Origin of the sequence: Mesorhizobium sp. C268A, from assembly GCF_040324475.1 — a bacterium.
GTDB lineage: Bacteria > Pseudomonadota > Alphaproteobacteria > Rhizobiales > Rhizobiaceae > Mesorhizobium.
Genome location: NZ_JAMYVX010000001.1, coordinates 2,499,023 through 2,554,664, shown reverse-complemented (window position 1 = coordinate 2,554,664; position 55,642 = coordinate 2,499,023). Strand labels below are relative to the sequence as shown.

At 59.2% G+C, this 55,642-nt stretch carries 57 protein-coding genes and 6 pseudogenes (1 of these 63 only partly in view); 19 read left to right on the top strand and 44 right to left on the bottom strand.

The window, feature by feature from the left end:
* Positions 1–122: 122 nt before the first annotated feature.
* On the bottom strand, positions 123–533 hold the full coding sequence (locus tag NKL06_RS12400) for a patatin-like phospholipase domain-containing protein (RefSeq protein WP_023695039.1): 411 nt from the start codon (positions 531–533) through the stop codon (positions 123–125).
* A 483-nt stretch (positions 534–1,016) separates the two neighbouring features.
* On the opposite strand from NKL06_RS12400, the gene NKL06_RS12395 reads away from it, so the two are divergent.
* Positions 1,017–1,763 (top strand): Crp/Fnr family transcriptional regulator, encoded by a 747-nt coding sequence (locus NKL06_RS12395; RefSeq protein ID WP_023699539.1) that lies wholly within the window; start codon positions 1,017–1,019, stop codon positions 1,761–1,763.
* Positions 1,764–2,160: 397 nt separating this feature from the next.
* On the opposite strand, the gene NKL06_RS12390 is transcribed toward NKL06_RS12395, so the two are convergent.
* The 4 genes from NKL06_RS12390 to NKL06_RS12375 form a co-directional block, all read right to left on the bottom strand.
* Positions 2,161–2,487 carry a PilZ domain-containing protein gene (locus NKL06_RS12390; RefSeq protein WP_084567769.1) on the bottom strand — a complete coding sequence of 109 codons (327 nt, stop codon included), beginning with the start codon at positions 2,485–2,487 and terminating at the stop codon, positions 2,161–2,163.
* A gap of 142 nt (positions 2,488–2,629) precedes the next feature.
* The gene (locus tag NKL06_RS12385) at positions 2,630–2,839 is read right to left on the bottom strand and encodes a DUF982 domain-containing protein (RefSeq protein ID WP_023695041.1); all 210 of its coding nucleotides are present in this window, start codon (positions 2,837–2,839) and stop codon (positions 2,630–2,632) included.
* On the bottom strand, positions 2,836–3,102 hold the full coding sequence (locus tag NKL06_RS12380) for a hypothetical protein (protein WP_023695042.1): 267 nt from the start codon (positions 3,100–3,102) through the stop codon (positions 2,836–2,838). Before NKL06_RS12380 ends, NKL06_RS12385 begins: the two co-directional genes overlap by 4 nt.
* A gap of 204 nt (positions 3,103–3,306) precedes the next feature.
* Positions 3,307–4,224: an NADP-dependent oxidoreductase gene (locus NKL06_RS12375; RefSeq protein ID WP_031210840.1), complete on the bottom strand. Its 918-nt coding sequence runs from the start codon at positions 4,222–4,224 to the stop codon at positions 3,307–3,309.
* 242 nt (positions 4,225–4,466) lie between these two features.
* Here NKL06_RS12375 and NKL06_RS12370 point away from each other — a divergent pair, with 242 nt between their 5' ends.
* Positions 4,467–4,676 carry a DUF3072 domain-containing protein gene (locus NKL06_RS12370; RefSeq protein WP_031193277.1) on the top strand — a complete coding sequence of 70 codons (210 nt, stop codon included), beginning with the start codon at positions 4,467–4,469 and terminating at the stop codon, positions 4,674–4,676.
* Between the two features lie 68 nt (positions 4,677–4,744).
* Here NKL06_RS12370 and NKL06_RS12365 read toward each other — a convergent pair whose 3' ends face one another.
* Complete coding sequence (locus tag NKL06_RS12365; protein ID WP_280806378.1) at positions 4,745–4,960, bottom strand: nuclear transport factor 2 family protein; 216 nt, start codon at positions 4,958–4,960, stop codon at positions 4,745–4,747.
* 721 nt (positions 4,961–5,681) lie between these two features.
* On the opposite strand from NKL06_RS12365, the gene NKL06_RS12360 reads away from it, so the two are divergent.
* Together NKL06_RS12360 and NKL06_RS12355 are read left to right on the top strand one after the other, a co-directional pair.
* Complete coding sequence (locus NKL06_RS12360) at positions 5,682–5,915, top strand: hypothetical protein (RefSeq protein WP_050591009.1); 234 nt, start codon at positions 5,682–5,684, stop codon at positions 5,913–5,915.
* Between the two features lie 663 nt (positions 5,916–6,578).
* A complete protein-coding gene (locus NKL06_RS12355) occupies positions 6,579–6,821 on the top strand; it encodes a hypothetical protein (RefSeq protein WP_156939206.1) in 243 nt (80 codons plus the stop codon).
* A 767-nt stretch (positions 6,822–7,588) separates the two neighbouring features.
* Here the strand turns inward: NKL06_RS12355 and NKL06_RS12350 are convergent.
* A complete protein-coding gene (locus tag NKL06_RS12350) occupies positions 7,589–8,785 on the bottom strand; it encodes an IS256 family transposase (protein WP_023700062.1) in 1,197 nt (398 codons plus the stop codon).
* Between the two features lie 110 nt (positions 8,786–8,895).
* Here NKL06_RS12350 and NKL06_RS12345 point away from each other — a divergent pair, with 110 nt between their 5' ends.
* Entirely contained in the window at positions 8,896–9,270 is a 375-nt protein-coding gene (locus tag NKL06_RS12345; RefSeq protein WP_245261419.1) for a VanZ family protein, read from the top strand.
* Positions 9,271–9,937: 667 nt separating this feature from the next.
* Here the strand turns inward: NKL06_RS12345 and NKL06_RS12340 are convergent.
* Positions 9,938–10,174 carry a hypothetical protein gene (locus NKL06_RS12340; protein ID WP_023695070.1) on the bottom strand — a complete coding sequence of 79 codons (237 nt, stop codon included), beginning with the start codon at positions 10,172–10,174 and terminating at the stop codon, positions 9,938–9,940.
* Positions 10,175–10,232: 58 nt separating this feature from the next.
* Here NKL06_RS12340 and NKL06_RS12335 point away from each other — a divergent pair, with 58 nt between their 5' ends.
* The 3 genes and pseudogenes from NKL06_RS12335 to NKL06_RS12325 all read left to right on the top strand — a co-directional run.
* Positions 10,233–10,331 (top strand): glycosyl hydrolase 108 family protein, encoded by a 99-nt coding sequence (locus tag NKL06_RS12335; RefSeq protein ID WP_084567771.1) that lies wholly within the window; start codon positions 10,233–10,235, stop codon positions 10,329–10,331.
* Between the two features lie 163 nt (positions 10,332–10,494).
* On the top strand, positions 10,495–10,695 hold the full coding sequence (locus tag NKL06_RS12330; protein WP_023695071.1) for a DUF1515 family protein: 201 nt from the start codon (positions 10,495–10,497) through the stop codon (positions 10,693–10,695).
* Positions 10,664–10,930: pseudogene (locus NKL06_RS12325) on the top strand (Crp/Fnr family transcriptional regulator); the annotation flags it as partial. The gene NKL06_RS12330 and the pseudogene NKL06_RS12325, both read left to right, overlap by 32 nt.
* Before the next feature lie 575 nt (positions 10,931–11,505).
* Here NKL06_RS12325 and NKL06_RS12320 read toward each other — a convergent pair.
* A pseudogene (locus NKL06_RS12320) lies at positions 11,506–12,547 on the bottom strand (IS256 family transposase); the annotation flags it as partial.
* 338 nt (positions 12,548–12,885) lie between these two features.
* Here NKL06_RS12320 and NKL06_RS12315 point away from each other — a divergent pair.
* The 4 genes from NKL06_RS12315 (at position 12,886) to NKL06_RS12300 (ending at position 14,251) form a co-directional block, all read left to right on the top strand.
* Positions 12,886–13,314 carry a hypothetical protein gene (locus NKL06_RS12315; RefSeq protein ID WP_031210696.1) on the top strand — a complete coding sequence of 143 codons (429 nt, stop codon included), beginning with the start codon at positions 12,886–12,888 and terminating at the stop codon, positions 13,312–13,314.
* Positions 13,315–13,321: 7 nt separating this feature from the next.
* Positions 13,322–13,531 carry a hypothetical protein gene (locus tag NKL06_RS12310; protein WP_023672260.1) on the top strand — a complete coding sequence of 70 codons (210 nt, stop codon included), beginning with the start codon at positions 13,322–13,324 and terminating at the stop codon, positions 13,529–13,531.
* A 134-nt stretch (positions 13,532–13,665) separates the two neighbouring features.
* Entirely contained in the window at positions 13,666–13,857 is a 192-nt protein-coding gene (locus NKL06_RS12305; RefSeq protein WP_023672259.1) for a hypothetical protein, read from the top strand.
* A gap of 40 nt (positions 13,858–13,897) precedes the next feature.
* Positions 13,898–14,251 (top strand): hypothetical protein, encoded by a 354-nt coding sequence (locus tag NKL06_RS12300; RefSeq protein WP_156939173.1) that lies wholly within the window; start codon positions 13,898–13,900, stop codon positions 14,249–14,251.
* Positions 14,252–14,437: 186 nt separating this feature from the next.
* Here the strand turns inward: NKL06_RS12300 and hxsD are convergent, their stop codons facing one another.
* Positions 14,438–14,791 carry a His-Xaa-Ser system protein HxsD gene (hxsD, locus tag NKL06_RS12295; protein ID WP_023694264.1) on the bottom strand — a complete coding sequence of 118 codons (354 nt, stop codon included), beginning with the start codon at positions 14,789–14,791 and terminating at the stop codon, positions 14,438–14,440.
* 777 nt (positions 14,792–15,568) lie between these two features.
* Between hxsD and NKL06_RS12290 the strand changes: the two genes are divergently transcribed.
* On the top strand, positions 15,569–15,937 hold the full coding sequence (locus tag NKL06_RS12290; RefSeq protein WP_084567748.1) for a sunset domain-containing protein: 369 nt from the start codon (positions 15,569–15,571) through the stop codon (positions 15,935–15,937).
* Between the two features lie 14 nt (positions 15,938–15,951).
* Here NKL06_RS12290 and NKL06_RS12285 read toward each other — a convergent pair whose 3' ends face one another.
* The 4 genes and pseudogenes from NKL06_RS12285 to NKL06_RS12270 form a co-directional block, all read right to left on the bottom strand.
* Positions 15,952–16,212, bottom strand: coding sequence for a PIN-like domain-containing protein (locus NKL06_RS12285; protein ID WP_023694267.1), 261 nt, complete (start codon positions 16,210–16,212; stop codon positions 15,952–15,954).
* On the bottom strand, positions 16,209–16,574 hold the full coding sequence (locus tag NKL06_RS12280; RefSeq protein ID WP_023672249.1) for a hypothetical protein: 366 nt from the start codon (positions 16,572–16,574) through the stop codon (positions 16,209–16,211). Before NKL06_RS12280 ends, NKL06_RS12285 begins: the two co-directional genes overlap by 4 nt.
* A gap of 23 nt (positions 16,575–16,597) precedes the next feature.
* Entirely contained in the window at positions 16,598–16,834 is a 237-nt protein-coding gene (locus tag NKL06_RS12275) for a hypothetical protein (RefSeq protein WP_023672248.1), read from the bottom strand.
* A gap of 75 nt (positions 16,835–16,909) precedes the next feature.
* Positions 16,910–17,137, bottom strand: a pseudogene (locus NKL06_RS12270) (helix-turn-helix domain-containing protein); the annotation flags it as partial.
* A 533-nt stretch (positions 17,138–17,670) separates the two neighbouring features.
* Here NKL06_RS12270 and NKL06_RS12265 point away from each other — a divergent pair.
* The gene (locus tag NKL06_RS12265; protein WP_023694268.1) at positions 17,671–17,898 is read left to right on the top strand and encodes a hypothetical protein; all 228 of its coding nucleotides are present in this window, start codon (positions 17,671–17,673) and stop codon (positions 17,896–17,898) included.
* A gap of 276 nt (positions 17,899–18,174) precedes the next feature.
* Here NKL06_RS12265 and NKL06_RS12260 read toward each other — a convergent pair whose 3' ends face one another.
* The 13 genes and pseudogenes from NKL06_RS12260 to NKL06_RS12200 all read right to left on the bottom strand — a co-directional run bounded on the left by NKL06_RS12260 (position 18,175) and on the right by NKL06_RS12200 (position 31,269).
* Positions 18,175–19,488, bottom strand: coding sequence for an HlyD family type I secretion periplasmic adaptor subunit (locus tag NKL06_RS12260; RefSeq protein ID WP_023724595.1), 1,314 nt, complete (start codon positions 19,486–19,488; stop codon positions 18,175–18,177).
* Complete coding sequence (locus NKL06_RS12255; RefSeq protein ID WP_502903743.1) at positions 19,475–21,010, bottom strand: type I secretion system permease/ATPase; 1,536 nt, start codon at positions 21,008–21,010, stop codon at positions 19,475–19,477. Before NKL06_RS12255 ends, NKL06_RS12260 begins: the two co-directional genes overlap by 14 nt.
* A 445-nt stretch (positions 21,011–21,455) precedes the next feature.
* On the bottom strand, positions 21,456–22,247 hold the full coding sequence (locus tag NKL06_RS12250; RefSeq protein ID WP_023673926.1) for a calcium-binding protein: 792 nt from the start codon (positions 22,245–22,247) through the stop codon (positions 21,456–21,458).
* Between the two features lie 369 nt (positions 22,248–22,616).
* A pseudogene (locus NKL06_RS12245) lies at positions 22,617–22,847 on the bottom strand (HlyD family type I secretion periplasmic adaptor subunit); the annotation flags it as partial.
* Complete coding sequence (locus tag NKL06_RS12240) at positions 22,822–24,537, bottom strand: type I secretion system permease/ATPase (protein ID WP_352580325.1); 1,716 nt, start codon at positions 24,535–24,537, stop codon at positions 22,822–22,824. The pseudogene NKL06_RS12245 and the gene NKL06_RS12240, both read right to left, overlap by 26 nt.
* A 398-nt stretch (positions 24,538–24,935) precedes the next feature.
* A complete protein-coding gene (locus NKL06_RS12235) occupies positions 24,936–25,910 on the bottom strand; it encodes a LysR family transcriptional regulator (RefSeq protein WP_023685036.1) in 975 nt (324 codons plus the stop codon).
* A gap of 64 nt (positions 25,911–25,974) precedes the next feature.
* Positions 25,975–26,763 carry an ABC transporter permease gene (locus NKL06_RS12230; RefSeq protein WP_023672240.1) on the bottom strand — a complete coding sequence of 263 codons (789 nt, stop codon included), beginning with the start codon at positions 26,761–26,763 and terminating at the stop codon, positions 25,975–25,977.
* 3 nt (positions 26,764–26,766) lie between these two features.
* On the bottom strand, positions 26,767–27,678 hold the full coding sequence (gene nodI / locus NKL06_RS12225; protein WP_023685034.1) for a nodulation factor ABC transporter ATP-binding protein NodI: 912 nt from the start codon (positions 27,676–27,678) through the stop codon (positions 26,767–26,769).
* 54 nt (positions 27,679–27,732) lie between these two features.
* Positions 27,733–27,966: pseudogene (locus tag NKL06_RS12220) on the bottom strand (carbamoyltransferase N-terminal domain-containing protein); the annotation flags it as partial.
* A 37-nt stretch (positions 27,967–28,003) separates the two neighbouring features.
* Positions 28,004–28,633 carry a nodulation methyltransferase NodS gene (gene nodS, locus NKL06_RS12215; protein WP_023672237.1) on the bottom strand — a complete coding sequence of 210 codons (630 nt, stop codon included), beginning with the start codon at positions 28,631–28,633 and terminating at the stop codon, positions 28,004–28,006.
* A 13-nt stretch (positions 28,634–28,646) separates the two neighbouring features.
* Entirely contained in the window at positions 28,647–30,005 is a 1,359-nt protein-coding gene (nodC, locus tag NKL06_RS12210) for a chitooligosaccharide synthase NodC (protein WP_031210697.1), read from the bottom strand.
* 14 nt (positions 30,006–30,019) lie between these two features.
* Positions 30,020–30,679: a chitooligosaccharide deacetylase NodB gene (gene nodB, locus NKL06_RS12205; protein ID WP_023694279.1), complete on the bottom strand. Its 660-nt coding sequence runs from the start codon at positions 30,677–30,679 to the stop codon at positions 30,020–30,022.
* Positions 30,676–31,269 (bottom strand): NodA family N-acyltransferase, encoded by a 594-nt coding sequence (locus NKL06_RS12200; protein ID WP_023694280.1) that lies wholly within the window; start codon positions 31,267–31,269, stop codon positions 30,676–30,678. Before NKL06_RS12200 ends, nodB begins: the two co-directional genes overlap by 4 nt.
* A 237-nt stretch (positions 31,270–31,506) precedes the next feature.
* Here NKL06_RS12200 and NKL06_RS12195 point away from each other — a divergent pair, with 237 nt between their 5' ends.
* Positions 31,507–32,532, top strand: coding sequence for a LysR family transcriptional regulator (locus tag NKL06_RS12195; RefSeq protein ID WP_023694281.1), 1,026 nt, complete (start codon positions 31,507–31,509; stop codon positions 32,530–32,532).
* An 80-nt stretch (positions 32,533–32,612) separates the two neighbouring features.
* Here NKL06_RS12195 and NKL06_RS32745 read toward each other — a convergent pair.
* From NKL06_RS32745 to NKL06_RS12185, 3 genes and pseudogenes are all read right to left on the bottom strand, one after another.
* Positions 32,613–32,840, bottom strand: a pseudogene (locus NKL06_RS32745) (IS1634 family transposase); the annotation flags it as partial.
* Positions 32,841–33,132: 292 nt separating this feature from the next.
* A complete protein-coding gene (locus NKL06_RS12190; protein WP_023672231.1) occupies positions 33,133–34,164 on the bottom strand; it encodes a LacI family DNA-binding transcriptional regulator in 1,032 nt (343 codons plus the stop codon).
* Between the two features lie 304 nt (positions 34,165–34,468).
* Positions 34,469–35,797, bottom strand: a complete 1,329-nt coding sequence (locus tag NKL06_RS12185; protein WP_023706359.1) for a dicarboxylate/amino acid:cation symporter — start codon at positions 35,795–35,797, stop codon at positions 34,469–34,471.
* A gap of 1,137 nt (positions 35,798–36,934) precedes the next feature.
* Between NKL06_RS12185 and nifA the strand changes: the two genes are divergently transcribed.
* The 3 genes from nifA to NKL06_RS12170 all read left to right on the top strand — a co-directional run bounded on the left by nifA (position 36,935) and on the right by NKL06_RS12170 (position 41,192).
* Positions 36,935–38,698 (top strand): nif-specific transcriptional activator NifA, encoded by a 1,764-nt coding sequence (gene nifA, locus NKL06_RS12180; RefSeq protein ID WP_023694282.1) that lies wholly within the window; start codon positions 36,935–36,937, stop codon positions 38,696–38,698.
* A gap of 225 nt (positions 38,699–38,923) precedes the next feature.
* Positions 38,924–40,063, top strand: coding sequence for a histidinol-phosphate transaminase (gene hisC, locus NKL06_RS12175; protein ID WP_031210700.1), 1,140 nt, complete (start codon positions 38,924–38,926; stop codon positions 40,061–40,063).
* 88 nt (positions 40,064–40,151) lie between these two features.
* Complete coding sequence (locus NKL06_RS12170; protein WP_084567743.1) at positions 40,152–41,192, top strand: LLM class flavin-dependent oxidoreductase; 1,041 nt, start codon at positions 40,152–40,154, stop codon at positions 41,190–41,192.
* A gap of 555 nt (positions 41,193–41,747) precedes the next feature.
* Here the strand turns inward: NKL06_RS12170 and NKL06_RS12165 are convergent.
* From NKL06_RS12165 to NKL06_RS12115, 11 genes are all read right to left on the bottom strand, one after another.
* Complete coding sequence (locus NKL06_RS12165) at positions 41,748–43,640, bottom strand: ABC transporter ATP-binding protein (protein WP_023685024.1); 1,893 nt, start codon at positions 43,638–43,640, stop codon at positions 41,748–41,750.
* Entirely contained in the window at positions 43,640–45,508 is a 1,869-nt protein-coding gene (locus NKL06_RS12160) for an ABC transporter ATP-binding protein (RefSeq protein ID WP_031210702.1), read from the bottom strand. Before NKL06_RS12160 ends, NKL06_RS12165 begins: the two co-directional genes overlap by 1 nt.
* Before the next feature lie 85 nt (positions 45,509–45,593).
* Positions 45,594–46,487 (bottom strand): SIR2 family NAD-dependent protein deacylase, encoded by an 894-nt coding sequence (locus tag NKL06_RS12155; RefSeq protein WP_031198798.1) that lies wholly within the window; start codon positions 46,485–46,487, stop codon positions 45,594–45,596.
* 32 nt (positions 46,488–46,519) lie between these two features.
* On the bottom strand, positions 46,520–46,732 hold the full coding sequence (gene nifT, locus NKL06_RS12150) for a putative nitrogen fixation protein NifT (protein ID WP_023672220.1): 213 nt from the start codon (positions 46,730–46,732) through the stop codon (positions 46,520–46,522).
* Positions 46,729–47,049, bottom strand: coding sequence for a nitrogen fixation protein NifZ (locus tag NKL06_RS12145; RefSeq protein WP_023672219.1), 321 nt, complete (start codon positions 47,047–47,049; stop codon positions 46,729–46,731). The genes nifT and NKL06_RS12145 overlap by 4 nt, the downstream gene beginning before the upstream one ends.
* A 98-nt stretch (positions 47,050–47,147) precedes the next feature.
* Positions 47,148–47,342: a 4Fe-4S dicluster domain-containing protein gene (locus tag NKL06_RS12140; RefSeq protein WP_023672218.1), complete on the bottom strand. Its 195-nt coding sequence runs from the start codon at positions 47,340–47,342 to the stop codon at positions 47,148–47,150.
* A 31-nt stretch (positions 47,343–47,373) separates the two neighbouring features.
* Positions 47,374–48,852, bottom strand: a complete 1,479-nt coding sequence (nifB, locus tag NKL06_RS12135; protein ID WP_023694287.1) for a nitrogenase cofactor biosynthesis protein NifB — start codon at positions 48,850–48,852, stop codon at positions 47,374–47,376.
* A gap of 960 nt (positions 48,853–49,812) precedes the next feature.
* Positions 49,813–50,112 (bottom strand): ferredoxin family protein, encoded by a 300-nt coding sequence (locus NKL06_RS12130; protein WP_023687351.1) that lies wholly within the window; start codon positions 50,110–50,112, stop codon positions 49,813–49,815.
* Positions 50,113–50,123: 11 nt separating this feature from the next.
* Positions 50,124–51,431 (bottom strand): FAD-binding protein, encoded by a 1,308-nt coding sequence (locus NKL06_RS12125; protein WP_023687350.1) that lies wholly within the window; start codon positions 51,429–51,431, stop codon positions 50,124–50,126.
* Between the two features lie 10 nt (positions 51,432–51,441).
* Positions 51,442–52,551: an electron transfer flavoprotein subunit alpha/FixB family protein gene (locus NKL06_RS12120; RefSeq protein ID WP_023694290.1), complete on the bottom strand. Its 1,110-nt coding sequence runs from the start codon at positions 52,549–52,551 to the stop codon at positions 51,442–51,444.
* An 18-nt stretch (positions 52,552–52,569) separates the two neighbouring features.
* Positions 52,570–53,421, bottom strand: a complete 852-nt coding sequence (locus tag NKL06_RS12115) for an electron transfer flavoprotein subunit beta/FixA family protein (RefSeq protein WP_023694291.1) — start codon at positions 53,419–53,421, stop codon at positions 52,570–52,572.
* Between NKL06_RS12115 and NKL06_RS12110 the strand changes: the two genes are divergently transcribed.
* A complete protein-coding gene (locus tag NKL06_RS12110; protein WP_023708822.1) occupies positions 53,345–53,554 on the top strand; it encodes a hypothetical protein in 210 nt (69 codons plus the stop codon). The two genes, NKL06_RS12115 and NKL06_RS12110, sit on opposite strands and share 77 nt — an antisense overlap.
* Positions 53,555–53,606: 52 nt before the next feature.
* On the opposite strand, the gene nifW is transcribed toward NKL06_RS12110, so the two are convergent.
* The 3 genes in view from nifW to nifS are tightly spaced (at most 25 nt apart) and all read right to left on the bottom strand, a layout consistent with a single transcriptional unit that may run on beyond the window.
* Positions 53,607–53,987: a nitrogenase stabilizing/protective protein NifW gene (gene nifW, locus NKL06_RS12105; protein ID WP_031210703.1), complete on the bottom strand. Its 381-nt coding sequence runs from the start codon at positions 53,985–53,987 to the stop codon at positions 53,607–53,609.
* Complete coding sequence (nifV, locus tag NKL06_RS12100) at positions 53,984–55,192, bottom strand: homocitrate synthase (RefSeq protein ID WP_023727119.1); 1,209 nt, start codon at positions 55,190–55,192, stop codon at positions 53,984–53,986. The genes nifW and nifV overlap by 4 nt, the downstream gene beginning before the upstream one ends.
* A gap of 25 nt (positions 55,193–55,217) precedes the next feature.
* A protein-coding gene (nifS, locus tag NKL06_RS12095; RefSeq protein WP_023685015.1) for a cysteine desulfurase NifS crosses the window boundary here: on the bottom strand, positions 55,218–55,642 show its 3' end. It continues 742 nt past the right edge of the window; 425 of the gene's 1,167 nt are visible here — the last part of the coding sequence; its start codon lies off the right edge, out of view; the stop codon is at positions 55,218–55,220.

The window sequence follows — 55,642 nt, the reverse complement described above, 5'->3', positions numbered from 1 at the left end:
CGGGGTCGAGTGAAGACCACGGCTGGCCAAGACGACTTAATCAGAACGGATGGCCATTGCGCTCAATATCGGGATCGCTTTAGGCGGTTTCTGAAAGCCGACATCGTGCGAAGAACAGGTGGCTATTTACGGGTCCTGAGACCTTGGCCCATACACCGCTTTGTAAGGTGGACGCGGCGCAACGAAAAGCGCGGCCAGCCGTTCCTCATGTTGCTTGACCAGTGAGGCAGCAATAACAGGTAACTCTGCGGCGGACCGGTGTAGTCGTCGAGGTCGATCGGATTAGACTTCATAGGTGCTCCGTCGACGCGTAGTAGACGGTCTCGTCCTACCAGCAGCCCAGCTTGGCCCAGTGCATTCTGGCTTTGCAGGCGCATGGCGGCAGAAATGATCTCGCGCCAGTGCCTGATACCGCCCTTGGCGATTTGGTCCTTGGTGAAGGCGAACTCCAATTCAACGCAGCCGAGAGACAGGATGTCGATTTGATGTCGGTCAATTGCGTAGCAGGCCATGGCATCGACCAACGCTGTCATATTACTGGCATAGTAGGATCGGCGCCTCGGAGGTGCCGGGCCACATCCCACCCGCTTGGGCCGTCCCCAAGTCTGATATCTGTCAGGAGAGCCACAACTCGCTCCGGCTCACGATCGAAAGTCGCAATCGCTTGAAGGCCCTTTTAAGCCGGCGACCACCTCGAACCCGGCCTCCCGGAGAGAGTTCTCGACGTCTCCACGATCAGCACGGAACCCGATGACATTGAAAGCCTGCTTCGTGCGCCCCAACAGTTGAACGGCTGCGAACTCTTAAGGTTCCTGGCGCGCAATAGCACTCGTTAATCCGGTGGAAAGCAGGTTGTGATCCAGCCGTTTCGAACAGGTTGCGGCAGGCGAAAAGGATTGAGGACAGCTGAACTTTGCGCGCATCATCGACGCACTGACCATTGGCCTTCGTCTCCTCTAGGCAGCGGGAACATTAGCGCCAACTAAAAGTTGGGAGCAAACACGAACAGGTTCTTGATGGCACATGATCATTCTTTCAAAATGTTGATCCGCAAGCTCCAAGCCATCTCGGAACTCGCAGAATCAGACATTGCGACCTTGGGGAACATCTCGATTCAGGAGAAGAGATATCAGGCCAACGAAGACATTCTGCGCGAGGGCGATAAGCCGAGCCTTTCGTTCGTCGTTCTTGAAGGCTTAATAGGGTCGATCAAACTAACCGGGGAGGGGAAGCGTCAAATCTCCTCCTTTTTTGTTCCGGGCGACATTCCCGACCTGCATGGTTTGCATTTGTCGGTCATGGATTGCACTTTCACCCCTCTCATGCCCGCTAGGGTGGGCTTCATGCGGCACGACGAACTTCGCGCCGTTTGCGACCAGCACTCTTCGATAACGAGAGTGTTTTGGCGCTCGACGGTGATCGATGCGGCGATCTATCGAGAGTGGGTCACCAACGTCGGTAGGCGCGACGCCTACTCGCGTATGGCTCACATTCTTTGCGAACTCATTGTTCGCCTTCGCTCGGTAGGCCGCATTGAAGATCATGTGGCCTATCTCCCCATAACGCAGGCTGCACTTGGCGACGCACTTGGCCTCTCTACCGTGCACGTGAACCGAGTGCTTCAGGACCTTAGACGCGACGGTCTGATATCCACCGTTGGCTCGCGTTTTCATGCGACCGACTGGGCAGGGCTCGTTCGCGCCGCAGATTTTGACTCTACCTATCTTCATCAAAGGGCTGCGCAGACGGGTGCCGGTTTCTGATCCTGCTGGGTCGCTCATGATCCGTTGAGCCCTCGCGATCCTCAAAACCGAATCTCCTGTAGAACCCGCACTCCAACAGGAATGTCGATCACCGCTTGAGAACTGGACCGCAGACTTACCTAGCGACGGCATGGCTTCTCAAAGATACGACCTCAGGAGGGACTCGACGAAACCTGAGCGGTGTTTGACGCGTTCACTGGCCAACCAGCCGAGGCGTGGGGCGCTCCGGCTAAATATCTGGACGGGGAATATTCCCGCGATTTTGTAAGCCTTCTGACCGTGTCGACCTCAAGCGAAGTTTCGCCGGGGGGTAATCTCTAAAGTGCGACTGCCATGGAACACGTGCCGAGCGCCGGATAGTGTCCAATTCCCCGGTCTGTGCATCCCGGTCACAAGCTCAGCCATAGTGGAGACGCGGCTTTGGCAACGTTCCTATAAATTGAACCCCAATTCGGTCGTTCCTGCGCCACCGCAGGACTGCCTGGTAGGCAACGCCGTCGGTCGGCACGTAAACCACGAACCGCTCAGGGACACGCGATTCCACCGGGACTTTGAGCTCAGCTCTGCCACTGTTTTGGTTCCGAATGGTGCAACTGATCTCGGAGTTTGTGATTCCGCTGATGATTGAGGCGCCTTTCAGCACCCGCTGCCTCCGTTCGCGGCGATGCTCTTCATCAACATGTGACCTCCATCGGTCACCCGCGGCCCTATATGGTACGCGCACCGGCGAATAACTGTCCATCTAGGTCGTCGCTCGTTAGTGTCTCACTTTAAAGTTTGACGACGGAGACGGACAGCATAAATGCCCGTTGCGCCGGTGAATTCGCAACGCGAACAGACCCGAATGGGCTCGTCGTATAGCGTTGTTAATCCGGCAGCAGCATCTCCTCTTCATCGGCCGCGGCTTCGAACAGCAGCCGGAAGTCATTACCCGGCATTTTGCCATCGATCGCAGATAGGCAAGCCTCGGCCGCCAGCCGCCACTTGGGGCCACGATTGGACCACTTTAGGAGCTCCTCGGCGGCGGCATCAACCCGGTTGACACCAAGGCGAAGCCCCGGGCGCTCAGTCTTCACATAAACCGGAGGGTTGAACCAACGGTGGGGCATCCCGCCTCTCGAACGTCAAAGGCGATGAACAGTCCCCAAACGGAGGCTGATTTGACGATCATTTCGACTAACTGGCAGTCAGTTTCGAGAAGATCGCCGCCGCGCTCACGGACCGCTACAATGGTCGCTTTGACGGAAATAATGTCGCCGGGTTGAGAGCCCAACAGGACCTCGCGGACCAGCTCCTTGGCCGTTTGCTGCGTAGGCCGAACAGGTGCTTGAATGTCCATCCCATCCTCCCAGAGAGATAGAACCTCAATCAGCTATTCTGTGGGTCACTTTCCGAAAAAGGCAAGAGTCGGAAACGTACAAAGTAGGTTCCCGCAAACACCGCCCTACGATGGCTAATCCCGCGACAGGCGCTGATTTGCACCTCACCGTGTCAGCTGCCGACGCGACCATAAGGAGCGAGGGCCCGCCTCTCTCCCAAGTTCTCACGGACGAACGCGGACAACGGTCTTGCCCGCGCGTCGGTCCGTTGAGTTGAAGGTGCCGATGGCATCATCCAAGCTCGAAACCTTGCCGATGTTCGTCCGCAGTCGTCCATCGCGGATCCGCTGCACTATCTCAGAAAGCTGGGCTCGATCAGCCTCGACGACGAAGTCAACCGCCAGGCCGTCTGCAGGTCGAATATCCGTTGGTCCGACGACTGTGACAAGGATACCTCCGGCCCGGACGAGCGTTGCGGATCGCTTCTGGACATCGCCGCCGATGACATCGAACACCAGATTGACGCCGCCGACATCTTCAAGGGTGTCATTTGCGAGGTCGAGGAATTCATTTGCACCGAAGTCGAGCGCTTTCTGGCGGTCGGCGGCCCGCCCGGTGCCGATCACATAGGCTCCGGCCTCCCTGGCAAGCTGCGCCACCATCGAACCGACGGCACCGGCAGCGCCATGCGCGAGAACGCTCTGCCCGGCCTTGATGCGGCCATGCTGGAACAGCCCCTGCCATGCGGTTAGGCCGGAGATCGGCAGGCTAGCGCCCACCGTAAAGTCGACATCGCCGGGCAGCGGCGCGAGGTTACGGGCCTCCATGGCAACATACTCGGCGAGGGTGCCGTCGCGATGCCAGTCCGCGAGGCCGAACACCCGCTGACCTATAGAAAGCCCCGTAGTGCCGTAGCCGAGCGCAGTGACCACACCAGCCAGTTCGTGGCCGAGGATCGAAGAGGTCCGGTCACGGAAGGCTCGGTCGGCCCACGTCGAGGGCCACTCCAGTTCGGTGTTGACGAATCCTGCCGCATGAACCTGTACGACCACGTCGTTAATTGCCGCCCGAGGCTCGGGCAACTCCACCAACTTCATCCCGGCCGTTCCTGCAGTCAGGTCCGTCGCTACGATTGCTTTCATGGGGCGTCTCCTCACCGTTGGGGTGAATTGCGGGCGCGGAGGGTCTTCGATGTCTCGCGCAGAGTTGGCGTTGAGTTCATCGTTGGCGACCGCGAGCGGAAGCTAAGCAATCTCGTCGGATTCTTCCAGCACGGGTAAACTTGCGTTCGTGAACACCCCTGCCATCGCAATCTCAGACACTTCAGGCATGTGGAACAAAAGCAGATCAAATACGTTGTGCCGTTCCCAACATGGAGAGCGTCATGCAAACTACACCCCGAGCCAAAGGCGAAGCTATCAGCAAGGATCCTGACGAATGGACGACGGGAGACGAGCCAATGACTCCGTCGCAAGCTTCCTACTTGAAAACATTATGTGAGCAGGCGGGCGACGACAGAAGCTACGCCGAAGATCTAAGCAAAGCCGAGGCCTCGAAGCGAATCGACGCGCTAAGGACTGAGCTCAAGCTCTAAAGGCGCTGGGAGACCTACGACAGGTTGGCCAGTTTTGCGGTATTTGGCCTCTGATCTGGACGGTCGTATTAGTGAAGGTGGTAGAGTTTGCTAAGGATCTTCATTTCTCCTGCGATTTTGAGCAGAGAAAGATAGTCGGTGAACCTTGTGGTTCCAAATTCGTCCTCGACCTTCGCAGTGGCTGCATCGCCCGTAATGTCGAGCGATGCGACTGCCCAGTTGGGGCTGGTGTTCGGCGGCAAGGCCGCACTCATCACCTCGCCGACATAGGCATCGACACTCAGCCATGGAGCTCGAAGAGATCGCGGCTATCTACCCGCTCTATCAGCAAACCGGGTATGGGCGGAAAGTGGGCGTAGGCCGACCATGTGGTTATCGACGCCGAGATGCGCAGTGCTGGTATCGGCGCCAAACTGATGGGGCGGATCGAGAAGGAAGCAGCGCGTTTCGGCTGCGACATCACCCGCATCTCGATACGAGCGCACACACAAATTCTACAGCCTAAACGGTTAGGCCGATGATGCGCTCGTTCTGGTCAGCCACTGAGTGCGTGGGCCGCAGAGTTCCCACAATATGCTGCGCACAAAGTAGCGACAGAGCGGGCCTAGAAGCGACATAGCGCCGGGTGTGAACGCGAACGCAGCCGGCGCCCGAATGCGTTCAGCGAGCGCCGTCGCGTCCACCTTGCCTTTCTTTGACGGCCCTGATGTTCAGCTTCCCACGGCAACGCGTGGAAGTCGGGCTGGTGCCCCGCTTCACGGTAGCCAGCCTGCGTGAGTAACTTGCTTTGTCCCGCTCCACAACGCAAACAAACGGCGGATTCCCCAAGCACCTATAAACGCCTACAGCTTTTTCCAGTGCGACAGGTGTGCTGCGGGTGCTCGAAGATGTCGTCCTTCATTGCGATGACAGAACAGGGAGCGAGGACAACTCTTTTTTGATTGCAGAGAGAGTCTGAGCGGGCTTACTAGTGAGGGGTTTGCCATCGCTTTGAGGGAGGCTGCGATGGTTGCAACGCCCATAGATATCGCTCAAGCGGCCACTACGGCCACCTTGCTGATGCGCCTTCGTCAACGTCATCGCGATGACGTGGCGCGAGGCTGGGAAGATGCCGACCCTTCTACTGTTGCCGTCTCCCGTACGCCTGAGTGTCAATGGCGCGATTTAGCCAAGGCCCTGGTGCACGATTGGTTCGAGCTGATCGAAACTGGCTTGGTGGATTGGATCGTCAGCAAGTAGCCGCTGCCCGCCAGCGGCCCAGCAGCCGTCTGCGGGACTTTGCAGCGGGCGCGCTGGGCCTGACCGGTGGGGCGGTGTGGTATCCGCCGGCTGGCGAACATATGCGCCTCCTGCCAACGCCAGCGAAACATCCAAACGAACGAGGCGATCTAACAGCGATCTCACCATCCAGCCAACACATAGGCCTATAGGAAAGGCTTATAATCGCTGAGAGAACGAAAATGGCCGACGCCATGGTTGGGGAACCCGGGTGGGTAGGCGCCGGCCACAAGCGGAACAGGCCCGCCGCGCCACACACATGGCTGATTTGTCATCACGTGGTTATGGTGTGATCGCGTAGGGCTAGACCAGCGGAACCTAGTAAACGCCGCTTGGTAAGCGATCCTCGACGCGATCGTTCATCGCCACGACGACTTGGGAAACTTGACGGTTGCAGCCCTCTGCCATGTCGAGCTCAAGTCATGAACATCGGCCCTCCGATCATGAGCAGGCATGCGCCCATCCTACCATATCGCGCTGCCGGTATCGCAAGGCGCCGGCAGCAAGGGTAGGCGACCAGAGCCGATGTGAAGGGACTAGGCAGCTAATATTCGCTTGCGCTAATTTAAATGTGCCGTAACGTCAGGCTCAGCCTTTTTGGGGAGGCACAACGTGGGGAGTATGATGAGAGTTGCTGTGTTTTGCGCGGCGATCGTGATCGCTGGGACTGGTGTCGCTGTTGCCAAGGAGAAGAAGGTGGTGCTGAGTGACGCCACGAACCTTTGCTCTACGAAGCACTCGGCCAAGAAGCAGGTGCTCGAGCTGGACTGCAGGCCGACCGGAACCGCCAAATTGCCGGCCGGTGGAACGCCGGAAAAGCCGCGCCTCGGATACGACACCGATCCGTGGCTGGTCAAAGGCCTTTAGACACTAGGCGACGGCAACACAGCGCGGCTAAGGGGATGTGCGCTGGCGGTGAAGCCTTCTTTGTTCTCTCATCGGTGGAACATTGTCGCCTGGAAACGCTTCGGACGGTGCACTGCCCCATCAGTGCAACGTTCCCTTCCTTGTTTGCACTGGCCGGCTGCCGAAAGGTGGCCGGCTTTTTTGTTATAAGCGCGACCTGATGTTTGGGGCTTGTTGATTGGACAGCAGCGAGTGGCCGCTGCTGGCTTAGCGTCCAGGATTGGAATCTGTAAAGGCGAGATCACCAAGGCAGGGATGACCAGACTAAATAACGGTTTCGTCTGTTAGCCGCCACGCCGACGATAATTGAATTCAGAAGGGAGTCGGCCCGGCTGCCCAACATCAGGGTGCAAAAGACAGCCGGGCCAAGGCTGGAAAGAGTTCCGCTCCAGCCCAGCCGTGCCCAGCACGATACGCATCGCACCTGGGCGCAAGCGGTACCAACGGCTCGCCTATTCCGCCGCGCCTTTTCGGCAGGAAACCCTCGGCCTCATCACAATGGAGGGCGACATTCGCAGCGCCCTATGGAACCATCCAGAGTGACATAGGCTGTTTCATTTCCTGATGACATCAGGAGGCCTGTTAAGCATGCCAGTTGTTCGCGCTCATAGCTCAGATGCAGGTTGGAGCCCTTCCTAGTGCACCAGTATGAGAAGCGAGAACTAGGAACCGGGAGTGCTGCGGGTTGTGTGCGTCAAGTTCTGCAAAATGGGCGATCATGAAACTGGTCATGCGGCTTGGCGTAGAGCGAGCTTCTTGTGCTCGCGCAGATCATCCATGTTGATATAGCGGTTGGCCTCCATCCAGTTTTCGTTGGTTTCGACGGCCAGCGCCCTGACCAGGCGCAGGCAGCTTTCGGCGTTCGGGAAGATGCGCACGACATAGGTGCGCCGGCGGATTTCCTCGTTGAGCCGTTCAAGCATGTTGGTGGACTTGAGGTGCTTGTGATGCTGACGCGGCAGCCGGAAGAAAGTCAGCGTCTGTTCTATGGCTTCTTCCGCCCAGGTGGTCAGCCGCGGGTAGCGGGCGGACCATTTGGACAGCCACGCGGCGAGATCGGCCTTGGCCTCGGCGAGATCGCGCCGGTCGTAGAGCCAGCGCAGTTCCTGCAGACAATCGTCGCCGTGCTTCCTGGGCAGGTGATCGAGCGCGTTCCTGAGGAAGTGGACGTAGCAGCGCTGCCATGCTGCTTCCGGGATCACCTCGCCGATCGCCGCGACCAGGCCGGCATGGTCGTCGGACACGGCCAGTTCGACGCCCTTGAGACCGCGTCGTTTCAAGCCGACGAGGAAGTCCTTCCAGGCCGAGCGGCTCTCGCGATTGGCCATCTCCACGGCCAGGATCTGCCGGCGCCCGTCCCAGTCGATGCCGACCGCGATCAGCACCGCCTGGCTCATCACGATGCCGGCTTCGCGCACTTTCTCGTAGCGGGCATCGAGAATGAGGTAGGGGAATGGCTCCTGAAGCGGTCGTTCGGCAAACGCCTTCAGGCTCTCGTCCAAGCGCTTGTTGATGGCCGAGATCGACGAAGCCGAGAACGCATGACCGCACAGCTCTTCCGTGATCGCCTTGACCTTGCGGGTCGACACGCCCTGGACATACATCTCGGCCAGCGTCGCCACCAAGGCCCGCTCGGAACGCTGGTAGCGCTCGAACAGCTCGGTGGAGAAGTGACCCGCCCGGTCCTGTGGAACCCGCAGCTCAAGCTTGCCCACCCGGGTGACCAGGGTGCGGCCGTAGTAACCCGAGCGATACCCAAGGCGCTCAGGCGTGCGTTCGCCCTTCGAAGCACCCAGCGCCTCCTCCATCTCGGCCTCGAGAACCTCCTGCATTACCGCACGGATCACTTCGTGCAGCCCCTCCGGGTTCGAAAGCAGAATGTCTTTGACGGCAGCGCTGGTCGATTTACCTTCTGTCTTGGTCATGGTGGCGTTCCTTCCAGGAATCGGTGACGTTGAACATCACCAGCCTGCCATGACCGCCCTCTCTCAGCGAATTTGCAGAACTCTCAGCACACTACCGTGCTGCGAATAGATTGCCGCAGTCCAGCTTTCATCAGAGCATGGCAAGGGCTGCCTTTCTCTCCACGTTGGCAGTCGTCCTGCTGCTCGCGCTATTGCCAGACCACCTGCTGCACGCCCTCGGATTGGCCTTTACGTCTCATCACGACAAGCTCAACCACGCCGCCGCGTTCGCCACCTTGTCGGCTTTGGGTAGCCTCGGCTGGCCCCAACAGGTGGTCCGGCTGGCGGTTCTACTTGCTTTAACGGGCGCAGCGATTGAAATCCTTCAATGCGTCACAGGGCGTGACATGAGTGTCTTCGACTGGTTTGCCGACTGCGCCGGAATGGCATACGGGCTGAGAACTATGAGCTGGGTGAACGAGATTCTAGGCGAACCGGTTATTTGATCGCCACAGGCTCCGCTTTACCGCCGCCGTCTTGGCCCCCACTTGCCAGCCTCACGCCCGGGGCCGCCTTCGATCACCCTCGCTATTGCCGTTCAATTTCCGACGCAAAGGCCGATAGCAAGGCGAATGGGTTTCAGGCCGCTCACCATTTAGACTTAGGTCCGATTCTTTCGCGCAAATGGCCGAAGCCGGAAACATTTCTCCTTCTACTTTGTTGCAGTGGCCGTGCCGCTGAGGAGAACATGCACAGTGCCTCTATCAAATGAACTGCGCGACGTACCGATAGAATTCCAATGCCCCTCCTGTTCGTGCCCAATGGTGAGAAGGGGATCCTGGCTGAAAACGATTGCCGGTTTCAGCTGCGATAGCTGCAGGTCCAGAGTGCGGATCGGCTACGAAGCGAAGCTGGCCATATTCGACCGGCACCTTAAGCGACGCGCGCCGGATCTGGGCCGACGACCAATGGAGTGCGATCCCGGCAACGGTTCCTGAGAGTGTGTCGGCAATTCAAGCTCCAACTGCTTGCGGTCTGCCGCAAGTCCAAGCTTTCATCTGGTCGCAGGGTCAGGCGGCTCTTTCGTCCGTACGGAACCGATGATGGCGAGAGGTTTCGATGCGCTCGGAGCACCGAGCAGGTCGACACGTTTTTCGTAGCGACCACCAATCTCTAGCTGGCCGCTCCGACGCTCTGACGAGGTGCGAGCAACTTGATCTTCAATAGTCTTTTTCGAGCCAGCATGCGCGCCAATGATAGCGTCGACAGGTCGACAATGAGGTCGTCGATCGCGCCCGCCAAGACACTGGACCCGCGCCCAATTTGATGCACCAGCGCCAGCACTTCCTTAAGTGCTGTCGAGGCTTCACCCGCATCCAGCAGCGCCTCGATGTCATCGAAAACCTGCATCCCGACCCTCCCGCTTTAAAACGGTGGCAATTTCGCGCGAAAAGAAGCGCCTGCCAAAGTGCTCGCGCACGAAGGCGGCTATTCAAACAACAAGAAAGACCCTGGTGGCCCAACGATGAAGGGCGTCCATGGAGGGCGTTCAGCGAGACGCAACTGAGATTCGGCGCGACATTAAAGGACGGCGATGCTTCAGTCGCGCTCTCTTACGAGCAATCCGAGCAGCGCCCAGCCGCCAGCCAATCGAAGATGTACGCCAAGACCGATAAGCTGGCGGAGCGTTTTGCCGAGACTGAAGACGCGGTGAATCGCTCAGCGAAAACATGACCGAGGTGGAGGCGGTCTCTGCCGAGGTGACCCGGTGGAAGTTGATGGGCCTCGGCGCATTGGGCGTCACTGGCATGGCAGCGGCGGCGCTCGCCTCGCTTAGTTACGCCCTGTTGGTCTATCTGGCGCGTGCTGCGCGGCGGATGACGAGCAGGCGGCATAGTCGACAGGCTCTCAAGATGGCTGGTGATGTGTGATGATCGCGTCGACGGGAACAGCTTTGCGATTACGCACGAATTCTTATCAGTTATGCTCGGTGTCAGGCGGCCCGGCGTCACCATAGCGCTGCAAACCTTGGAGGGCCAAGGTCTGATACGCTCAATGCGAGGAGAGGTAGTCATTCTTGATCGCGCGCGTCTAATTGCGCTGGCTGATGGGTCATATGGCAGGGCTGAAGCCGAATACGCTCGGCTAGTCGGCAAACTGCATTGACGGCAGACGCCGCCCCCCGTGCACAGTGCCCCTGCAACAGAGCCCGCCGGCTGAGCCACGGGTGTTTTTGCGTCAGGCGGGAACATTCCCGCTCTGAGGCTGTTTCGCTACAACCGGCTCGTTCTTCAGCGGTCCGTGCCGGTGACCAAGATGCGTCCCTCACTCGTCATGGGATGGCCTGCGCAGCCTCGGAAGCAGGCGCGGGCCATCCCATCAAGCCCTAGCCCCACGGCAGGGGCTTTTTGCTGTTCGGATCTGATGCGGTCCTGGCGGGAGTAAACACTGTCACTCCGTGCCGAGGCGAGTTCCTCCCGGAAATGGTGCATGAGCGCTCGCCAAACATGATCGGAGCGACCGAGCCATTTCGATACAAACGGATGATTCTATTGCGTAATCTTTGCTCATCTTCGCATTCAAACTCGCGCTGAGTCTGATTGTTCCATGAGCAAGAGCGCCCGGCTATTGAAAACCGAGCGACTTCTTTCGTTTGCCGACTTAGCTATTGCGCAAGAGCAACACCCAAACGTGAGGTATAGCTCCCTCAGCGCCTCTGGTTGACAATCGTTTCGGCCTGAGATTCCGACCACCTCGGTGCGCCGCTTGATCTCGCCGTTGAGACGTTCGATCGGATTCGTCGAGTGGAGCTTGGCGCGATGTTCCTTGGGGAAGGTCATGTAGGCCAGCACGTCGGGCTCGGCGTCGTCCATGATTGTCGCCAGCTTCGGCACCTTCGGCCGGATCTGGTCGGCGACGGCGCGCCATTGTACGGACGCGGCCTCGGGCGTTTCCTGGGCGAAAGCGGTGGCGATGAAGGCTGAGACGACCCTGCGGCCGCTCTTGCCGGCATGGGCCAGCACGTTCCTCATGAAGTGGACGCGGCACCTCTGCCATGTCGCGCACAGCACCTTGGTGACGGCCGCCTTGAGGCCTTCGTGAGCATCGGAGACGACGAGCTTGACGCCGCGCAGGCCGCGACGTGTCAGCTTGCGCAGGAACTCTGTCCAGATCGGCTCGGCCTCCGAGGTGCCAATCTCCATGCCCAGTACCTCGCGCCGGCCGTCCGCGTTGACGCCGACGGCGATGATAACGGCGACCGAGACGATCCGCCCACCGCGGCGGACCTTCAGGTAAGTGGCGTCGATCCACAGGTATGGCCAATCGCCCTCGATCGGCCGCTCGAGGAAGGCCTTCACCTTCCCGTCGATCTCCTCGCACAGCCGCGAGACCTGGCTCTTGGATATGCCTCTCATACCCATGGCCTTGACCAGGTCGTCAACCGACCGGGTCGAGATGCCTTGCACATAAGCTTCCTGGATGACGGCGGTTAGCGCCCTCGGCCATGCGGCGCGGTTCGAGGAAACCTGGGAAGTAGCTTCCCTTCCTGAGCTTCGGGATGCGCAGCTCGACCGTGCCGGCCCGCGTCTCCCAGTCCCGGTCGCGGTAGCCATTGCGCTGGGCGAGCCGCAGCGGGTTCTTCTCGCCATAGCTGGCGCCGGTGGCCGCGCCCACCTCCATTTCCATCAGTCGCTCGGCGGCAAAGCCGATCATCTCCCGCAGCAGATCGGCATCCGGGGTCTTCTCCACGAGCGTGCGCAGGTTCATCATGTCGTCGGTCATCGGTGGTCCTTCCGAAATGGGTTGGCGTCAACAACCAAACCCAACCGGAAAGCGCCGATGACCACCCACACCCCGCTCGCTGGCTACAGCGCTACTAACGGCGCGCTCGTGAGCGGCTTCGCTACCGCCGAGCTACACCCACCTGATGGGACACGACCTTTCATTTGCATTAGGAACAACGCGTAAATGGAAAAGTTGGTCCACCGCAGCGCTCGTGAGGATGCCTTACCGCTGCCGGCCGGCGGCAAAGGGTCCGGCCCGCGCTTTCCTTCCTAGTGTGACGTGGCCCTGAAGGCTGCCAAGTTGTTCCTGCCTCACTGATCCAGTTCAAGCGGATCGTGATCTGGTTGCTCGTGCCACATCACCTGGCGGAAATCGCGTTTGTCGACCTGCTGACCGCAGATCGGGCATGCCTCGTCACAGTCCTGCGGTTGGTGTGGCTTGCCGGGGATAGGCGGTCCAAGGTCGGCTATTCTAGCCATGCGCGACCGAACAAGATGCTGCGGCAAAGTTCCGTCAATTTGGTCGCCTCAGTTGGTGAAGACATCGCACCAAAAGCGGTAGTCATCTGGTCCACCGTCGAAATGCGCCTCCAAAGCGCAGTGCGCCACGGCGGTCGGTGCTTCCATCCCATAAAGTTCGATCGCAGATTGAGCGGCCTGATCTCTGTCGACGAGATCGGCAATCTTCAAAGCGGCGAAATCAGCGCTCCGGATCGCGAGCCTCCGTGGACCAAATATTCCCAACACCTAAGGGTGACTATATGATCCCCTCATGGCAACTCTGCGGTACGACGAAAGGCAGGAACCGGATGGGACGTGGACGGTATTCGACGTGTTCACCGGGCTCCCGGCTATTGTAGCGGGCCACCCATCTGTCGACCTTCCCGACATGGAGTATGCCGAAGAGCTGGCCGCCATCCTGAATGCCAACGACCTGAAGCAGAGGCTATCTCACGGTAGGTTCCCCGGAGGGTTCGCCTGACCGAAGTGGCATTAGCCCCCGGTCGTATTGCCCATCCAGGTTGGTTCGTCCGATCCGAACAAGCAATTGTTATTGATCTACCGGCTACGACGGTTTTAAGTCGACTCGCCATTGCTTTTCGTAGGGAGGACGTGATGGGCAACGTGGTGCCAATCTGCAAGGCCGCGCCTTGCGTGGAAGTGGTCGGAGCCAGTGGCGAATGGGTCGTCCGCATCATTGAAACTGACCAGGAAATTACACGCTCATTCGCCCTGGAATCGTTCGCACTGGCCTTCGCAGAAGGCCAGCGGATACGCCTGCATCTCGACAAGGTTGTGCGGCTTTAGGACCCTCCTGCGGCTGGGTAACCTCAGGGCCGCGACGGTGATGGCCGATTGTTCCATTGCTGGTGAGGCTTGCGGTGTGACGTCTCTGTCGTCAGCCCGCGCGGCCGGAAGGGCGGCAGGCTTTTTATTGGTTGAGATCGAGCGGCTCGTGATCGGGCTGCTCGTGCCACATCACCTGCCGGAAGTCGTGTCGGTCTACCTGCTGGCCGCAGATGGGGCACGCATGGAAATGCTCCGGCCAGTCAGCGTCATGTGGCTTGCCGGGCTTAGGCGGTCCAAGGTCAACAATTTTCGTCATCACCAACGAACACGGCGACCCGGCAAAAGTTCCGGGGGGTGTGTGTGCATGCGTTCGAAGGCTGACAACAAGACCCCCACGCCGGAAGGTGAATGATGATCGCGACGCTAGCCTAGCCATTCCCCAACGGCTCGGACAAATCCGGTTCCCGGCGGCGTTCCCGTCGTTCTTCAAGGAACAGCTTCGGTGTGCTCGTCCCACTCAAGGGGCGTTGTCCCGCGCTCTTGACGAAACTTTCCAAACTCCTTGCGCAGGTCGGCAAGGTCCAATGCCCAAAGATGCTCACTGCTTCCGGGGTTCGACAAAGCGCTCACCAGTTCCGTCCGCTCTCTCGAACGCAAGCGCCAGTATCGCGTTTCTAACAGTGGCGGTTTCGGCGGCGATGCTGCTACGCAGGTCCTGATCCAAGACCTCTAGCCGCAGTCTTTCTACCGCTGCGTCGGCCGAAGTTCGCGCGGCCGCCTTGCTGAAGTTGATCGTGCATACTGCGAAGCCGCCCTCGATCGTGATCTCAACCGCAGCGTTGCCGGTTACCCGATACGCTGCGCGCTTTACACAGTCGAGGCTGAAGACTGACAGATCAAACTTGACTTGGGCAGTCTGGACGAGCTCGCTCTCGCGAGGGGTGTCCGCCATCAACAATAGCTGTAGCCAGAGCAGTGAGACCCGTGACTAGCATGGCTCGAATGGCTGGTGTGGTACGCCATGATAACGTCCGTACCATTTGAGCGATCTAGCACCTCACCGTAGCCGAGGTCCGCCGGGACAGTGCCAGCTTCAGCGAGCTTGGCCGAAGGCTGATTTGCCGATTCGACAAGGACTGCAGCCTGAACTTGGCCGCCGAGAATCATCGTGGCCGACAAGGCCATTGGTGACAGGAAATTGCGTTTCGACATTATCCAAACCCCCGTTTGTACGGACTCATTAGCAAAACGCGCCAAGCCGGACAAGTACCGCTTGTGGAGAAGTGCTTAAGGGACCACTAATGTTCCGGGTCAAATACTTGTATTGTGGAGTTGACGGGGTCCGTCTTCTGAGCGCAATCGATCGCAGAAGCGGCCCGACGATGCTCTTTTGCAGCCGCTTCGGCTGCCGCCAGAAAGCGCTCGGATTTCAGCCCGAGACAGCTGTTCGGAAGGTTTGGTTCTGGGCCATTGGCGATCTCCGCTTGATGGGGTTCGCCGCAACGCGGACCATAGTCCTACATGCCACGCTGCCTGACCTCCTGGCCTACTCTCACGGGAGCGATAGGGCCAGGCGCCAAGCGCCACCATCAGGAGGGAAGCGGTCGTGCCGACCATGTCTCGCGCCTGAGCGTCGCGGGCGCCGCATCAAGGAAGCGGGCTACAGCGCTGCGGCCTGATACTGGACTCCCGGCTTCAGACGATGCATTCTCGCCTCGGGGAAGGGATCATGGGCAATTCTGTTCATGCCAGGAGGTTGCAGAGGCGACGGCCTTGGTGGCGCTTGCTTTTCCGCTATCGTCTCGCCGCCGTTCTGGTGATGCTCGGGGCGACTTCCGCGGGCTATCTTGCAGTCGGCGACGATCGGCACGAGCTGCCGCGCGTTCACCATGGCGGCGATTCGTCGGCCAGCAACGCGGCTGTCCGCGAGGAGGGCTGCGATATCAAGGGCAACATTAACGAGCGCGGCGAGCATATCTACCATATGCCGGGGCAGGAATATTACTCTGCTACGCGCGTCAACCCAGCTCGAGGAGAGCGCTGGTTCTGCTCACAATGGGAAGCGTGGTGGGCGGGCTGGCGGAAAGCGAAAGTGTAGCGATTGCCTTTAGACTACACCTTCAGTTGCTCGATGCGCGTGCTCTTTATTGGAAGTTCGAACATCGCGCCGCCCGCGAGTTCCGGGTAATGCGTCGATCGCCAGAGATGACGATCCAACGCCCCCTCCGTGCTCAGCTGGGCGATCCAGGCCACATCTTTCACGCCGGGGCCGAACTTCTCTCTGATATTGACGATCTCATGCTCCCCGGCGAACAGGGCATTTAGCGAACGGGCGAGAGCGGGCGACAGGTTTTCGTCGACCAGGGCTTTCACGCGGCACTCTGAAGGCTCTCTTCGAATTTCATGGCGTCTCTAACAGCGGTAGCTGAGACATCGAAAAGGCGCGCCACCTTTTCCACAAATCCTTCGGCTTCTACAGCTTGCGCAAGCGCCACGGTCGGGACGCCATATTTGGAGGCGATCGGCTGACCGAACGAACGATGGGGGTCGATCACGATGGACTGCTTGCCATTGAAGGGCCGCCAGCGCGCCACCGCGTCATCCTCGATATCCAGGTCTTTGAACGTCCGCTCTATGCAGGAATGCAGCCAGAGCGACGCGGCAAAGCCCATCGGGACGCGCCAGCCTAGGTCTTCCTCCCCCCGCTGCATGCCAGACGTATTGTCCTTGGGCATCGCGCCGCTCCATCGGCGAGGCGTCAGTTCGTCTCGTCTACGATACTGTCATAGTCGCGGCCGATCAGTAGCAGCACGAAGCCGCAGGGCACTGTCACGCTGGTGAGGGCAATAAGGCCGAGCCATCCATAGTCCGGCTTCGCAAAATAGTAGTACCAGCTAATCGCCTGCACCAGCGGAGACACGATCAACATCCAAGCACCCCATTTGCCATCCGTGTTGAGCCGGATCGTTGTCGTCGCCCGATATCTGATTGCCATACGTATGCCCTCCCGTTCCTCAAAAGGCAGCTTCGCGTCGGTTGAGCGCGAACGCAAGCGCCGGCCCGGCTACGGCTTTGCGAGCCTCACGCCGGCGCCTCCTCCATTCTGCGGAATGAGCTCAACCCCGGCAGCCTCCAGAGCGGCCTGCAGGTCGACCAACGTGCGGTCGTATGGCGTCCGCTTGCCAGCTTCGAAATTGGCAATGGTCGTCTTGGCCACCTGGGAGGCCGCTGCCAGCTGATCCTGCGACCATCCAACAAGCGCCCGGGCTGCCCGGCATTGAGATGGCGAAAGTGTCATTTTAGTTAAACCTTACATTAAAGTGACTGTACGATACGTGCAGCCTGATACCATTAGTGCAACGTTATCGCAAATGCAGACCCAAATGCCTAACACCCCTCTTCTGGAGGCCGGCGAAGCTATGGCCGCTGCCTTCCCTTTAGAAGATTTTCCCGCGCCCTGCTCGGTGCCATCGCCTCTATTCCGGCCATAAGAGGCGCGGCCGCGGCGCATGTCTCGCCGCAACCGGCGCCTCTGCCCTCCGAGGAGGAACTGCTGCAAGCCTACAGTGAGTGGCTGTTCTTCGAACGTCTGCTGCTTATGCGCGACATCTACCCTCGCGAGCGCAACCCCTACCGCCAAACAGCCCTCGTGCCCTGCAACACTCTTGCGGCGCATTACCATTTCCCGCTACGATGACCGAGAGTTGTAGCCCGACATGGGAAACGGTGCCCTCGCCAGCCACGCGTGCGCTGCTCGTCTTGCAGACTGTCGGCGTTGACTTCAGGCCGCTGAGTGAACGGCAATGATCTTTCGTTCAGAAGGAAACTGCCATGCGAACGACCGAAGGTGATCGACCGCCTTCCGGCTGGTTTGTGGTCGACGTGATGCGCCGCGAAGCCCGGAAGTGGGACTGGGCGGCGCTTGTGACCGATACGCATCCTGACGATCTAGAAGCTCGGATCTTTGCGAAGCAGTGCTGGGTCCCCATTCCCGGCAAGCACCGAAACCGAGATGCGGCTTGGGATATGATCGAGGCGATGTCAGCCACGCGGCACTGACTGACTTTCATTCCGCAGAAGAGAAACGAACAGCCCGCTGCGGCTGGTGGCGGGTTTTTCATGTCGCGTTTCATGTCGCGTCCATCAGCCGCGCACCAGTAAAACCGTTGGAAACCAAGGATACTCAGTTGCAACATGGTGCAACATCAGCTGAATATTACAGAAACAAGCGGTGCCCAGAGGCAAGTAGGAAATGTCTGTGCTTTCAGATCTTACCACGCACATAGCATGCGGACAACCAACAGAAATAGCAACAATAGATTCCTGTGGGTTATTTCATTCCTCCCGGAATGTCCGACTGATTTGGTCCGACAGCGGCTTCACGAAATAGGAAAGCGCCGTACGCTCACCCGTCTGGACCATCGCTTCGGCCGGCATACCGGGCACGAGCGTCAGGCCCTTGAGCTTCGTCAGTTCCGCCTGCGGAACCGACAGGCGCACCAGGTAGTACGAAATGCCGTTTTTTTCATCCGTCGCCAGATCGGCTGCGATCCGGCTGACATATCCGTTCAATATCGGCGTGGTTCTCAGATTGAAGGCTGACATCCGCAGCACGGCCTTGTGACCAAGCTGGATTTGGTCGATGTCCTTCGGGGTGATTCGTACTTCAAGCGCAAGATCGTCGCCTTCCGGCACGATTAGCATGATCGGATCGGCGGGCGTGATCACTCCGCCGACCGTATGAATTGCGAGTTGTTGAATGGTGCCTGACTGCGGCGCGACGATATCGATCCGCCGCAGTTCCTGTTCAACCGCCACCTTGCGCTCAACATACTCCCCGACCTGCGCCTGAACCTCTCTGAGCTCCTGGCCCACTTCCGACTTGAAATCCTGATCGATCTGCGGGATCTGCAGGCGCGTTTCGGCTATGCGGGCTGCCGTCTGTGCCTGATCTGCGATCTTCTCACCGCGTTCGCCACCGAAAGTGGCAACCTGGATCTTCAGGCTGTTCAACCGTTGGTCCGAGACAATGCCTTGGTTGCGCAGCCCACTTAGAACAGCAATTTCCTTTTGGAGAACCTCGATCATTTTTTCACAGGCAATTTCCTGCGCCTTGAGTCCTTCGATCTCGTGGTGATATTGAGTAATGCGTTCCGCCAATTGCGCCTGCTTCCCGTCGCGGGATTGCCTGCGGAATTCGAACAGCAACGTCTCGCTATCTATTGCCGAAGCTACGTCCGGAACATCTCTTCGGGCGAGTAGCCAGTCCGGGAAGGGGATTTCCGCGAGATCGTCACGCTCAGCATCGAGTCGAGCTAGGTAGGCGGCCAGCTCATCGAGCCGCTTGGTGACTATGGCGAGATTAGCGCGCGCCTGGGTGGCATCGAGCCGCATGAGGATGTCGCCGGCTTTTACCTTATCGCCTTCGCGCACCAGGATTTCTCCCACCACCCCGCCAGTCGGGTGCTGCACCTTCTTGACATAGGAAACGACGACAAAGTGTCCGGACGCTACAACCGCACCGGAGAGATTCGTGAAGTTCGCCCAGGCTCCGGCTCCTCCCACAAAGATCACGCTCGCCAGAAAGCCCGCCACCAGGTGGCGGCGAATGGAGCTTGAAACGTCATTGTTCTGATCAATGCCGGACACCGGTATCCTCCATGTCAGCGCGCTCTGCCACGTTATCCTGTGTAGACTCGATGGCCTTCAGGACTTTGGAAGGCGCACCGAATGATCGCTGCCGTCCACCTTCCATCACCAACACCAAATCCACGGCGCGGATGACGCTCGGCTGATGGCAGACAACAACCGCAATGCCCTTGCGCTCGCGCACAGAGGCGATCGCCTTAGCGACTGCAGCTTCGCCTTCCGCGTCGAGATGGATATTGGGTTCATCCAGCACAACAAGGAACGGGTCTCGATAAAGGGCACGGGCAAGACCGATAAGCTGGCGCTGCCCGGCGGAAAGTGCCGATCCGACCTCACCAATCGGAGTTTCGTATCCGTGCTCAAATCGGAGGATCAGTTCGTGCGTGCCCGCTGCTTTCGCCGCGGCGACAATAGCCTCAGGGTCAGGATCATGTTCAAAACGAGCAATGTTTTCGGCAATGGTGCCGTCGAACAGTTCAACACCTTGCGGCAGATAGCCGATATGACGGCCTAGTGCTTCCCGGTCCCATTGATCGAGGCTTGCGCTGTCGATGCGAACCTTCCCGGCGACCGGCGTCCATGCGCCGACGATGGCGCGCGAGAGTGTCGACTTGCCCGAGCCCGATGGACCGATGACCCCGAGTGCGCTTCCCGCCTGAATGGCAAACGCAATGCCGGTCACGGTCGGCTTGCTTTTGCCGGGCGGAACAATTGTCACGCTTTCGAGGCGCAGTTCGCGTTCAGGTGCAGGCATAGGCACAACAGGAGCGGTTTCAGGAACCTTTTCCAAGAGGTCCTCCAGCCGCGCCCAACTCTGGCGCGCCATGAGGAAGGGTTTCCAGCTTGAAATGGCCAGATCGACCGGAGCCAGCGCACGCCCCATCATGATCGAACTGACAATCATGACCCCGGCCGTAGCCTCCTGCCTGACGACAAGGTACGCACCGACGGTAAGAATGGCCGATTGCACCTGCAGGCGCAAGTCGGCATTGCAACGCGCTGCTTGCAGCAGACCATTGCGTGCCATGTTGTGGGCAACGGTATCGCTTATCGGCCCTTGCGAGAGAGTGTTGGCAAGGAGTGTCAGAGATGTGAGACCGACCGCCCCGATAAGTGCCGTCATGCCGATCCAGAAATGAAGGAGGAAGCAAATGCCAAGATAAAACAGCATCCATGGCAGATCGAAGAACGCTGTCGGACCGTTTCCACCTAAGAAGCCGCGAACATTGTCGAGATCGCGAAGCGGCTGCAAGCCGTCGCCCGGCATGCGCGTTGAAAGCGGAAGGCGAACGATCGCATCGTGAACGCGTCCGGAAAACTGTCCATCGAAACGCTCGCCAATCCGCAGCAGCACGCGGGCGCGCAAAATGTCGAGCAGGCATTGGAACGCATAAAGCCCCGCAGCGAGCACGACGAGCCCCACCAGCGTGGATACGCTGCCACTTGCCAGAACGCGGTCATAGACCTGAAGCATGAACAGCGGCGAGATCAGCGCAAACACGTTGACCACGCCGCTGATCAACACAATGCCCCAAATCGCGGAAGTCAGAGGGAAGGGTCTCAAAGCTGATCCTTTAAGGAATGGTTGTCACGTAAGTCTCCGCAGCTGGCGACCCAGCTCCCTATATTGCTCCCCGATCGGCAACCGACTGCATCCGCTCGCTGGTTCAGGATCAGTGCTCCCGCCGAATATGTTTGGTCCCGGCATTTGATGGAGCGGGTCAACAACACCGTCCGGCTGAAGGTTTGGAAGGGATTCATCCTGGTCGGCCGCAAGGGCCCGAACAGGCTTCCGCCTCCACACCTTCAGGAGATTTCGGTCCACGACCAGCGCGACGCGCAGGGCTTCGTCACTGTACACGCTGACTGCTCCCAGGCGCCCCGGCCCATGGCAAGTAGCGGAAACGGACGGGAAAGCGCCCGCCCGGGGGGGCGGGGCGGGCGCGGTTCCGCATGGGTTTTCTGGATCAAACGAAGGTGAAGTCCGACGCGGTCAGGCCTAGGTCGGCCACGGTGACTACACCGCCCAGGTGGGCGAACTCGTGCGCGCTGCCGTCGGCGGTGACATAGGCCAGAGTTGCAACTCTGTCAGTGTAGCTGCTTTGGTAGACAATGATGTCGCCGGCGTGCTCGCCGGAGATCGCACTCGCCGCCTCATTAGCAGAGTTGAAAGATTCACCAGTGATCACCACGACGTGTTCGCCGTTCGCACCCGACGCCGCACCGCTGTAGAAGCTGCTCACCGGGTAGCCGGACTGTATGCTGGCGTTGTTGACGAAGTTCGCGCCAAAACCGTCGTTGTAGAGGCCTACCGCATCGAAGGCGAACTTGTCCTCCGCCGGGTTGAAATCGGTGATAGTGGTAATGTCCGACGTCGACCCGACAACCCCAGGCACCGGATTGTGGAACTGGAACACGAACGTGTCACTGTCGCTGCCCCCGGTCAACGTGTCCTGGCCGTCACCCACGTAGAGGACATCCTGGCCGGGTCCGCCGCTGAGCCTGTCATTGTCCTCACCGGAGACGCGCGCGTTGAAGCGGCCGTTGTCGCCGGAGAGATCGTCCCAGCCATCTCCGCCGAAGATGCGGTCGTTACCCTCGCCGCCGATGGCTCGGTCACTGCCCGCGCCACCCGAGATCTCGTCGTTGCCGCCACGACCGTCAAGCCAGTCACCGCCCTGGTAACCCTCGATCCAGTCAACACCCTCGGTGCCGAGGAGTGTTTCGGAACCCGGGCCACCTTCGATAATCTTTGCCATTGAAAATACTCCTAATGATGCCCCTGCCTGAGTCGTTCATATTCGTCATCGGACAATTGGAGAAATCGATTGCTTGGATAGGCATACATTTACGAAATGGATGCATTCTCGTTCACTTCGCCCTTCTGCTGAGCAGTTGCGGGCTCGCAGGCGGCGGGGACACGCCCCAGGCAATCGGCCCGAATATTCACACTCAAAGAACGGTCCAGGAAAACTTGGCAACCGGTCGTCCTGGTTGGGCCGCCCTCGGAAGAACGGGCATGGGGCTGTGTTGCCGAGTCGCGCCGGCACTGCCCATTGCGAGCAATGGAACGTTAGGGAGCGCGTTCGCGCGAGCCGAGATCGGAACCGACAGGCGCACCAGGTAGTACGAAATGCCGGGTTCACCAGGATTTCTCCGACCACCCCGCCAGTCGGGTGCTGTATCTTCTCACTAGGAAACGACGACAAAGTGTCCGGACGCTACAACCGCACCGGAGAGATTCGTGAAGGTCGCCCAGGCTCCGGCTCCTCCCACAAAGATCACGCTCGCCAGAAGGCCCGCCACCAGGTGCCGGCGAATGGACTCGAAACGTCATTGTTCTGATGAATGCCGGACACCGGGATCCTCCATGTCAGCGCGCTCTGCCACGTGATCCTGTGTAGACTCGATGGCCTTCAGGACTTTGGAACGCGCACCGAATGATCGCTGCCGTCCACCTTCCATCACCAACACCAAATCGACGGCGCGGATGGCGCTCGGCCGATGGGCGACGACAACCGCAATGCCCTTGCGCTCGCGCACGGAGGCGATCGCATTAACGACTGCAGCTTCGCCTTCCGCGTCGAGATGGGCATTGGGTTCATCCAGCACGACAAGGAAAGGGTCTCGATAAAGGGCCCGGGCAAGACCGATAAGCTGACGCTGCCCGGCGGAAAGTGCCGATCCGGCCTCACCAATCGGAGTTTCGTATCCGTGCTCAAATCGGAGGATCAGTTCGTGCGTGCCCGCTGCTTTCGCCGCGGCGACAATAGCCTCAGGGTCAGGATCATCTTCAAAACGAGCGATGTTTTCGGCAATGGTGCCATCGAACAATTCAACACCTTGTGGCAGATAGCCGATGTGACGGCCTAGTGCTTCCCGGTCCCATTGATCGAGGCTTGCGCTGTCGATGCGAACCTTCCCGGCGACCGGCGTCCATGCGCCGACGATGGCGCGCGAGAGTGTCGACTTGCCCGAGCCCGACGGGCCGATGACCCCGAGTGCGCTTCCCGCCTGAATGGCAAACGCAAGGCCGGTCACGGTCGGCTTGCTTTCGCCGGGCGGAACGATTGTCACGCTTTCGAGGCGCAGTTCGCGTTCAGGTGCAGGCATTAGCATAACAGGAGCGGTTTCAGGAACCTTTTCCAAGAGGTCCTCCAGCCGCGCCCAACCCTGGCGCGCCATGAGGAAGGGTTTCCAGCTTGAAATGGCGAGGTCGACCGGAGCCAGCGCACGCCCCATCATGATCGAACTGGCAATCATGACCCCGGCCGTAGCCTCTTCCCTGACGACAAGGTACGCACCGACGGCAAGAATGGCCGATTGCAGCAGCACGCGCAGCGACTTTGAAATGGCACCCAGCCCACCTGCCACATCCCCAGCTTTCCGGTTGGCGGCCAGAAACTTGGCATTGGCCTTTTGCCATCGGGCAGCGATCCGCTTTCCAAGACCGAGAGCTTGCACGACCTCGGCATTGCAACGCGCTGCTTGCAGCAGACCATTGCGTGCCATGTTGTGGGCAACGGTATCGCTTATCGGCCCTTGCGAGAGAGTGTTGGCAAGGAGTGTCAGAGATGTGAGACCGACCGCCCCGATAAGTGCCGTCATGCCGATCCAGAAATGAAGGAGGAAGCAAATGCCAAGATAAAACAGCATCCATGGCAGATCGAAGAACGCTGTCGGACCGTTTCCACCTAAGAAGCCGCGAACATTGTCGAGATCGCGAAGCGGCTGCAAGCCGTCGCCCGGCATGCGCGTTGAAAGCGGAAGGCGAACGATCGCATCGTGAACGCGTCCGGAAAACTGTCCATCGAAACGCTCGCCAATCCGCAGCAGCACGCGGGCGCGCAAAATGTCGAGCAGGCATTGGAACGCATAAAGCCCCGCAGCGAGCACGACGAGCCCCACCAGCGTGGATACGCTGCCACTTGCCAGAACGCGGTCATAGACCTGAAGCATGAACAGCGGCGAGATGAGCGCAAGCACGTTGACCACGCCGCTGATCAACACAATGCCCCAAATCGCGGAAGTCAGAGGGAAGGGTCTCAAAGCTGAATCCTTTAAGGAATGGTTGTCACGTAAGTCTCCGGAGGCTGGCGACCCAGCTCCCTATATTGCTCCCCGACCGGCAACCGACTGCATCCGCTCGCTGGTTCAGGATCAGTGCTCCCGCCGAATATGTTTGGTCCTGGCATTTAATGGAGCGGGTCAACAACACCGTCCGGCTGAAGGTTTGGAAGGGATTCATCGTGGTCGGCCGCAAGGGCCCGAACAGGCTTCCGCCTCCACACCTTCAGGCGCGTTCATATTCGTCATCGGACAATTGCAGAAATCGATTGCTTGGATAGGCACACATTTACGAAATGGATTCACTCTCGTTCGCTTCGCCCTTCTGCTGAGCAGTTGCGGGGTCGCAGGCGGCGGGGGATCGCCATCCATGCCTCCTCTCATAGTCGAGGGGGGGGCAGTTTCTCAATTTGGGGACAACTGAGACGTCCGGTGCTCTTAGGCAGAGGAATCATACGAGATCCCTCCTGCAACATCATTTCCCGCATCCACAGGCTTGCCGGATCACTATTGTGGAGCGCAGGCCATTGAACGGCCTCCGTGAATGCGGGAGGAAGTGGCGGCGGAAGTTTGACAATCCGCAGGGGTGTTGTTTTTGCGAAATGCTGCGCCAGCCGTAAGGGCATGGTCCCGATGCGGCTGGTGCCTGATACAACGGGCGGGATCAGGCTAAAGCCGTGTACGACAACTTCGATGCGTCTCTCGAAACCGTGCTCGAGCAAATACCATTCCTCCATGGAGAGCTGCCGGGTGTCCCCGAATTTGAACACAACCTGCCCCATCGATAAGTATCGCTCCAATGTAAGTGGCTCTGACAGCTGCTTGTTCGTGCCGCAGCCTACGCACACGAGCATATCTTCGAACAGGGCTGCGCGAGGATGTTTCGACATGAATACTTCCGGCATGATCAGAAAATCAACGTCGCCGCGCCGGAGAAGCTCCTCGGGGTCGTCGGAAATAGGGAGACATTCAAAGCGGACGGCGGGAGCTTCCCGCGCAGCACGTTCTACGATCTTCTTAAAAAATACGAGCGTGATGTAATCGGAAAGGATAATCCGGAAGCGACGATCCGATTGGGCTGGGTTGAAGGCGTCCCAGGAAATAATCGATAGCTGGATGTGGAGCAATGCCTCCCTGACTGCTGGGGCGAGCCCCTCAGCGCGAGGTGTCAAAATGAGCTCGCGGCCGCTCATCGTAAATAGCTCATCGCTGAAATAGGCGCGTAACCGAGCAACGGCGGCGCTCATTGCCGGCTGGCTCAGGTTGATACTGCGGGCCGCCGCGGTGACTTTACGTTCCCTGACCAGAGCGTCCAACACAACGAGGAGATTCAGATCGAGTCCCTTAAAACGCATGTCTTGATCTAGGCGGCGTGTGAATGGGTTGCGACCAAACATTCAATTCGAATGGTGAGTAGCGTCAACGCATCAGCCTTCGACGAAAAAGAGCAATCGAAAAGAAGAAGGGCAAAACTGTGTATATGCAAAGCGCGCCGATATGCAGGCCCATTTTGTCAATCGGACGGCCAAGCATCGCTGGACGAATGAGGTCGATTGCATGTGCGAGCGGTAATAAGGAGGCAGCATACTGAAAAGCGCCGGGCAATTGGTTGATCGGAAACATCGCGCCGCAAAGGAACAGCATGGGTGTAATAACAAGCGTATTATAAAATATGAAATATTCATAACTGGGCGCAAGCGCCGTGACGACCATCGCTAGACTCGCGAAGGCGAGGCCATTGAGAGCGATGACTGGCAGCAAGCAGAGGATGGATGGCCACGATGCGTAGCCGAGCGTGGTGGCAACAATAGTGATTGCTGTGCCCGCCATGAGGGCCTTCGTGGCTGCCCACGCCAATTCGCCGAGTAAGATATCGCCGAGCGTCAGCTGAGTGCATAGCATTCCTTCCCAGGTGCGCTGGTCGCCCATGCGGCCGAAACTCCCGTAGACCGTTTCAGCGGTCGCCGATGCCATCACGCTTGTGGCAACCATGCCAGCCGCGAGAAACGCAATGTACGAAGAGCCCTCAACAGGACCTATCATTGTTCCGATGCCAAAGCCGAGACCGAACAGATAGATCATCGGATCGGCGAGGTTGCCGAGAACCGATGCAAGCCCGATTTTCTTCCATCCAAGATAGTTGCGGCGCCAAACCGCGACCCAATTCCACGCATTGGCGGGCATGCCCGCCGCATAACGTTCGCCCATTGTTCAGTCCTCCATCTCGCGCCCGGTTAACCGCAAAAACACATCCTCGAGATTGGGGGGACGCTGCAGAAGGCGTAGACCCGTGCGCCCGCGTAGCTGCGCCAGCACCTGCTCCGGATCGGGTGCATAGCAAAAAAGCGTCTCACCGCTCACCTCGATGCGCTGTGCGTACGGCCGGATCAGCGCACCCAGTTCATGCGGATTGCCGCCGTAGACCTCGACCACGTCACAGCCGATCTGCTCGTCAATGAGTTCGGACGGGCGACCTTCGGCGATCTTGCGCCCCTCCTCCATAACGCACAGCCGATCGCACAGCCGCTCGGCCTCTTCCATGAAATGGGTAGTCAAAAGAATAGTCTTGCCCCGCGCCAGCAGCGATCGCAGCCGATCCCAGATCAGGTGGCGGGCCTGCGGATCGAGGCCGGTGGTCGGCTCGTCCATCACCAGCAAGTGCGGGTCATTGATGAGCGCACGCGCGAGCGTCAGGCGCCGCTTCATGCCGCCGGACAGTTCGGCGACGCGCGCATCCGCTTTGTTCTCGAGGCGGGCGAACTCAAGCAGCGATGGTATGACCGCATCGATCTGGCGTCTGCTCATCCGGAAGTAGCGCCCGAACACCAGCAGGTTCTCGCGTACAGTGAACGCGGCATCAAGATTGTCGAACTGCGGGACCACGCCGATGCGCATACGTGCCAAACGCGCGCGCGCCGGCACTGGAGCGCCGAGCACAGTAATCTTCCCCGCATCAGGCGATGTCATGCCGAGGACCATACGCGCAATCGTGCTTTTGCCCGCGCCGTTCGGTCCCAAGAGCCCGAAGCATTCCCCCGCCGCAACGCGGAACGACAGCCTGTCGACAACGAGCTTGTCATAAGTTTTGCTTACGTCAGTAAGGTCGATCGCTATCATGGACATGGGTTCATTTTACCGAGAGGGACGACAAAACTGGCGGTTGCTTGGTTCCCTGCCGACCTGAAACTGTGACTCGTCTTCGTCATCCCCGCCGTCGATAACGAACTGATCGACATCACAAGGATCTAGCCGCTGCTCAGCTAAAGCGGCGACAATTGCGTCGAGATTATCGATGGATTGGTAACGCGGATCGTTGTGCCGCTTTTCCTGGTCATCGCAGAAGACGAGCCGTCCATCCTCGACCAGGGCGATCGCCCCATCATGGGTCAGCTTGGTACCACAGATGCGCATAGTGTCTCCACGTTAACGGCGATAGATTCGAGATTCATCAGGAAGCGGAAATCGGGTTCCGGAAACGGACGAGCAAGCAGTCTTCGTTGACGGACTCGCCCCGACACTCAAGCCGCTCTACCTCGATCAACGTTTCGTTCAGCATGGCCATGACCGGCTCAGCACCAGCGGCGTGACCCCAGCGACGGCAATTAGCATCCCTTGCCGATCCGAAGATCAGATGCCCGCCTGGCGCAAGCACCCGCACCAGGTTTTTGATGGCCGCGCGCATCTCGGCTATGTCTCCGAGGTAGTAGAGGACCTCCGCCACAACGATCACGTCAAACAACTCGTCGGTCGAAAACTGTTGAACATCGCAGACTATCCAGTTGATGCGCGACGGCTCCTTTATCCGTTGACGTGCTCGAGCAATCGCTTGCGCCACGACATCGATGACGGTGAGCCCTTGGCAGTAGGGGACTAGTTTTTCCGTGAATGCGCCGGCAGCGCACCCGACTTCGAGGGCATTTGTAATGGAGCCTTGGGCAAGCGCGAGCTGGAGCATTTGCGTGTGGCGCTTCCGCTCGAATGGATTGCCGTCGAGGCGCCACGGATCGTCGGCGGCCAATTCCCGATCAAGCAACTGATGATTCACGTTCTGGGTCAAACTCGTGCACCTCTCGTCCATTAGGTATTTGCGGTCAGTCGTCGCCGCAAATGTTGTCCGACAGGACTAATTCCGAAGAATCCCGCGCAAGATTGAGCCTGCGAAGCGGAGCCAAATGGGGCGAGAGTTCTGCCCTGCTGGAACCAGTGATCGGAGCTTGGGTGGGGGCCTGTTTTCCCCCAGTGTTCGATGTAGCGACAGCAGAGCTTCGCGACAGCCAATCGCTATTGCTCAAGGTACACAGCGCGTAGGCCTTCAACGGAAGCAAGAGAAAGACGTTGATGAACGTGTGCAGCGAAAAGCCAAGAAATCGAAATTGTCGAGCACGAAATGCTACCACGCTGCATCGGAGCATGGTCATGGACACAATCATCAGTCCTGTCCACCAAGGCAAAGTGCCTGTCAGTGCGAAATGTGCGAGGCCCGTTAATACCGATAGGGCGAGGAGTAGCGCGCCGAGATTCTGTCCGACCACGTCCAACGTGAGATAGCTATTTAGGCTAGGCAGCAAGCGCAGCCCAAGCAGCGTGTCCCGGAATGTGCTTCGTGCCCAACGGAGTTGTTGGCGCAGATACGGTCCGAGTCTGTTCGGAACGACTGTGGCCGCGATGGCGCTCGGAACGTATTCGGTTCGAAAGCCTGCTTTCAGCATCAGGATAGTGAGATGGCGATCCTCACCGAAGTCGCTTGGCTTGCCCCGAAAAAATTGCGACTCGTACTGGTCCAGTAACAAAAGGAGCGCAGACCGGCGGTACATGGCACATGGGCCGCAACAGCACATAACGGCACCGAAGCGAGCCTGTGCCGCGCGCTCCTCGTTGCAAGCCAGCCAGTACTCCATGTCTATCAGCCTGGTCAGCCAGCTCTCGGTTCGGTTACTGGCCGTCAACTGACCCATGACTGCGCCGACCGCTGAATCTCGCATCTTCGGTACAAGCTTGGAAATGACGTCGGGCGCGAGTACCGTGTCTGAATCAACGTTAAGCACCAGATCCCCTGATGAGCGGCGTATCGCGGCGATCTGCGCCTTGCGCTTTCCAACATTCTCGGGAAGCAAAATGATGTCGAACCTAGGGTCGCGCGCGTAGTCTTCATGGACAGTTCCTAAGGCTTCGCGATTTCCAGAACCGTCATCAACCAAATAGACCCGAAGTGTTCCGGCGTATTCTTGGTCTGCAATGGAAGCCAGGCACTCTGAAAGCGTGCGCGGATCCTCGTTGAAGCAGGGGACGATGACATCCACGCTGGGCAGTTTGTCGGAGCCGACGAGAACCTCCAACGCCGACGAATCCTTTGTCGGCATAGCATAAAGCCCTTGCATGCTCTTATAGGCAGTCGAGAGCAGTGCATAAAGCGAAATGGCCACAGTGCTGGTTGTACCAAGAAGAGTCATGGGATCTCGTTTGTTCAGTGATGTTGAGGAAGTGAGCGGATTACAAATCCGCGCTCACGCAGTGCTGGAATCAGCCGGGACAGCGCCGTGACCGTCTGGTCGCGCATGCCGGCGTGAGCGCCCTGGCTCAACTCGCCGGGAGGGCATCCGTCGTGCAAGAGTACAATTGCGCCGGGCCGGACAGAGGCGAGCACTGTATCAATAATCGCCCCCACTCCAGGGCGAGACCAATCTCGAGGGTCGACGGACCAATGAAGGGCCTCCAGCCCGGCGATCTGTGATGCTGTGCAGACTTCTTCGCTCCAGGCGCCGTAGGGCGCGCGAACAAAGCGGACCGAGGCCTGCGGGCACGCTCTCATGATGGCGTCGTTCGCTTCAAAGACCTCACGTTGCACTTCGCCGAAACCGCATTGGTACAGATCCGGATGAGACATCGTGTGGTTGCCTACCTCGTGCCCTTCTGCGACCATCCGTTGGATTAGATCTGGGTGCTCTAAGGCGTAGGCGCCGATGACGAAGAAAGTCGCCGGCACCCGCTGCTCTGCCAGCACGTCGAGAATCTCCGGTGTGAAAAGTGGATTGGGACCGTCGTCAAACGTCAGATAAACGCTTCGACGGCCGGTGCCGTCAGAGCACTCACGGCGCACTTCGTACAAGCAATCGGACCGGCTCATAGCTCTGGTCCGTTCCGATCTATCATCGTGCCCGTGGGCCATTCGCTGATCGGCCGTCCAACTGGCAGAACAATGGTGAGTGCGTCATCGATGCGTGTGGGCGGCAGGTCGAGGCGGGCCTCTGGTCGGGTGGAGCGCACGCGAATTCCCGACAAAACGGCCATAGGGCTGTATCGCCGTCCGAACCTCTCAACATGATTCCGCAGCGCGTCCCTGACCGTTCCGAAAGCGAATGGAACGCCAAGCTCCTGCAGTATTGGAAGCATGACATGGATTGAATGGGCGATTCCCAGACCCTCAAGGTCCGGACGTACCCCGTACAGGCCCAGCTCAGCCACCAACAGGTCGACCGCGTCGACCTTGATGAAACGGCGCAGTATGCCCATGTGAGCCGCTACACCGCTTGAATCATAGGCGATTACGCGGAGTTCAGGCCTGGCTCCGGCCCAGCTTCGACTACCTTCGAACGGTTCTGCGTTGGACGCCCCAGTCGGCCCGTACGTATCACGAAAGAACTCGGCGAGCTTAACGTGATCGGAGAGCTGCAACTCGTTTTCCCAGCACAACTTCCACTGCACCTGATGGCGCATTCAGGACCTCTCTTCATATTGGTTTTTGCGGCCGCATTACTCGACCAAAGCGGCGTTGGTGGCTGCACTCAGCCGTTGTCGTTGGCGAAGGTGACCCAGACGCTCTCTCGAGTTCCGGCCCGTGTCGTCGATTTGAGCTTGACGTCGCTCACTTTCCGTTCCTCTAATGCATGGCTCGTAAATTCGTAAAATTGATTGTTTGAATGATACGCATCCACACGTTGGATAGAACATGACATGCGTTTTAAAGGGCTGGATCTAAATCTCCTCGTGGTGCTGGACGCTCTGATGAGGGAGCGTAAAGTCACTGCCGCGGCTCGCAGTATCAACCTGAGCCAGCCGGCCATGAGCGCCGCCGTTGCTCGGCTACGCGCCTATTTTAACGATGAGCTATTTACGATGAACGGCCGCGAGCTCATTTTGACGCCGCGCGCCGACGGGCTCGCCCCAGCAGTCCGGGACGCATTGCTGCACATCCAGCTATCGATTATTTCCCCCGACGCCTTCAACCCGGCCCAATCGGATCGTCTCTTCCGAATCATGCTTTCCGATTACATCACGCTCGTATTTTTTAGGAAGATAGTAGAGCGCGCTGCGCGGGAAGCTCCCGCCGTCCGCTTTGAATGTCTGCCTATTTGCGACGACCCCGAGGAGCTTCTCCGGCGCGGCGACGTTGATTTTCTGATCATGCCGGAAGTGTTCATGTCGAAACATCCTCGCGCAGCCCTGTTCGAAGATAAGCTCGTAGGCGTAGGCTGCGGCACGAACAAGCAGCTGTCGGAGCCACTTACATTCGAGCGATACTTGTGCATGGGACATGTTGTGCTCAAATTCAGGCACACCCGGCAGCCCACCATGGAGGAATGGTATTTGCTCGAGCACGGTTTCGAGAGACGTATCGAAGTTGTCGTACAGGGCTTTAGCCTGATCCCGCCCGTCCTGTCAGGCACCAACCGCATCGGGACCATGCCTTTACGGCTGGCGCAGCATTTCGCAAAAACAACACCCCTGCGGATTGTCCAACTTCCGCCGCCACTTCCTCCTCCTGCATTCACGGAAGCCGTCCAATGGCCTGAGCTTCACAATAGTGATCCGGCAAGCGTGTGGATGCGGGAAATGATGTTGCAGGAGGCATCTCGCCTGGCGCCTTTGCCTGAAATTATTGAGCGTCTCGGGCACGCCGATCCGACCTTTCGTTTCTTGGTACCGACTGCCACCTCGAAATCGCGTGCGAAGTCCCGGAAGATGTTGAGCCCCACCTAATCACCGCCTGTAATACAGGCTGATCAGCATGTTCGACAAGCGCCGGCGCGGCGCGTGTAACCTACGTTCTGGGGCTGATCTCAGGCGAGTTGCTCGTCGAGGATGTGTGGCAGAGTGATGCCAGCTGCCTTGATTGCCCGCTTTGGCCGTAGGTGGTGACGACGCGAGCATTCTTTTCGATGGCGGCTTCTGGAGGCGGACGCGATCGCGTAGGAGCGGTCGCCCTTCGGGCGTCGGGCCTTTGGCCCGGCAGAGCGGCGCAGTTCCTTGCTAAGTGCGAGGGGCCGGAACGAGCAGAACACACGCCCGGGCTGCTACTGAATTGACTGCCGCCTCGATTTGCGTGCGAAGTCCCAGAAGATGGTTAGCCCGGTTAAATTCCTACCTTGCCGGCTGTGCCGCGGCTTGTCACGTGCAGCCAGGCGAGGAGATGGCGGTCGACGAGGTCGGCCCCAAATGGACTGTGCTGGCCTCGCTCGGCTCTTGCCGTGCGGGATCATTGACCACACCCCCCTGCACGAGAACTTCGGGCATGTTGGCAAGTGAAGCCGGTGGAGGTTGACGCTGCGGATCTAGGCAATCTACCTCGCGCTTCCGCCTTCATATATTTTCCGGCAGATGGATGTCGAACGGCAGAAATGTCTGCCCAGGTGTTTCAGCGGTGCCGGTCTCGATAGCCCGTGTCATCAGCGTAATCAGCTCCTGGCAAAGCCGGCGCATTGGCGTGGCGACCGCCATCGTGACGATGTTATCTGCGAGCGCTGCCCGAGACTCAGGTGTGATTTCATTCACTATCGCGACGAGATCCCGACTTTTGCCCTCTTCTCGGAGCGCGGAGATGGCGCCCTCCATGCCGCCGCCGGCGACATAGAAGCCGACGAGCTCGGGCTCCCGCTGCATGAGATCAAGCGTTGCCTCGTAGGTGATCTGCCGTTTTTCGAGGTTCATGACCGGATCCAGCACCTCGAACGTGGGCGCGTTCTCACGGCAATAGGAGCGAAAGCCGACGTCACGGAGCTCGTGACCCTGGAAACGATGGCTGCCGACAAACACCGCCACTTTGCCGGGCCGTTTTGCGACCTTGGACACCATCCAAGCGGCCGTGCGCCCCACCTTGCGGTTGTTGAGGCCGATATACCCCTGTCGCACGCCGGCGGCGAAGTCGGAAAGCAGCGAGAAAACCGGAATGCCCTTGGCCTTGAGGTCCTCAACCGCTGCTGTGATTTTCGGGTGGTCCGGTGCCACCATCGCGATTGCATGGCAGCGTGCGCCCAACTCCTTGAGCGGCGCGATCAGGTCGCTCGGCATATGTGACGGGGCGAATTCGACGAGCGGAATGCCGTGGAAGGACTGGGCCAAATTGACCGATGCTTCGACCTCGCGCGCAAAATCTTGGTAGAAATGCTGGGCCGGTTTTCTCAAGATGAAGCCCAGACGGTAGTGCGGTAGGTCTCGCCGCAACCGCTGCTTGATTAGCCCGGCAGCATGATAGCCGATCGCCTGGGCGGCGTCGTGGACCCGCCGCGCGGTCTCCTCGCGCACCGGATGGCGGGCGTTCAGAACCCGATCGATCGTTGCTACGCTGACTCGGGCTTCGCGGGCGAGATCGGCAATTGTGGGGCGCTTGGTCATAGGTCCTATTCTGATTGGTTTTTGACGCGGGCCGGCTCTCTGTCCGCCTAACGCGTTTCGGTTTCGGGTGGCAAAGTGAAAACGTCCCCATACGAATGGGCACAACGTGTTGGACGAACATCATTGCAGACGTAAACCGGCCGGGTATACTGAAAGGCTCATTCGCTTAAAGGGCGGTGACGATTTGCACTCACACATTTAGCGCTTCTGATACATGGTCCGTGAGGAGCCGTTTAGAGGCTGCGGGTCGGTCGTTCAGTTATGTGACCAGCTAAGCGACTTGACAGGTCGTGGGCCGCCCACCTTACTTGCAGGAGGGTAGCCGGTTTGATGCCTCGGTAAGCTGATGACCGCTGAAGGCAGCTTTCATCTGTGCTCGGTCCAACTCTCCTTCCCAGCGTGCGACGACGAGGGATGCCACTGCGTTGCCGACGCAATTCGTCAGCGCCCGGCATTCGGACATGAATCGGTCGATGCCGAGTATCAGTGCCATCCCAGCAACGGGAACACTCGGAACTACCGCGAGCGTAGCCGCCAGGGTGATGAAGCCCGCACCTGTCACACCTGCAGCGCCCTTGGAGGAAAGCATTGCTACGAGCAGCAGCAGCACCTGATCGCCGATGGACAGATCCGTGTTCGTCGCCTGTGCGATGAAGAGAGCCGCTAGCGTCATGTAAATATTCGTGCCGTCCAGATTGAACGAATATCCGGCCGGGATGACGAGACCCACAACCGAACGCCTGGCGCCCGCCTTCTCCATTTTCTCCATCAGCGACGGGAGCGCCGCCTCCGAGGAGGACGTTGCGAGGACAAGCAGCAGCTCTTCCTTGATGTAACGAATGAGAGAACAAATCGAAAAGCCGTTGTACCGGCAGACTGCGCCGAGAACCCCGAACACGAAGAGGAAGGCGGTGAAATAGAACGTCGCGACCAGCATCGCGAGGTTGACTACCGAACCGATGCCATATCTGCCGATGGTGAAGGCCATCGCGCCAAAAGCGCCGATCGGCGCGGCCTTCATCAGAATTCCGACGAGCTTGAAGACAGGCACAATGAGCGCCTGGAGGAAGGAAACGACAGGCTTGCCCGTCTCTCCGGCCATCGCAAGCGCCATGCCGAACAGAACCGAGAAGAACAGCACCTGCAGGATGTCGCCTTCCGCGAAGGCACCGACGATCGTTGGCGGGATAATGTTCATCAGGAAGCCGGTGACCGACTGCGCTTTGGCTTTTGCGGCATAGGTATTCACGGCCTGGACATCGAGCGAGGCCGGATCGATGTTCAGGCCGTCGCCAGGTTGGACGACATTGGCGACGATGAGGCCGACGATCAGCGCGAGCGTTGAGAAGGTGAGGAAATAAACCATTGCCTTGCCGGCGACCCGGCCGACCTTATGAAGATCGTTCATGCCGGCAATGCCGGTCGCAATTGTCAGGAAGATGACAGGCGCGATGATCATCTTGACCAGCTTGATGAAGGCATCACCCAGCGGCTTCAGGCTCTCGCCGGTCTCCGGATAAAAATAGCCAATTGCGACGCCGAGCGCGATGGCGGCAAGCACCTGGGCGTAGAGCTTGGTGTAGAAGGGTTTGCGGGGCGCGGGACTCGCGCCGCGGACTTGTGCAGCTGACACTGTTTCTCTCTCCCTGACCGGATCGAGGTGGCGTGACTTCTCCCGGGCTTCTCCCTATCGCGGCGCTCCGGTCGAACGCTGCACCAACGCCGCCGCAATACCCATGCCAGATGAATCCGCATCACCTGAACTGACGTGGGCTCGCCAATGATGGAGGAATGCGGTGTCAGACCAGCGGGCAAGGTCGCGGTCCGAACGCCCTTGATGGTCTCTGGCAGAGTGCTGCCGGTCGATCCCTCTGGCTAGCGGTTTGCTGCACAGAGCGTGGTGGGTTCCTCGTTAGCCGGCTTTGGACCGGGCCCCATCGTGTCGCCTGTTCAAGGCCGTCCAGATGACAGGCTAACTTACCCCTGTTCGGAAGCGCTCGTTTCTGGACAGCCTACCACCGTGCAGCCACTGCAATGCACAGAATAAATTCGGACGGTCCTTTGGACGACCCATTCTGCAAATCAACGCCCGCAGCAGGGGCAGCCGTTTTCAAGCGGTCGCATCGTAATCTGTTCAGACTTTTCGATACGCTCATTGAGTGTGCCGATTTCGGCCCCAGGCTGGTGATGGTGCTGACCACGACGATGCGATTCAGAAGTCGCGAGCACCGCCTACGAAGTCGTACTCGACGCCAGCTTCGCGCCTCCACACCCGACATCGCCGCCGCCTGATCAACTCGAGAAAGATGGCGGTTGCCGCAACCGACCAGTGCCGTTGGCGGTTATTCTCGCTCCCGCCCCTCCTTCGCGGGCGCTGGTGAATGGCACGGCCCCGCATTTACACTCTGCGCGGTCAGCCGCTCGGGCAACGCATGGCCGGCCCAGGTATTTCTGCTTCAACGCAAAGATAGAACTGATGAATCCTATCATAGGCCGCGAGGTTTCCTTTCACAGATGAAAGAAAGCTCGATTGACTATGCCGCCTCGCTCCAGTCTTTTGAAAACAACGTGTGTTTGCCCGGGGCAAGCCAATAACATGGCCAAGCTTCGTGGAGGGAGTAGCCAAGCGATGCGTCAGGGCTAGACCCGCTTTGCACTCGACCACACGGCGGCGGCACGAGTTCACGTCGGAGCATATTCGCGCGTGCCCGCGACGTCGCGGGCGCACATGCCGCCAGCCTAGATTTGATGGCGCGAGATCGAGGATCACATGCACCACAACATTAGCAAGTCAGAACAGAATGCCCGCGACTGCGGCATATCGCTGCCGAATGCGATAAAGGGTTGTCCAAAGCCCGACACGAATCCTGCGAATGTGGCATTGCACGAGCGCGCGCTAACCGGCATCTTCGAAATATCGAAAGTACTCGCCGATGCCGCCCAGCTCGAACTCAAGTTGGCCAAGGTAGTCGACCTCCTGCACTCGTTTGTGCAGATGCGGCACGGCATCATCGCTCTCCGCGATGCCGAGGGCGGACTGGACATCACAGTGGCCAGCGGCTGCGGCACGAACGGCAATGAGCCCTCCCGGTCGCGCCTGCCGCGCAACGCCATCGATCAGATTGTGACGACCGACACGCCGCTTGTCGCCGACGACATAGTGATGCATCCGACCTTCACTGCCACTGATATCGAGGTGCTTGGGGCCTCCGACACCGTGTCGTTCATCGGCGTTCCCATTCGTGTTGATGGGAACGCCATAGGCGCGCTGACTTTGGACCGGGTTTTGGAAAGCAGGTCAAGCTATGGGCTCGACGATGATGTCCGGCTGCTCACCATGATTGCCAACATGGTGGGACAGACAGTCAAGTTGCATCGCTTCTCCGCGGCCGACAGCGAGCGAGCGCCGGAGCTGGAACATCGGCTGCAAACGAAATTTTCTGATGTTAAGCACCCTGCACCCCGGCGCAAAAAGGTTCACGTCGAGGGGATGATTGGTGACAGTCCGGCGATAAGCGCCCTGCTGGAGAAGATCGCGGTCGTAGCGAAGGCAAAAACCACAGTTCTGTTGCGAGGTGAGTCCGGTACCGGGAAGGAGCTGGCTGCCAAGGCAATTCACGAGTTGTCGCCGCGCGCCAAGCGGCCCTTCGTTAAACTCAATTGTGCAGCGCTCCCAGAGACAGTCCTGGAATCCGAATTGTTCGGTCATGAGAAGGGTGCCTTCACAAGCGCATTCAATTCCCGCAAGGGGCGCTTTGAGCTCGCTGACAAGGGGACGTTGTTTCTGGATGAGATTGGCGAGATCTCGGCCTCGTTCCAGGCAAAGCTACTGCGCGTGCTGCAGGAGCAGGAGTTTGAGCGCGTCGGCAGCAATCAGACCATCAAGGTCGATGTTCGCGTGATTGCCGCCACGAACAGGAACCTGGAAGAGGCGGTTGCAAGGAATGAGTTCCGCGCCGACCTATACTACCGCATCAACGTGGTTCCCTTGCTGGTACCAGCATTGCGCCAAAGGCGCAGCGATATTCCGCTCCTCGCAGCTGAGTTTCTCAAGAAGTTCAACAACGAGAACGGCTGTACGCTCACCTTCGATCCGCGTGCGATTGAAGTGCTGATGAAATGTGAGTTTCCCGGCAACATTCGCGAGCTTGAAAATTGCGTGCACCGGACAGCGATCCTGGCCGAGGGACTGTCAATCGGGAGAAACGACTTTGCCTGCTCCCAAGGCCAATGCTTTGCCGAGGCGCTGTGGAAGTGCAGATCGGGCAAGGCCGCGCTGCAACCACCGCCGATCCTGCCGGAGTCAGCGAATTTGGCCACGCCCCCGGACGAGGCCGCCAGTTCGGCCGCGACTAACCCACTTGCCGGCGCAACCCACCCAATTGGCGCGAGGACGCCCGATATAGAGCGCGTCATTGCTGCCATGGAAAGATGTGGCTGGGTGCAGGCAAAGGCAGCGCGCTTGCTTGGGCTGACCCCGCGCCAGATTGGCTACGTGCTGAGGAAATACGGCGTCGAGATCAAGCGTCTTTGAAAGCATGACCCTGGGCATGAGCTGAGCCGCTTAGCGCCGCGCAGCGATGCAGATCCGCGTCCGCGTCAACTCGATTCGACCGAGGACAGGTGGCTGAATTCCCATGTCAGCCGGCGCTGCGACCATTGTGTGAAAGGCAACCCTGCCATCGTCAATCTCGTCCGCCATGTTGCTCTCGTTGCGAGCTCATGCGGATGCCCCTGTGTGACTGAAACGGAGTTAAATATGTCCGACGCAAAACTGCAAACTGTGCTTTCGGCTCTTTCGCAAGTGACACGACAGTTGGATGCTCTGCCGTCCAACGGACCAGCGCCGGACGCAAATTTTATCAAGCTGAATACGAATGAGAACCCGTTTCCGTTGCCGCCAATCATAATGCGAAGTGCAGTGGCGGCCCTCAAGCGCCAGTATCTATATCCGGATGACGATAACTTCAGACTGAGGGAAGCAGCGTCCAGCGCCTATGGCGTTTCCAGGGATCAGGTCATCGCTGGCAACGGGTCGTCTGAACTGCTCGGACTGATCTACAGAGCTTTCCTCGTACCCGGCGACAAGGTTGCGATGATGTCGCCAGGGTTTTCGTTCAACCGCAAACTTGCCATGCTCCAGGGCGCTGAGTTCCTCGAAATCGGATGTCAAGCTCATTCCCTGCCAATGGAGCAATTGCTTTCTGGTCCGGCAAAAGACGCCAAGTTTATTATGTTGGCCAATCCAAACAATCCGACCGGAACATTCCTCCCGATAAGCGATATCGAACGCCTCGTAGCACAATCGGACCGCTTGATTGTCCTCGATGAGGCCTACGTCGACTTTGCACCCGATCACGGACTGCGCCTCATCAACCGGTATTCGAACCTTCTGATCTTGAGGTCATTCTCGAAAAGCTATGCCGCCGCCGGCATTCGCGTCGGTTTCGGTTTCGGTCACCCTGAAATTATTGGAAGGCTGCGAAACATCCAGAACGTCTTCAACATGAACGTGATCGGGCATGCCGTTGGTATCAGCGTGCTTGCGCATCGCGGCGCCTACGCAGACAACCACAAGCACATCAAGGATGAACGAGAGCGAGTGACAGTTGCACTATCGCAACTCGGATTTTCCGTAACACCCTCCCGCGCAAATTTCTTGCTGGCCCGTGTGCCCGCGGGACAGGACGGCTCATGGTGGCAAGCAGCATTGGAGAGGCAAAAGATACTTGTCGCGTTTTTTCCGGACAAAGGCTTGGAACACTGTATCCGCGTCAGCATCGGCACAAAAGAGCAGATGGATGAATTTCTTGCTGCCGCTGGCGACATTGCTGGAAGCTTAACGGTGCCAAGCTCCAGAGGCAGGGAAGCGTCAGGCTCTGCTTCTTCGTTACGCTGACGCTAATCGGCGATCACACACATCTCTTCCGACTTGCTGGTGATCCCAGCAAGAAAACAGCCTGCTTTTAAAATCGGGGACTTAAAGAGTGACAAACGTCTTTCCTTCAAACCTGGCTTTCGGCATCTTCGATCATTTGGATGAGGATGGCCGCGATATAGGCCGGCAGTACGAAGATCGCCTGATATTAGCAGAGGCGTGCGATCAGCTGGGGTTCTATGCCTATCATCTCGCAGAACACCACTGTACTCCCCATGGGAGAGGTCCATCGCCGAATCTGTTCTTATCGAGCGTCGCCCAGCGCACCCGGCGCTTGCGTCTCGGACCCTTGGTGATGCTGCTTGCGCTTTATCATCCGCTGCGTGCGTTCGAAGAGATCTGTATGCTGGACCAGTTGAGCGGTGGCAGGCTCGAACTGGGCATAGGGCGCGGTGCTCTCCCGACCGAATTGGGCTACTTCGGGATTGGTGCGGACGCGGTGCCGGGCCGTTATGCCGAAGCCAGCGAAATTCTTATGCAAATACTTGTGAATTCGAGGGAGGTCGGCACGCTATGCTATCAAGGCCGCCATTTTGATCTCAATGACGTTCCTTTGACGCTAAGACCTCATCAGCGTCCACATCCGCCCACATGGGTCGCTGCCAATCGACCCGAGTCCACAGCTTGGGCCGCTGCGAATGGAACAAATATCGCGTGTGTAGGACCTTCCTCTTCTGTTCGCAAAACTACTGATGCGTTCCGCGCCTATCGAGAGGACAACGCAGGCGGGGAGGATCAAGGGAGATTTGTCGGATTGCTCCGCATGGTCGTGATTGGGCGTTGTGACACACATGCCTATTCGCTCGCGGCACCTGCTTACGCACGCTGGCTCAAGAGCTTCCAATTCCTTTACGAGCTTAACGCTATCCCCACTCCACCAAACTTGCCGCTAACCTTCGATGCGGCAGTCGAGAGTGAATTGTGCGTGGTAGGATCAGCAGAGTCTGTGCGAAAAGCTCTGCTAGATCAGTTGGAAGAGGCAGGTGCCAACTACCTGCTTTGTCAAATGGCATTTGGAAATCTGCCGCTAGATGCTTCCCTTTCCACCGCGAGGACCATTCAATCCGAAATCATGGCTCGACTTGGCTGACCATGTGCTCGAGCTTGCACGTGGTGGGGCGGGCAATCGGGAGGAGGCCAAACTGACGACGAGCAGGCGGCACAGAATACCAGCTTTGTGCGTTGGCTGGCGTCTGGGCCATCGTGTGAACATGCACGATCCTAAGGAGAGGGTAGCCGAGCGCGTCACGATGCCGGCACGCGTCTGCTCGTCGCGCTGGCGCTAGTCGTTGCCCATAGCCAGCCGCAGGAGGTTCTTCTCGCCCGGGGCGGCGTCGGTGCGGCGCCCACTAATCCAGCTTCATCAGCGGCCCGTCGGTGGCAAAGCCGTCACTCGCTACGGCGCTATTGAGGGCGCGCTCGCGAGCGGCTTTGCGACGCCCAGCCAACACCTCCAGCGAGCTCGCCCGATGATGGTGGTGCACCGCGGTCGGATACGATGCTGGAGGAAATCGTTCGCAGCCGGTCTTCAGGAATTGCGAGGAGTGCTCGTTCTTGAATGCTGGCTGCTGGCCGGATGCGGTGGCCTGAGTGGTCTGCCGACACGCCCGAAAGTCAACGCCACTACCACAAGGCCGCCAAGATGTCAGGTCTGAGAGCCAGCTTGGACGGTGGTATCGTGTTCGGGAAGGTCGTCGAAGGAGGCGTAGTTGAGATAGTAGAGTTTGGAATACAGGCCGCCCATGGCTATTAACTCATCGTGGTTGCCAGTCGCAATAACTTGGCCATTCTGAAGCACGATGATGCGGTCGGCCCCCCGGACCGTGGCGAGACGGTGGGCGATGACGAGGCCAGTCCGCCCTTCAAGCAGCTTGATCAGAGCCTTCTGAATCTGCAATTCCGTGTAGCTGTCGATATTGGCGGTAGCTTCGTCGAGCACGAGGATCTTGGCGTCAGCGACGAGGGCGCGGGCGAAACTGATAAGCTGGCGCTGGCCGAGAGATAAGTTGTCGCCGCGTTCGCCAAGTTGGGTCTCATACCCGTCGGCGAGGCTCATGACGAAGTCATGCGCGCCGACAGCCTTGGCCGCCTCGATCACCTTGTCGCGCGTGGCTTCCGTCTTCTGGTATCGAATGTTCTCGAAGACCGTCCCGGTGAACAGGAATGGCTCCTGCAGCACCATGGCGACCTGGCGGCCGAGCGATTCCTGGGTGAGGTCGCGTACATCATGTCCGCCGACCAGCACCTGACCCTGCTGAACATCATAGAAGCGGTGGACCAGGGCCATCGCACTCGATTTGCCAGAACCGCTCGGTCCGACTAGTGCGACCGTCTCGCCCGGATTGACCTTGAACGAGACATTTTTCAGAACCGAACGGTTCGGATCGTAGCCGAAGGTGACGTCCCTAAACTCGACCGAGCCGTCCATTTCGGGCGAAAGCACTTCGGCATTGGGTTTGTCCTTAACATCGATCTTGACGTCGAGCACATCGGTCAGGCGCTTGCCTGAGGCCATGGCGCGCTGCATGACCGAATATTGCAGGGTGAGTGAGCGGATCGGGTCAAAGAAGCGCTGGATGTAAAATAGGTAGGCTACCAACACGCCCACATCTATACGGCTATTCATGACCATCGAGCCGCCGACCACAATAACGGCGGCCAAGGCGAGGCCGGTGATGCCATCGACGATGGGCACCATGACCAGTGCATATCTGGCAGCGATCAGGTGGGTCCTGAGGTTGGCATGGGCCCGATCGTCAAAAAGACTGAAATTCACCTGCTGGCGGTCCATTGACTGTATGGTCCGCACGCCGTGAATGGCTTCGGCCAGCGCGCCATTGACGACGGAATTGGTTTCGTGTGCAGCCATGAAGGCGTCGCGGGCCCGCGGCAACCAGACAATGCGGACGATCACCAGGATCGGCAGAACCGATAGCGTCAGGAGGCCGAGGCGAAAGTCGAGCCACAGCATTACGAAAACGATGCCGAAGAGAAGCGCAACATCGCCTAGGGAATATACCGAGGTTTCCAGGAACTCCTGTATGGAGTTAACGTCGCCTTGCAGGCGCGACATCAGGCGTCCGACCTCGGTCTTGTCCATGAAAGAGAGCGAAACCTTTTGCAGATGGCCAAACATGGCGCGGCGGATGTCGAACAGGACAGTTTCGGCCATTTTCCCATCCAAGGCTTCCTGCATGTAGCCGGCGGCGAAATTGACCAAAATCGCCGAAAGGAACGCGCCGACGGCCGCAAGCTGGGCTGAGCGATCGGGCCTTGCCGGGTTCATGCCGAGGTCGATCGCGTAGCGGATGATCAAGGGGATGAGAAGCTGCGTCCCGGTGAAGATCAGCATCGCGACAATCGTGACAACTACCTTTGCCCGGTAGGGATGGACGAAGCCCCAGATGCGACGGAGGATGCTCTTGTCGAAAGCCCGGCCGAACATCTCCTCCTCGATCCGGTGCGAGCCGACGACCGCTCGCGGAGGGCGTCTCCCATCGTCACGTTCGGCTTCGAGTTCGCCGCGGCCCTGGTCCATCAGCGGGCGCCCCCATCCTGGCTAATAATGCTATCACCCGGGCGCGTCTGGAGATCGTAAAGGGCCCTGTAGCGTCCCCGCTTCGCCAGAAGCTCTTCATGCGTGCCGCGTTCTACGATTTCGCCTTTATCGACAAAAAGGATTTGATCGGCATGCTTAAGCGCACTCAGCCGGTGCGCGATGATGATCGTCACCCGATCCTTTGCGAAGCGCCGCATCGCCGCGCGAATGCGCAGCTCGGTGCCGGCATCGATCGCGGCCATCGAGTCGTCGAAAATGATGACGGAGGGGCGCAGCATCATGGTGCGAGCAATCGTGAGACGCTGGCGCTGGCCGCCAGAGAGAGAAACGCCGCGTTCGCCCACGACCGTCTCATACCCTGCCGGGAGCCCGAGGATGTAGTCGTGGAGCTGGGCGAATTCTCCAGCGCGTTCAATTCGCTGTCTCTTCGCCCAGGGATCGCCATAAGCGATGTTGTTCTCGATCGTTGTTGTGAATAGGAACGCATCCTGCTGTACAACCGCGACCGCCTTGCGAAGGCTCTCGAGGGTGACATTGCGTATGTCCTGGCCGTCCAACGTGATGGCGCCACCGGTCACGTTGTAAAAGCGGGGGACCAGATGAGCCATCGTCGATTTGCCGGAACCCGGCGGACCGACGATAGCGATCGTCTCGCCTCTCCGGGCCTCAAAGCTGAGGTTCTTCAGAATGGCGCGGTTTTCGGCGTTGGGGTAGGCAAATGAGACATTGTGGAAGCGCAGAGTGCCGTCACTTATCTCAAGCGGTCTGGCCTCGAGAGCATCCCTGATGGTGATCTCCTGATCGAGGAGACCGAAAAGCCGCGAACCGCAGCTAGAAGCGCGGGCAAACGCATTGACCATGAGACCGATCTGGCGGACTGGCATTTGCAGCATGGTCATGAAGGTCAGGAAGGTCGCCATGGTTCCGACGCTGATCTCGCCAGCGACGAGCTTGTTGCCACCGATCCCAAGCACCAATCCCATTGCGAAAAAGTAGGACAAGGTCATCGCCGACGTGTTGGGTACGTAGATGTCAACGAGATCGTTGGCGAGGTCGAGCGCGTTCTTGGAAGCGCCGTCGAACTTCAGCATCTCATAGGATTGAGCCGCAAAAGCGCGGACCACACGGATACCTGCGAGATTTTCCTTCATCACGCGGCTTAGTACCGAAAGGCGCTCATAGAGGTCGAGCCAGGTGGCGCGCAGCCTAAGCTGTGTGGTCGATGAGCGCCAAGCGACAAAAGGCACGAAGCTGAGCGCGGCCAAGCCGAGCATCGGATCGGTCGAGATCATCATGTAAGCGCCAATCCCGATCAGCATCGTCAGCAGGAGCACCCGCATGAGCCCGGTGGAAAAATACATCCGCACGCCTTCGAGATCGAGCATTCCGGCGGTTATCAGATCGCCTGAATGGACCCGGTCGTGAAAGGAAAAGCTGAGACGCTGGATCTTGTCGTAGTAGGCGAGCCGCAATTCGTACGCGACATGATGCCCGACGGCTTCGGCAAAATAGTTCTGCGCCATCGTGAAAACGCCGCGTAGCGCGCTGACGGCGAGCAGCAGGAGAGCCGGGGCCCAGAGCGCTTGTCCTGCCGCAGCCCCCGCGACACCGCCCCCGATAGCTGTCTGGGTCTGGTCGACAGCCCGGCCGAGAAGCTGGGGAATGAGCAACTGGAGGATTGCCGCCATGATCGTCGAGCCCATAGCGAGGGCGACCTGCCACGGATGGCGCAGATTCATACGCGTGATGCGCAACAGCGTACTCAAATCCCGGCCCCAGCGCGCCGCTTCAACATGGGCCAACGAATTCAGTGCGTTCGTTGCGCCGCTGACAGCTTCACTGTTCACGGGTGTATTCCCGACTGCATTTTGCGCCTTCGAGGAAAGCCGAAGCAGACATCATCAAAGGCATCCGCCATTGTTAATCCCGTCCTCAACCTGCAGCCGTGCCCGTTCCCACAAGCCGAGCCGCCGCTTGACTTAGTGGCATGTCGATCACCGTGATTCCGCTTGCCGCAAGAAAACGCGCTTCGTTTCTGGTCAGGGTTTCCGCGTCCATTACGGTGCAATAGGGACCGCGGGAGCGCTTCATGATCTGTCTGGCGTAGGTGCGCAGCATCTGATCGTTGAAGCGGCAGCCAACGAAGAAAAATCCACGGGTGATGCGCCGTTCCTTCACAGCGTCTGGGATCGGTGTCTGGATATCAATTTCGGACAGGACTTCGACGTAGTCGGAATCTGCGACGAGAAAGTTTTGCGCGGGCGTAATACTCCCGTGAGGTGAATAGAGAACCGTCTTGGCCCCCAATCGGGGGTCGAGCTCCCTCCCGGACAAATCGTAGGTTTTCGTCCAAATGTTGCCGATTTCATTCGCGCGCGTGACGCCTTGTATCTCAACGACGTCCGTTCGGCCGGTCTCTACCAGAGCCGTGCGCATCGCGCTGTCATACCAGCTGTCGATGATGAGGGAGAGTGGCAGCCTTGCGAGCCAGGCGTGGAAGGGGGTCGGCCCCACCGGCGCTGCGAATATGTCGGTCATCCAAGCTTGAAGCGTCCGGCGATGCCGGCGCTGTTCGATGAACTGTGCAACCGACCACATATTGGTGCGGATCCTGGAAGGGGCTGGAGCCCGTGCATTGAGTGCCGCGGCAACAACCTCCGGGGTATGCGGCACAGGCGGTTCCACACAGTTCAACTCAAGAAGACCCGGACCGAGATAGGGGATCACCTCATCGGCGGCGAGCGCTTCCTTCGCCAGGTCAAGCAGCTTTTCAGCAAAACTGTCCCGCACAATGACGAGGTGGCCCGATGTCAGGATCGTGTTCATCTCGTTTCCTCGCGACGCACCTAGGGGCAGCATCAGCCCTCTTCGGAAATCTTCCTTGCCTCGACGGTGATCGGCAGACGCGTATCATGTGGGAGATCGGGTAGGAGGAGCCGCCACCCGTTCCTGAGCGTGACCGTTCCGCCCCACAACTCTTCCTTCTCGAGTTTGATGATCGGCTCTTCGAGGTCCTTTTTGGGGACATACGCTGACAAACCAGCATCGGTCCTGCGGATCATGACTTTCATCTGGCCGTCCCTTCATTGGTATTGCTTTCAGCACTGCAGGGCGCCTCGGCCTCGTCGAGGCTCATCAGTTCACGCGCTCGCATACCGACTACGGTGCCACGGTCGATCCACTCGACCGCATAGATGAAGAACTGCTGGAGAAAGGTGCCAATGTCGCGCACATATCCCTCGTCCCCCTTCCGCACGAGATTTTCGCCGATCTCCCTGCCAGGATAGGTGCCGTCATTCTTTATGTGGCGAGTGGCACGTACCCGCTCTCCCGGCATGAATCGTGGAGGCCTGCGGATTTCGATCTCCTCTTCGCGTCCGAGCGACATGTCCGTTCCCTGATTTCTCTTGCGGCTGAGATTGCGAACAAGGCGTTCCAGGCGTCCTGCGTAGGCAGCCCCCAACCATGTCGGCAGTCCAATGTCCGTTACGCAGGAACGCAGGTCTTCGGCACCGGACATACCGAGGCACATTGCTGCGCATCGAAGACCCCCTCGCATTCGGTGCACTTCTGTGACTCGATCACGTAGCTCTCGCCTTTGAACTTGATCGCGCCGGAAGGACATTCGAATTCGCAGGCGCCGCATTGGGTGCATTGGGATGCGATGATCTTGAAAGCCATTTTAACTCCTGGTCCGAATGAATGAGACAGCTCAGGCCGTCGCCGCGAGTGTGGGGGTCCCAGATGCGGCGATGTAAGTCGCGCTGATTGCTGTCTCGATATAGTCATGGGCACAGGCGTCGGTGGCTCTGATTCCAGCCTCCGCGAGCTGATCCTGCGGGCAATTTCCAATCTTGGCGCACAGCACGATATCTATGCCTTGAAGCGCTGCGATGACGCCATCGAGGGCGGCTTCTGCGCCCCAGCCGCCAAGGCAATACTTGTCCACCTTCCGATGCCCGACGAAGCTGATCCCTTTCAGCGAGGCTTGATAAACCTGGAATTCCTTCGCATGGCCGAAATGCTCATTGACGCGGCCGCCGCCCTTGGTGGCCACCGCGAAGAGAAGGGACTTGCCGGGGCTCGCTGCCTTGACCAATCCGATCGCTTCTCTCCTAGCCTCGACGTGATCACGGCGCTCCTCCGCGACCAGCTCCCGATAGGCCTTGCGTTTGCTGGCATCGTAGGTGACCTCGCCGGGAATCCGGTCGACTGTGAATTCCTGGCCACGATCTTCTCCGAGCAGGCCCACGGCATCTGCCCGGCACTGCCGGCAGTGGCGCATCAACTGGGCGCCGTTTTCGACACGATCCTGAAGAGCCTTCATCTCCATTGCGTTTGGGCCGCGCTGCCCGCTCAGACCGTAGTGCGTGCCGTGGGCCGGGTCCGAAATCAGCGGCATAAGGTTGTGCAGGAACGCGCCTCGCTCCTTAATCCATCTATTCACCTCGATCAGATGCTCATCATTCACGCCCGGGATCACCACCGAGTTGATTTTGGTGAGGATGCCCCGCGCGGTCAGCATCTCCAGGCCCAACATCTGCCGCTGGTGCAGGATCCGGGTGGCTTCAATGCCGACGTAGCGGCGATGATCGTGAAAGATCCAAGGATAGATCTTTGCACCGACCTCAGGGTCGACCATGTTGATCGTGATCGTCACGTGATCGACATTCATGTCAGCAAGCTCATCGACATGGTCGGGCAGCGCCAGCCCATTCGTGGATATGCAAAACTTGATGTCTGGAATTTCCCTGGCGACCCTGGCGAAGGTCGCCTTCGTCTTCTTCCAGTCGTAGCAGGCGTCGCCCGGTCCGGCGATGCCGAGCACGGAAAGCTGCGGCACCTCATTGGCGACCGCGATCACCTTGCGTAGCGCCTGATCGGGCGTCAGCTTTTCAGAGGCCACCCCAGGCCGGCTTTCGTTGGCGCAGTCATATTTGCGATTGCAGTAGTTGCACTGGATGTTGCAGCCCGGCGCGACCGCGACGTGCATACGCGCGAAATAGTGATGCGCCTCTTCTGAAAAGCAGGGGTGATCCTTGATCTTCTCCCAGACAGCCGGATCCGTGTCGTCGGGCTTTGTCGACGAGCCGCAGGACGAAGACGCGCAGCCACCGGGTTTCATGGTGCCAAGCAACTGGTCACCGAATGTCGTGCTGAGGCTCTCAAGCGAAATTGCCGGTGCAGACATGAACGGCTCCGTTGCTGCGTGATGTCGCAGTTCAAAGCGCAAGAGCTATGCCAGCTCAAAGAGCTGTTTCGGTTCACGAATAGGCTTCTCGTGTCAGATTCCTTCGGATTGCTCCGACACACCTTTGTCGGGCTTACGACAGTGGACAAGCAAATAGGGTCGCGAGGCTAGCAGCCTCGGGCGCGCAGAGTGTGAGCGAGACCACTCCGGGCTGCTTACGCTTGACGTCATCGCGACGTCTGGAATTTCTTCACCTTGATACCATGCCGGCCCAGGGCGTAGCCGATTTGCCATGGCGTGAGGCCGAGGATACGAGCCGCCCTGGAAGAACCCAACCGGCCTAGTCAATCGCGTCGATCAGCCGGTTGCGTGCCGTCAGATGCGGGCGACAAGCGGCATGGTTCGGATGCGGCCGTAAGAGGAGATACCTTGCTGCGGAGGCGCCGATGCGACTGGCCGGCAGCCGCAATTCGCTTGATCTGTTACGGCCTGTGATATGAGGCGGCGAGTGCCTGATTGAGGTGCGTGGGTATTGCCGGCAGTGGCGGCAATCTCCGGCTCTCCTTTAGCGTCCAGGACGACGATCGCTCAATTACCCGTCTGCAGAAACGTGGGCAGGACGTTCACGACAATTGGCCAGCGTATGGCGAGCGTAATCTCCAGCTCGCTCGGGGCGGTCAGCACCTTCACATATCGTAGAGTCCCTGAGCGGGTATCTGCTTAGGGCATGCTCGATGGGCGGTTCAGGGCCTCGTCGACCCGATCTGCGGCCCGGTGGCTCATAGAGACGACTTCAGCGGTTGTCGTCCAGAGTGAACCTGCATTTTTTACCTGAGGCTGAATTATGCAAGAACAGTATTCGTGCAATTTCTCTTCATTTATTGGCGATTAAAGCAAAAAATGGCATGGCCGAGACTCAGCTGTACTGGATGATCGCCGCCTTAAGTGTGCGTGCGCCGGTCATCCGAATTTAAAGAGGATTCCGAAACCGCCGCGTGGATAGTTCCACTCGATCTCACCACTCGTCTCGCACAAAATCCGGCAGGTGCCGCACTCCATGCAGCCGTCGGCAGTGATCTCCACTTGACCCTTGTCGTTCAACTCATAACATTTCGCCGGGCAGACGTGGGTCAGCGCGAGCAAATTCGCGCTCGGCTTCTGGTGCGGTCGCACTTTGATGTGCGGGCGGCCGGAATCCACCAAGTAGCGGTTCTGGTAAAGCTTGTCCTCGACACGTGACTTCGTCGCTGCGCTGGTCATATCGTCTCCCCTCAGCGCCACGCCAATGCAAGGCGGACCGCGTCGCTGACCAGCCCCCAGCGCGAGCGCGCCTTGATGAAGGCCGCCGTGGTCGCCTTTTCCTTCTCGATCTTCGGCGTGCCGTCGACACGCATGAAGTTCTGCGCAGCTTGCGACATCAACCGCGGATAAGTCGTGAAATAATTGCTGGAATTGGTGTGGAGCAAGGCCGGCATGTCTTTGTATTTCCTCAGGTCCTTGACCACGAAGGACTTGTCCAGCATGGCTTTGTAAAGGGCGAGATTCCGTTTGTTCATCGGACCGTTGCGGCTCTTGACCTCGACGATTGCCTCAGCCGCAATGCGGCCGGAGGTCATGGCGAGGTTCGAACCCTCGCGGTGAATCGCGTTGTTCAGTTGCGCGGCATCGCCGACCACGACCCAACCATCGCCAAAGAGCTGCGGAATAGCCTTGTAGCCGCCTTCGGGAATGAGGTGTGCGGAATATTCTTTCACTTCCGAGCCGGCGATCAGCGGCCGGATCGAAGGATGGCTCTTCAAGGCATCAAGGAGAACGTAGGGGCTCTCGACCATCGCGGCAAAATCGGAGACGAGGCAGCCAATGCCCAGTGAGATGGACTCCTTGTTGGTATAGAGGAAGCCGAGCCCGGCCATGCTGCGGGAGGTCGTGCCCACCGCCTCGATCACGCAGCCCTCATCGCCCTTTACGCCGAACCGCTGCTCAATGACCTCTTCGGGCAAGAAATGCATTTCCTTGACGGCGAGGGCCACGGTTTGCGGCTTTGGCATCTCGCGCAGGCCGGCTCGAGTGCCAAGCAGTCCGCAGACACCTTCTGCGAGAACGACCACGTCCGCGTAGATGGCCCCGCCCGCCCGGTCTGTGCGGACGCCGATCACCCTGTCCTTGGCATCACGGATGAGTTCCGTCACGGTCGTCTCGCACAGAACGGTCGCGCCGGCCGCGCGCACCTTACGCGAAAACCATTTATCGAACTGGGCACGGATGATCGTGTATCGGTTGGGCTTCGCCTCATTGAAGTCGTCCGACCTATAGTGAATCCCGGTATGGGATGTGTCGTCCATCACCCAAAGCCGCTGTTCAACCAAATGCCGCTCGAGAGGCGCATCATCCCGGAAATCCGGGATGATCTTCTCCAGCATGTTCGCGTACATGATGGCACCCTGGACATTCTTGGAGCCCGGGTATTCACCCCGCTCCAACTGCAGCACCTTCAGGCCATGGCTGGCCATGGTGTAAGCAGCTGCGTTTCCGGACATGCCTGCCCCAACAACAATGGCGTCGAAGTTTTCCTCGATCATGTCCATCCCCTTAGCTCGAAAGCTTATCGCGACTGTGGGGCGACAGCCGCCGGGTGAAGGCTTCCGTCAGTGCGGGCAGGAAGCGGATCGCGTCGGTGACGATTCCGAGGTGAGCGAAATCGAAAATCGGCGCGTTCGGGTCGGTGTTGATGGCCACGATGAGATCCGCCCCCTCCACGCCAACCCGATGCTGGACGGCGCCGGAAATCCCGGCCGCTATGTAAAGCTTCGGCCGGATCGTCTTGCCAGTTTGGCCGATCTGCCGATCAGCTGGCATCCAGCTCTTCTGGACTAACGGACGCGAACAGCCGTGCTCGGCGCCGATTGCTCGTGCGAGGTTCTTCACAAGCTGCAGGTTCTCCGCCGCGCCAAGACCAAGGCCTCCCGCAACCACGACGTCGGCATAGGCAAGGTTTGCCTTCGCCGACTGATTGTCCGGCAGGAAGCCGAGGACTTTGGTAGCGATCTCGTCCTCGGCAAGCGAAAGCTTGTGCCGGATGACACGCCCGACCGGTTTATCCGTCCGCTGCGGCATGGGCATGACCCTCGGCCGCACGGTCGCCATCTGCGGGCGGAAATTGAGCGTATAGATCGTGCACAACAAGGAACCGCCGAAAGTCGGACGCGTGGCGGCGAGCGAACTGTCGGTATCTACATCGAGTTCGGTGCAGTCGGCCGTGAGCCCCGTCTGCAAGGTCGTCGCCACGGAGCCGGCAAGATCCCTGCCCAGTGTGGTGGCACCGAGAAGAAGGATTTCGGGTTTGTGGGTATCGACCAGATCCGTCAACGCCTTGGTGAAAGGTTCATTCCGATAGTCGGCGAGCACGGGCGCCTCGGCGATGTAGACAAGGTCAGCGCCATACGCGAATGCTTCGGCAACGGCGTTCCCCACGGCCTCTCCCGGCGGTCCAAGCACGACACCTGCAAGCTGGACCTGAAGCTTGTCTGCTAAGTTGCGGCCTTCGCCGAGCAGTTCGAACGATACCGGATGGACCTCGCCACGTTCGAGCTCGATGAAAACCCAAACGTGCCGGTAGTCCTTGAAATGGGCGGGCAACTCCTTCTTTATGCCGGCGCGGCCGGCGGCAGGGCGAGGGGTTTCTCCGTTCGCGGTCGACATCGTTTTTGCTCCTTGCCGTCACGCGCCGCCGTTAAAGGCGAGCTCATGTTCCAGCGCCGGCTGGCGGGTGAAGATTGCGGTGATGAGTTCGTCAGCGACATCGCGCAAGGCCTTCTCGGCGGTGTCGATTTGTGCCGCCTTTTCAGCTCGAGCAGGAGGGGCGAAAACACGTTTGACGACCGTCGGTGAACCGCGCAGGCCGCATTTGGTGAGATCCTCAATGCCGGCGTCGGCCGCGCTCCATTTCAAGACCTGGCTGCGCGCGGCGCACAAGGCGTCCTGGATCGAGCCCCGGCGGATCTCGTTTGTGCCTTCCAGCATGGTGATGAGGCAAGGGAGCCTGCTCTTCAGCATCTGTGTGCCGCCTTCGGAACGGCGCTCGACCTTGATCTCGCGTGCAGCAAGGTCGACAAAAGGGATCTTCGCGACATAGGTCAGTTGCAGGAGTCCGAGGCGCTTGGCGATGCCGGGCCCGACCTGGGCGGTGTCGCCATCGATCGTCTGCTTGCCGGTGAAGACGAGGTCTGGCGTGCCGAACGTCTCGCCAATCTTCGCGATTGCCTGGGAAAGGGCGAACGAGGTTGCCAGCGTGTCGGAGCCGGCAAAATAGCGGTCGGTCAAGAGCACCGCACGGTCGGCGCCGTAACCGAGCGCCTTGCGCAGCGCGTCCTCTGCCATGGGCGGACCCATGGTGAGCACAGTGACTTCGCCGCCATGTGCGTCGCGCAGTCTGAGCGCTTCTTCGAGGGCGAACAGGTCGTAAGGGTTGATGATGGTCGGAACACCCTGGCGCATGATCGTGTTCGTGACCGGATGGACCCTTATCTGTGCCGAGTCCGGCACCTGCTTGATGCAGATTACGATGTGCATTGGCGGTTTCTCTAGGCTCCTGTCCGGGTCCGGCATTGCGGTTATCTCCTTTGTCCGCATTATTCGTGCCAAGTCTCTTGCGCTCCCCCTTTCCTACAACTTCGGCTGGTTGCTTCTGACGGCGCTGTGGTGATGACCGCATTTGGCGGCTGCTCGACATTGTCGCGTCGCACGCTTGTCGCCGATCATTCCCGTCCGAACCGCTTCAGTACCGAGTCGAACGGAACAAAGGTGTGACCCGGCGCGGCAGGTTTGTCCGGATCGTGGTCCTTGAGCACCTTGAAAATCCGATGCGTGAGCGGCGAGGAAATCGCAAAGTCCTCGTAAGCTCGTTCGAGCGTCGCGCGCACCCTCGCGGCAATCACCTGGTCGGGCAGACCGGAGAAATCTTCTTCGGCGAGGTATTGGCCCACACGCTTCATGATATGGAGCCGCGAGACATTCAGTACCTTCGGGTCATAGGCGACGCCTAGGACTGAGAAGAATTCCTCTGCAGCCGACAAGCGCTTCAGTCGTGCGAGGATGTCGGTGACATCCATGGGGCGGCTGTCAGCGGAACAATTCATTGCATTCTTCCTGGTCGCAAAACTGTGGCCTCTGTGCGCTCGCGCACGGCTGACTTGGACCCGCACAGCTCGATGAGGGATGCCTCGCTGCACATTCCATCGTAGAGCTCGACCAGTCGAGTTGCAGTGACGGTCGATTTGGTCTCGGCCGCCTCGCGTCGGACGCGGGCCACCATCGCGGCTGCCAGATCCGGGTCGAGATCGCGACCGCTTTCGCTCAGCACATGGGCAATCGCAGTGGCGCCGGAATGCTTGCCGATGACGATCCGCCGGCAGCGGCCCACGAGAGTCGGATCGAGCCCCTGATAAGTACGCGAGTCCTTCAGCAGCCCTGCGACGTGAATGCCGGATTCGTGGGTGAAAACATCGGCGCCGACGACCGGCTTAGTGGCTGCGGTCTGCCGGCGGGCGGCCCAAGCCACCTGGGCGGCGAGGCCGGGCAATGCGGTCAGCTCAATGCCGGTGTCTGCGCCGTCGAAGACTGCCATTGCGGCGGCCACCTCCTCCAGCGCGGCATTGCCCGCACGCTCGCCGAGCCCCAGGACGGTGACGGAGGCATGGCGCGCGCCTGCGCGGATCGCCGCCAGCGTGTTGGCGCCAGCAAGTCCGAGATCGTTGTGCGCATGAAATTCAAGGTCGATTGGAGACTGCACCACGAGCTGGGCGACAAGTTCGAAGGTCGAAAACGGGTCGAGAACACCGACTGTGTCGGCCAGCCTCACGCGGCTTGCGCCGGCGCGTGCGGCCGTCTCGATGACGCGGGCGAGATGATCCCGATTGGCCCGCGAGGCATCCTCGCAGCCCACCGCGACGAAGAAGCCGGCATCGGCGGCGCGCCTGACCATATGATCGATGACCTGGAGCGCTCCCGCCTTGTCGAGGCCGAGCTTGGCGGCAAGTTGGATGTCCGACGCAGGCAGCGACAAATTGACCGCTTGGACGCCGCTCTCGATCGCTGCATCGAGATCCAACGACGTCATCCGGCACCAGGCCATGAGCCGAACCGGAAGACGCCGCGCTACCACGGCGCGAATTGTTTCCATCTCGTCGACGCCCATGACCGGCGTGCCGATCTCGATCTCTGTCACGCCAGCCGCCGCAAGAGACTCAGCGATCTCCAGCTTTTCCGTCGTGGTGAAGGCGACGCCCGGCGCCTGCTCGCCATCGCGCAAGGTCGTATCGTTGAGGGAGACATGACCGGTCATGACAGGCAGCCTGTTCTTCTGCGGCTCACGCATAGACCGGACTACCCGGCCCAGAACCGGAAAAGCTGCGCAGCTTCCCCACGATTCCCGGCATGACCTCGAGCACCCGGTCGATGTCCTCTTCGCTGTTGTCCCGCGCCAAGGAGAAGCGGACTGCCGCGTGTGGCGTTTTCATCGCGCTTAGGACATGGCTTGGTTCCAGAGAGCCGGAGGTGCAGGCCGAGCCAGAGGAACACGCGATGCCAATGCGGCTGAGGAGAAGTGGAATTCCATCACTTTCGACATGTTCGAAGGAGATGTTTGCGGTGTTGGGCAACCGTTGCAAGGGATCACCAGTGACACAGGTGCTTGGGATGCGCTGGAGGATCCCGCCCTCCAGGCGATCGCGGAGCGACTTTACCCGTGTGGTCTCGTCGTCCATGAATTTCAAGGCGAGTTCGGCCGCCGTGC

Coding starts and splice junctions, on each gene's coding strand:
- NKL06_RS12400 (WP_023695039.1), bottom strand. CDS start 533: ATGACAGCGTTGGTCGATGCCATGGCCTGCTACGCAATTGACCGACAT.
- NKL06_RS12395 (WP_023699539.1), top strand. CDS start 1,017: ATGGCACATGATCATTCTTTCAAAATGTTGATCCGCAAGCTCCAAGCC.
- NKL06_RS12380 (WP_023695042.1), bottom strand. CDS start 3,102: ATGGACATTCAAGCACCTGTTCGGCCTACGCAGCAAACGGCCAAGGAG.
- NKL06_RS12375 (WP_031210840.1), bottom strand. CDS start 4,224: ATGAAAGCAATCGTAGCGACGGACCTGACTGCAGGAACGGCCGGGATG.
- NKL06_RS12370 (WP_031193277.1), top strand. CDS start 4,467: ATGCAAACTACACCCCGAGCCAAAGGCGAAGCTATCAGCAAGGATCCT.
- NKL06_RS12360 (WP_050591009.1), top strand. CDS start 5,682: ATGGTTGCAACGCCCATAGATATCGCTCAAGCGGCCACTACGGCCACC.
- NKL06_RS12355 (WP_156939206.1), top strand. CDS start 6,579: ATGAGAGTTGCTGTGTTTTGCGCGGCGATCGTGATCGCTGGGACTGGT.
- NKL06_RS12350 (WP_023700062.1), bottom strand. CDS start 8,785: ATGACCAAGACAGAAGGTAAATCGACCAGCGCTGCCGTCAAAGACATT.
- NKL06_RS12340 (WP_023695070.1), bottom strand. CDS start 10,174: ATGCAGGTTTTCGATGACATCGAGGCGCTGCTGGATGCGGGTGAAGCC.
- NKL06_RS12330 (WP_023695071.1), top strand. CDS start 10,495: ATGACCGAGGTGGAGGCGGTCTCTGCCGAGGTGACCCGGTGGAAGTTG.
- NKL06_RS12310 (WP_023672260.1), top strand. CDS start 13,322: ATGGCAACTCTGCGGTACGACGAAAGGCAGGAACCGGATGGGACGTGG.
- NKL06_RS12305 (WP_023672259.1), top strand. CDS start 13,666: ATGGGCAACGTGGTGCCAATCTGCAAGGCCGCGCCTTGCGTGGAAGTG.
- NKL06_RS12300 (WP_156939173.1), top strand. CDS start 13,898: ATGGCCGATTGTTCCATTGCTGGTGAGGCTTGCGGTGTGACGTCTCTG.
- hxsD (WP_023694264.1), bottom strand. CDS start 14,791: ATGGCGGACACCCCTCGCGAGAGCGAGCTCGTCCAGACTGCCCAAGTC.
- NKL06_RS12290 (WP_084567748.1), top strand. CDS start 15,569: ATGGGCAATTCTGTTCATGCCAGGAGGTTGCAGAGGCGACGGCCTTGG.
- NKL06_RS12280 (WP_023672249.1), bottom strand. CDS start 16,574: ATGCCCAAGGACAATACGTCTGGCATGCAGCGGGGGGAGGAAGACCTA.
- NKL06_RS12275 (WP_023672248.1), bottom strand. CDS start 16,834: ATGGCAATCAGATATCGGGCGACGACAACGATCCGGCTCAACACGGAT.
- NKL06_RS12265 (WP_023694268.1), top strand. CDS start 17,671: ATGCGAACGACCGAAGGTGATCGACCGCCTTCCGGCTGGTTTGTGGTC.
- NKL06_RS12250 (WP_023673926.1), bottom strand. CDS start 22,247: ATGGCAAAGATTATCGAAGGTGGCCCGGGTTCCGAAACACTCCTCGGC.
- NKL06_RS12235 (WP_023685036.1), bottom strand. CDS start 25,910: ATGCGTTTTAAGGGACTCGATCTGAATCTCCTCGTTGTGTTGGACGCT.
- NKL06_RS12230 (WP_023672240.1), bottom strand. CDS start 26,763: ATGGGCGAACGTTATGCGGCGGGCATGCCCGCCAATGCGTGGAATTGG.
- nodI (WP_023685034.1), bottom strand. CDS start 27,678: ATGTCCATGATAGCGATCGACCTTACTGACGTAAGCAAAACTTATGAC.
- nodS (WP_023672237.1), bottom strand. CDS start 28,633: ATGGACGAGAGGTGCACGAGTTTGACCCAGAACGTGAATCATCAGTTG.
- nodC (WP_031210697.1), bottom strand. CDS start 30,005: ATGACTCTTCTTGGTACAACCAGCACTGTGGCCATTTCGCTTTATGCA.
- nodB (WP_023694279.1), bottom strand. CDS start 30,679: ATGAGCCGGTCCGATTGCTTGTACGAAGTGCGCCGTGAGTGCTCTGAC.
- NKL06_RS12200 (WP_023694280.1), bottom strand. CDS start 31,269: ATGCGCCATCAGGTGCAGTGGAAGTTGTGCTGGGAAAACGAGTTGCAG.
- NKL06_RS12195 (WP_023694281.1), top strand. CDS start 31,507: ATGCGTTTTAAAGGGCTGGATCTAAATCTCCTCGTGGTGCTGGACGCT.
- NKL06_RS12190 (WP_023672231.1), bottom strand. CDS start 34,164: ATGACCAAGCGCCCCACAATTGCCGATCTCGCCCGCGAAGCCCGAGTC.
- nifA (WP_023694282.1), top strand. CDS start 36,935: ATGCACCACAACATTAGCAAGTCAGAACAGAATGCCCGCGACTGCGGC.
- hisC (WP_031210700.1), top strand. CDS start 38,924: ATGTCCGACGCAAAACTGCAAACTGTGCTTTCGGCTCTTTCGCAAGTG.
- NKL06_RS12165 (WP_023685024.1), bottom strand. CDS start 43,640: ATGGACCAGGGCCGCGGCGAACTCGAAGCCGAACGTGACGATGGGAGA.
- NKL06_RS12155 (WP_031198798.1), bottom strand. CDS start 46,487: ATGAACACGATCCTGACATCGGGCCACCTCGTCATTGTGCGGGACAGT.
- nifT (WP_023672220.1), bottom strand. CDS start 46,732: ATGAAAGTCATGATCCGCAGGACCGATGCTGGTTTGTCAGCGTATGTC.
- NKL06_RS12145 (WP_023672219.1), bottom strand. CDS start 47,049: ATGTCGCTCGGACGCGAAGAGGAGATCGAAATCCGCAGGCCTCCACGA.
- NKL06_RS12140 (WP_023672218.1), bottom strand. CDS start 47,342: ATGGCTTTCAAGATCATCGCATCCCAATGCACCCAATGCGGCGCCTGC.
- nifB (WP_023694287.1), bottom strand. CDS start 48,852: ATGTCTGCACCGGCAATTTCGCTTGAGAGCCTCAGCACGACATTCGGT.
- NKL06_RS12130 (WP_023687351.1), bottom strand. CDS start 50,112: ATGACCAGCGCAGCGACGAAGTCACGTGTCGAGGACAAGCTTTACCAG.
- NKL06_RS12125 (WP_023687350.1), bottom strand. CDS start 51,431: ATGATCGAGGAAAACTTCGACGCCATTGTTGTTGGGGCAGGCATGTCC.
- NKL06_RS12120 (WP_023694290.1), bottom strand. CDS start 52,551: ATGTCGACCGCGAACGGAGAAACCCCTCGCCCTGCCGCCGGCCGCGCC.
- NKL06_RS12110 (WP_023708822.1), top strand. CDS start 53,345: ATGATCGTGTTCGTGACCGGATGGACCCTTATCTGTGCCGAGTCCGGC.
- NKL06_RS12115 (WP_023694291.1), bottom strand. CDS start 53,421: ATGCACATCGTAATCTGCATCAAGCAGGTGCCGGACTCGGCACAGATA.
- nifW (WP_031210703.1), bottom strand. CDS start 53,987: ATGAATTGTTCCGCTGACAGCCGCCCCATGGATGTCACCGACATCCTC.
- nifV (WP_023727119.1), bottom strand. CDS start 55,192: ATGACCGGTCATGTCTCCCTCAACGATACGACCTTGCGCGATGGCGAG.